Source organism: Daejeonella rubra (assembly GCF_900103545.1).
Taxonomy (GTDB): Bacteria; Bacteroidota; Bacteroidia; order Sphingobacteriales; family Sphingobacteriaceae; genus Daejeonella; species Daejeonella rubra.
Genome location: NZ_FNHH01000003.1, coordinates 173,015 through 230,685, shown reverse-complemented (window position 1 = coordinate 230,685; position 57,671 = coordinate 173,015). Strand labels below are relative to the sequence as shown.

The 57,671-nt window shown below is 41.0% G+C and carries 48 protein-coding genes (2 of these 48 running past the window's edge); 32 read left to right on the top strand and 16 right to left on the bottom strand.

The genetic code is table 11. The features are described from left to right. The 7 genes from sov to BLR27_RS03685 all read left to right on the top strand — a co-directional run. Window positions 1-6,207: the 3' portion of a T9SS outer membrane translocon Sov/SprA gene (gene sov / locus BLR27_RS03715; protein WP_245704423.1), read on the top strand. 846 nt of this gene lie to the left of the window's left edge; 6,207 of the gene's 7,053 nt are visible here — the last part of the coding sequence; the start codon falls outside the window, past its left edge; it ends in the stop codon at window positions 6,205-6,207. Window positions 6,208-6,450: 243 nt separating this feature from the next. Next, window positions 6,451-6,831, top strand: a complete 381-nt coding sequence (gene gcvH / locus BLR27_RS03710; protein ID WP_090700184.1) for a glycine cleavage system protein GcvH — start codon at window positions 6,451-6,453, stop codon at window positions 6,829-6,831. After that, a complete protein-coding gene (locus BLR27_RS03705; RefSeq protein ID WP_090700180.1) occupies window positions 6,831-7,232 on the top strand; it encodes a VanZ family protein in 402 nt (133 codons plus the stop codon). Before gcvH ends, BLR27_RS03705 begins: the two co-directional genes overlap by 1 nt. A 203-nt stretch (window positions 7,233-7,435) precedes the next feature. Continuing rightward, window positions 7,436-7,651 carry a FeoA family protein gene (locus BLR27_RS03700; protein WP_090700273.1) on the top strand — a complete coding sequence of 72 codons (216 nt, stop codon included), beginning with the start codon at window positions 7,436-7,438 and terminating at the stop codon, window positions 7,649-7,651. 7 nt (window positions 7,652-7,658) lie between these two features. Then, window positions 7,659-9,773, top strand: coding sequence for a ferrous iron transport protein B (gene feoB, locus BLR27_RS03695; RefSeq protein ID WP_090700176.1), 2,115 nt, complete (start codon window positions 7,659-7,661; stop codon window positions 9,771-9,773). A 2-nt stretch (window positions 9,774-9,775) separates the two neighbouring features. After that, window positions 9,776-10,390: a SprT-like domain-containing protein gene (locus BLR27_RS03690; RefSeq protein ID WP_245704422.1), complete on the top strand. Its 615-nt coding sequence runs from the start codon at window positions 9,776-9,778 to the stop codon at window positions 10,388-10,390. 201 nt (window positions 10,391-10,591) lie between these two features. Next, window positions 10,592-11,047, top strand: a complete 456-nt coding sequence (locus BLR27_RS03685) for a hypothetical protein (protein ID WP_090700166.1) — start codon at window positions 10,592-10,594, stop codon at window positions 11,045-11,047. Window positions 11,048-11,064: 17 nt separating this feature from the next. Here the strand turns inward: BLR27_RS03685 and BLR27_RS03680 are convergent, their stop codons facing one another. Beyond that, window positions 11,065-13,047 carry an alpha-ketoacid dehydrogenase subunit alpha/beta gene (locus BLR27_RS03680; RefSeq protein WP_090700268.1) on the bottom strand — a complete coding sequence of 661 codons (1,983 nt, stop codon included), beginning with the start codon at window positions 13,045-13,047 and terminating at the stop codon, window positions 11,065-11,067. A gap of 125 nt (window positions 13,048-13,172) precedes the next feature. Between BLR27_RS03680 and BLR27_RS03675 the strand changes: the two genes are divergently transcribed. The 15 genes from BLR27_RS03675 (at window position 13,173) to BLR27_RS03605 (ending at window position 33,400) form a co-directional block, all read left to right on the top strand. Further along, on the top strand, window positions 13,173-13,763 hold the full coding sequence (locus BLR27_RS03675) for a gluconate 2-dehydrogenase subunit 3 family protein (protein WP_090700163.1): 591 nt from the start codon (window positions 13,173-13,175) through the stop codon (window positions 13,761-13,763). A gap of 29 nt (window positions 13,764-13,792) precedes the next feature. Beyond that, a complete protein-coding gene (locus BLR27_RS03670; protein WP_090700158.1) occupies window positions 13,793-15,496 on the top strand; it encodes a GMC oxidoreductase in 1,704 nt (567 codons plus the stop codon). Window positions 15,497-15,678: 182 nt separating this feature from the next. Next, window positions 15,679-16,764, top strand: coding sequence for a Gfo/Idh/MocA family protein (locus tag BLR27_RS03665; RefSeq protein ID WP_176767600.1), 1,086 nt, complete (start codon window positions 15,679-15,681; stop codon window positions 16,762-16,764). Window positions 16,765-16,810: 46 nt separating this feature from the next. Further along, a complete protein-coding gene (locus tag BLR27_RS03660) occupies window positions 16,811-17,821 on the top strand; it encodes a 3-hydroxyacyl-CoA dehydrogenase family protein (RefSeq protein WP_090700150.1) in 1,011 nt (336 codons plus the stop codon). 3 nt (window positions 17,822-17,824) lie between these two features. Continuing rightward, window positions 17,825-18,466: a carbohydrate-binding family 9-like protein gene (locus BLR27_RS03655; protein ID WP_090700146.1), complete on the top strand. Its 642-nt coding sequence runs from the start codon at window positions 17,825-17,827 to the stop codon at window positions 18,464-18,466. A gap of 30 nt (window positions 18,467-18,496) precedes the next feature. Next, on the top strand, window positions 18,497-18,898 hold the full coding sequence (locus BLR27_RS03650; RefSeq protein WP_090700142.1) for a RidA family protein: 402 nt from the start codon (window positions 18,497-18,499) through the stop codon (window positions 18,896-18,898). A gap of 17 nt (window positions 18,899-18,915) precedes the next feature. Next, the gene (locus tag BLR27_RS03645) at window positions 18,916-20,004 is read left to right on the top strand and encodes a dipeptidase (protein WP_090700137.1); all 1,089 of its coding nucleotides are present in this window, start codon (window positions 18,916-18,918) and stop codon (window positions 20,002-20,004) included. A 32-nt stretch (window positions 20,005-20,036) separates the two neighbouring features. Further along, window positions 20,037-21,176 carry a D-TA family PLP-dependent enzyme gene (locus tag BLR27_RS03640; protein ID WP_090700132.1) on the top strand — a complete coding sequence of 380 codons (1,140 nt, stop codon included), beginning with the start codon at window positions 20,037-20,039 and terminating at the stop codon, window positions 21,174-21,176. A gap of 145 nt (window positions 21,177-21,321) precedes the next feature. Further along, window positions 21,322-22,776 (top strand): neutral/alkaline non-lysosomal ceramidase N-terminal domain-containing protein, encoded by a 1,455-nt coding sequence (locus BLR27_RS03635; RefSeq protein ID WP_221406291.1) that lies wholly within the window; start codon window positions 21,322-21,324, stop codon window positions 22,774-22,776. Window positions 22,777-22,795: 19 nt separating this feature from the next. Beyond that, a complete protein-coding gene (locus tag BLR27_RS03630; protein WP_090700125.1) occupies window positions 22,796-25,771 on the top strand; it encodes a PVC-type heme-binding CxxCH protein in 2,976 nt (991 codons plus the stop codon). Window positions 25,772-25,905: 134 nt separating this feature from the next. Further along, complete coding sequence (locus BLR27_RS03625) at window positions 25,906-27,513, top strand: N,N-dimethylformamidase beta subunit family domain-containing protein (protein WP_090700122.1); 1,608 nt, start codon at window positions 25,906-25,908, stop codon at window positions 27,511-27,513. 51 nt (window positions 27,514-27,564) lie between these two features. Then, window positions 27,565-30,717, top strand: a complete 3,153-nt coding sequence (locus BLR27_RS03620) for a PVC-type heme-binding CxxCH protein (protein ID WP_090700118.1) — start codon at window positions 27,565-27,567, stop codon at window positions 30,715-30,717. Between the two features lie 26 nt (window positions 30,718-30,743). Then, a complete protein-coding gene (locus tag BLR27_RS03615; RefSeq protein WP_090700114.1) occupies window positions 30,744-31,568 on the top strand; it encodes a 3-keto-disaccharide hydrolase in 825 nt (274 codons plus the stop codon). Between the two features lie 178 nt (window positions 31,569-31,746). Beyond that, window positions 31,747-31,929: a hypothetical protein gene (locus tag BLR27_RS03610; RefSeq protein WP_090700109.1), complete on the top strand. Its 183-nt coding sequence runs from the start codon at window positions 31,747-31,749 to the stop codon at window positions 31,927-31,929. A gap of 103 nt (window positions 31,930-32,032) precedes the next feature. Beyond that, the gene (locus tag BLR27_RS03605; RefSeq protein WP_090700106.1) at window positions 32,033-33,400 is read left to right on the top strand and encodes a 3-keto-disaccharide hydrolase; all 1,368 of its coding nucleotides are present in this window, start codon (window positions 32,033-32,035) and stop codon (window positions 33,398-33,400) included. Window positions 33,401-33,545: 145 nt separating this feature from the next. On the opposite strand, the gene BLR27_RS03600 is transcribed toward BLR27_RS03605, so the two are convergent. After that, window positions 33,546-34,766: an MFS transporter gene (locus BLR27_RS03600; protein WP_090700103.1), complete on the bottom strand. Its 1,221-nt coding sequence runs from the start codon at window positions 34,764-34,766 to the stop codon at window positions 33,546-33,548. 504 nt (window positions 34,767-35,270) lie between these two features. Here BLR27_RS03600 and BLR27_RS03595 point away from each other — a divergent pair. The 3 genes from BLR27_RS03595 to BLR27_RS03575 all read left to right on the top strand — a co-directional run bounded on the left by BLR27_RS03595 (window position 35,271) and on the right by BLR27_RS03575 (window position 38,609). Beyond that, on the top strand, window positions 35,271-36,773 hold the full coding sequence (locus tag BLR27_RS03595) for a hypothetical protein (RefSeq protein ID WP_090700099.1): 1,503 nt from the start codon (window positions 35,271-35,273) through the stop codon (window positions 36,771-36,773). 1 nt (window position 36,774) lies between these two features. Beyond that, complete coding sequence (locus tag BLR27_RS03590; RefSeq protein WP_090700094.1) at window positions 36,775-37,161, top strand: hypothetical protein; 387 nt, start codon at window positions 36,775-36,777, stop codon at window positions 37,159-37,161. Between the two features lie 1,031 nt (window positions 37,162-38,192). Further along, a complete protein-coding gene (locus BLR27_RS03575; RefSeq protein ID WP_090700080.1) occupies window positions 38,193-38,609 on the top strand; it encodes a hypothetical protein in 417 nt (138 codons plus the stop codon). 151 nt (window positions 38,610-38,760) lie between these two features. Here the strand turns inward: BLR27_RS03575 and BLR27_RS03570 are convergent, their stop codons facing one another. Then, window positions 38,761-40,149 (bottom strand): LutB/LldF family L-lactate oxidation iron-sulfur protein, encoded by a 1,389-nt coding sequence (locus BLR27_RS03570; protein WP_176767598.1) that lies wholly within the window; start codon window positions 40,147-40,149, stop codon window positions 38,761-38,763. Between the two features lie 168 nt (window positions 40,150-40,317). On the opposite strand from BLR27_RS03570, the gene BLR27_RS03565 reads away from it, so the two are divergent. Continuing rightward, entirely contained in the window at window positions 40,318-40,968 is a 651-nt protein-coding gene (locus BLR27_RS03565) for a hypothetical protein (protein WP_090700071.1), read from the top strand. Between the two features lie 35 nt (window positions 40,969-41,003). Here the strand turns inward: BLR27_RS03565 and BLR27_RS03560 are convergent, their stop codons facing one another. The 12 genes from BLR27_RS03560 to pdxA form a co-directional block, all read right to left on the bottom strand. Continuing rightward, window positions 41,004-42,524, bottom strand: coding sequence for a M28 family peptidase (locus tag BLR27_RS03560; RefSeq protein WP_090700067.1), 1,521 nt, complete (start codon window positions 42,522-42,524; stop codon window positions 41,004-41,006). An 81-nt stretch (window positions 42,525-42,605) separates the two neighbouring features. Beyond that, the gene (locus BLR27_RS03555) at window positions 42,606-44,213 is read right to left on the bottom strand and encodes a M28 family peptidase (protein WP_090700063.1); all 1,608 of its coding nucleotides are present in this window, start codon (window positions 44,211-44,213) and stop codon (window positions 42,606-42,608) included. Between the two features lie 25 nt (window positions 44,214-44,238). Then, on the bottom strand, window positions 44,239-44,673 hold the full coding sequence (gene rpiB, locus BLR27_RS03550) for a ribose 5-phosphate isomerase B (RefSeq protein ID WP_090700059.1): 435 nt from the start codon (window positions 44,671-44,673) through the stop codon (window positions 44,239-44,241). A gap of 21 nt (window positions 44,674-44,694) precedes the next feature. Beyond that, on the bottom strand, window positions 44,695-45,573 hold the full coding sequence (gene tatC, locus BLR27_RS03545) for a twin-arginine translocase subunit TatC (RefSeq protein WP_090700054.1): 879 nt from the start codon (window positions 45,571-45,573) through the stop codon (window positions 44,695-44,697). Between the two features lie 145 nt (window positions 45,574-45,718). Next, window positions 45,719-47,059, bottom strand: a complete 1,341-nt coding sequence (gene accC / locus BLR27_RS03540) for an acetyl-CoA carboxylase biotin carboxylase subunit (protein ID WP_090700050.1) — start codon at window positions 47,057-47,059, stop codon at window positions 45,719-45,721. A gap of 101 nt (window positions 47,060-47,160) precedes the next feature. After that, the gene (gene accB / locus BLR27_RS03535) at window positions 47,161-47,640 is read right to left on the bottom strand and encodes an acetyl-CoA carboxylase biotin carboxyl carrier protein (protein ID WP_090700046.1); all 480 of its coding nucleotides are present in this window, start codon (window positions 47,638-47,640) and stop codon (window positions 47,161-47,163) included. 72 nt (window positions 47,641-47,712) lie between these two features. Next, on the bottom strand, window positions 47,713-48,699 hold the full coding sequence (locus BLR27_RS03530; protein WP_090700041.1) for a beta-ketoacyl-ACP synthase III: 987 nt from the start codon (window positions 48,697-48,699) through the stop codon (window positions 47,713-47,715). Between the two features lie 16 nt (window positions 48,700-48,715). Then, window positions 48,716-49,651: a phosphate acyltransferase PlsX gene (gene plsX / locus BLR27_RS03525; protein WP_090700037.1), complete on the bottom strand. Its 936-nt coding sequence runs from the start codon at window positions 49,649-49,651 to the stop codon at window positions 48,716-48,718. A 14-nt stretch (window positions 49,652-49,665) separates the two neighbouring features. Next, window positions 49,666-49,857: a 50S ribosomal protein L32 gene (gene rpmF, locus BLR27_RS03520; RefSeq protein ID WP_090700032.1), complete on the bottom strand. Its 192-nt coding sequence runs from the start codon at window positions 49,855-49,857 to the stop codon at window positions 49,666-49,668. A gap of 18 nt (window positions 49,858-49,875) precedes the next feature. After that, window positions 49,876-50,409, bottom strand: a complete 534-nt coding sequence (locus BLR27_RS03515; RefSeq protein WP_090700027.1) for a YceD family protein — start codon at window positions 50,407-50,409, stop codon at window positions 49,876-49,878. Between the two features lie 141 nt (window positions 50,410-50,550). After that, entirely contained in the window at window positions 50,551-50,967 is a 417-nt protein-coding gene (locus BLR27_RS03510) for a hypothetical protein (RefSeq protein ID WP_090700024.1), read from the bottom strand. Window positions 50,968-51,068: 101 nt separating this feature from the next. After that, window positions 51,069-52,124 (bottom strand): 4-hydroxythreonine-4-phosphate dehydrogenase PdxA, encoded by a 1,056-nt coding sequence (pdxA, locus tag BLR27_RS03505; RefSeq protein ID WP_090700019.1) that lies wholly within the window; start codon window positions 52,122-52,124, stop codon window positions 51,069-51,071. Between the two features lie 266 nt (window positions 52,125-52,390). Between pdxA and rsmA the strand changes: the two genes are divergently transcribed. The 4 genes from rsmA (at window position 52,391) to BLR27_RS03485 (ending at window position 55,186) form a co-directional block, all read left to right on the top strand. After that, complete coding sequence (gene rsmA, locus BLR27_RS03500) at window positions 52,391-53,170, top strand: 16S rRNA (adenine(1518)-N(6)/adenine(1519)-N(6))-dimethyltransferase RsmA (protein ID WP_090700015.1); 780 nt, start codon at window positions 52,391-52,393, stop codon at window positions 53,168-53,170. Window positions 53,171-53,181: 11 nt separating this feature from the next. After that, window positions 53,182-54,117: an NAD(P)-dependent oxidoreductase gene (locus tag BLR27_RS03495; protein WP_090700010.1), complete on the top strand. Its 936-nt coding sequence runs from the start codon at window positions 53,182-53,184 to the stop codon at window positions 54,115-54,117. Between the two features lie 169 nt (window positions 54,118-54,286). Continuing rightward, window positions 54,287-54,760, top strand: a complete 474-nt coding sequence (gene greA, locus BLR27_RS03490; protein WP_090700005.1) for a transcription elongation factor GreA — start codon at window positions 54,287-54,289, stop codon at window positions 54,758-54,760. A gap of 33 nt (window positions 54,761-54,793) precedes the next feature. Then, window positions 54,794-55,186, top strand: a complete 393-nt coding sequence (locus tag BLR27_RS03485; protein ID WP_090700001.1) for an HIT family protein — start codon at window positions 54,794-54,796, stop codon at window positions 55,184-55,186. Window positions 55,187-55,189: 3 nt separating this feature from the next. Here the strand turns inward: BLR27_RS03485 and ruvC are convergent, their stop codons facing one another. Then, the gene (gene ruvC / locus BLR27_RS03480; RefSeq protein ID WP_090699996.1) at window positions 55,190-55,759 is read right to left on the bottom strand and encodes a crossover junction endodeoxyribonuclease RuvC; all 570 of its coding nucleotides are present in this window, start codon (window positions 55,757-55,759) and stop codon (window positions 55,190-55,192) included. 98 nt (window positions 55,760-55,857) lie between these two features. Between ruvC and BLR27_RS03475 the strand changes: the two genes are divergently transcribed. Next, a complete protein-coding gene (locus BLR27_RS03475; protein ID WP_090699990.1) occupies window positions 55,858-56,832 on the top strand; it encodes a lysylphosphatidylglycerol synthase domain-containing protein in 975 nt (324 codons plus the stop codon). Further along, on the top strand, window positions 56,813-57,671 hold the 5' portion of the coding sequence (locus tag BLR27_RS03470) for a glycosyltransferase family 2 protein (RefSeq protein WP_245704420.1). The gene runs 275 nt beyond the window's last position; only the first 859 of its 1,134 coding nucleotides appear in the window; the start codon lies at window positions 56,813-56,815; its stop codon lies off the right edge, out of view. The genes BLR27_RS03475 and BLR27_RS03470 overlap by 20 nt, the downstream gene beginning before the upstream one ends.

Here is a 57,671-nt window from a genome sequence, read left to right as displayed (position 1 = left end):
ATCACAAACGGTTCTCAGCAAAATGAATTCACTATCTCTGCTGATAATTATGAAACCAATAAGCATTATTTCCTGGCCCAATATTTCAGAAATAATTACAGCAAGGCACTGGAGAATATTCCGCTGAACAGCTCGAATGTTAATATTACCAAACTCGAAGTTTGGGTTACCAACCGGGCTAATACTACGGCCAACTCAAGAGATGTCCTGGCTTTGCTCGATCTTGGAGAAAATAAGGTTTATAATACTAACCAGGTTCAGGGAGGGGCAGGCTTCTCAGTTTATCCTGCAGGCTTTGCAGGTCCGGGTTTTGCCCAGCAATCCAATAATTTACTGCAGGTTTTGCCTCCGGGAGTAAGGCTCTCCAACTCCAATGATGCGAATGCCTTTTTTCAGCCGGGGGGAGGGGGGACTGACAATTTTGCCAAACTGACTTTTGCCCGTAATCTTACTGATAAGGAATATATATTGAATCCCCGCCTGGGCTATATTTCCCTGAATACGGCCCTGAATGCCGATGAAGTTCTGGCCGTTGCTTTCCGATATACCATTAATGGTGTAGAATATCAGGTAGGGGAGTTTTCCACTGATGTTCCGGTCAATAACTCTACCCCAGAGGTTCTGTTCGTGAAGCTTTTGAAGAATGAAACACTCAAAACCAGCTTACCGACCTGGGATCTGATGATGAAGAACATTTATACATTAGGTGCCTATCAGGTAAGCCGTAACGATTTCAGACTGAACATTTTCAGGCTTGATGAGGAAACCGGGATTGAAAAACCTCAGATGACCGAAGGGCAGAATACAAATGGCAAATTATGGATCCAGATGACCAATCTGGATAATCTGAACCAGCAGAATGATAGAAAGCCTGATGGTTATTTTGATTTTCTGGAAGGGATAACCATTGATCCGCTCAATGGCCGTATTACTTTCCCACTGGTAGAACCTTTCGGTGCAGACCTCGCCAAACGATTTAATCCGGTTACTGAGCAAAATCTGATCAACAAATATGTTTATCAGCCTCTGTACGATTCTACCAAAGTAATTGCCCAGCAATTATTTGCAAGGCTGAACAGGTACCAGATCAAAGGTACGTATCAGTCGCAGGGAGGTTCTGAATTTCAGCTGAATGCCATCAATATCCCGCCAGGATCTGTACAGGTTATCGCAGGTACTTTACCATTACAGGAAGGCGTAGATTTTACAGTTGATTACAATATTGGTTTAGTCAGGATCTTAAACCAGGCTTTATTGAACTCCGGTCAGCAGATTAGGATCAAAATGGAGAATAACGAACTTTTTGGCCTGCAGCAGCGTTCCCTCACCGGTTCAAGGTTTGATTACAGGGTAAATAATAAGCTTAATCTGGGAGGTACTTTTATGAACCTCACAGAAAAGCCGCTTACACAAAAGGTCAATATCGGAGAGGAAGCCATTTCAAATACCATTTGGGGCCTTGATGTAAATTATAGCTCCCCTTCCCGCTGGCTTACCCGAATGGTCGATAAGATCCCATTCATCAATACAAAGGAAGCATCGAGCATCACCTTTTCGGGTGAATTTGCCCAGCTTGTTCCCGGACATCCAAGAGCGTTGAACTTTGCAGGTAGCAGGAACGGAGCAAGTTATCTGGATGATTTTGAGGCCAGCAGATCCTTAATTGATATTAAAAGTGCCATTTCCTGGCAGATATCAGGAACACCGCAGCTCTTTCCGGAATCGCGCCTTAATAATGACCTGGCTTATGGCTATAATAGGGCTAGACTGGCATTTTACAATATTGACCCCATATTTTTTATAACGGGTAATTCACTTACTCCTGATAATATCCGCAGAGATAAAAATGAGTTGTCAAATCATTATGTACGGCAAGTCTTTGAACGGGAAGTTTTTCCTTTTAAGGAATCAAACACAGGTCAGGCGATCATATTGCCAACATTCGATCTTGCCTATTATCCCACTCAACGGGGGCCGTATAATTTTACAACAACTGGCTTAACCCAGAATGGAAATCTGGCTAATCCAAGAAGCAGGTGGGGAGGAATTTTCAGGAAACTGGAAACGAATGATTTTGAAGCCCTGAACATTGAATTCATTGAATTATGGATGCTCGACCCTTTTATTTACAACAAAACCAGTCAGGGTGGTGACCTTTATTTCAACCTTGGAAATATTACCGAGGATATTTTGAAGGATGGAAGAAAAAGTCTGGAAAATGGTTTGCCCGCAGATGGAAGCACAGCAAAAACAGATCCCACAAACTGGGGAAGGGTTCCAAAACTTCAGCCGGTTATCCAGGCCTTTGATAATAACCCTACAGCCAGACAATTTCAGGATGTGGGAATCGATGGTTTGAGTTCTGTGGATGAACGCCAGCAATTCAGCTCGTTTTTGAATCAGGTAAAAGCCAGCGTCAACCCGCAGGCTGCCTCTATTCTGGATGGTGACCCGGCTTCGGATGATTATCAGTACTACCGGGGATCTAACCTTGATCAGGCAAATGCTGGTATCCTGAAAAGGTATGAAAAGTATAATAATCCGGAAGGAAACTCAAAAACCTCCCAGCAGTCTTTAGACCAAACCGGAATTGAAAATACAGCGGCCACATCTTTCCCTGATGGGGAAGATATAAACCGTGACAATAATTCTACTCAGGCAGATGAATATTATCAGTACAAGTTATCCATACGTCCTCAGGACCTGCAAACTGTAGGGAACAACTATATTTCTGATATTGTTTCTGCCTCGGTAAAACTTGCGAATGGTAAGCAGGAAACCGTGAGATGGATACAATTCAAAATACCGATCGCTGATTATATTCAATCGGTAGGTAATATTGAAGATTTTAAATCGATCAGATTTATCAGAATGTTCACGACCGATTTTGCTGATACCACTGTTATGCGTATGGCTAAATTGCAATTGGTTAGAGGTGAGTGGAGAAGGTATAATTCGGAAAATAATCCTACAAAGGTAATTACCGATCCTTCCCTGATCAATCCTGGGCTCGACAATTCAGTGATCGATGTAAGTACAGTCAATATCGAAGAAAATGGAAAGCGCACACCCATCCCGTATGTTCTTCCTCCTGGAATTACCCGTGAGATCGATTTTACAAATTTCCGTGGTGAGTCCCGTCAGAATGAGCAGTCACTTTCTTTAAGTGTCAAGAATCTTCGGGATGGTTACGGCCGTGCTACCTTCCGCACAACCTCCAATGATTTCCGTTCATACAGGCGTATGGAAATGTTTATCCATGCTGAAGGCGATCAGTTAAGAGACAATGACCTGCGTGCATTCCTTCGGGTGGGTACTGACAATCAGGATAATTATTATGATTACGATATTCCATTGAAAGTAACTAATCCGGGCACAAATGATCCCGGACTGATATGGCCTGAACAGAATAAGCTGGATGTGGAACTCAGGTTATTTCTTGAAGCTAAAGCTGCCCGGAACAAGGCTGTGTTTAACGGTCAGCCATGGCCAATTAACCGCCCGTTCATCTATCAGGATGGTGTAAATGTTATTACGGTGAAGGGACAGCCTGACCTGAGTAAGGTTCGTGTGTATATGCTCGGAGTTCGAAATCCCTTGAGAAACACGGCAAATCCGGGGCTTGATGACGGACTTGATAAGTCAGCGCAGATCTGGTACAATGAGTTGAGGTTGACCGACTTTGATGAAGGCGGTGGATGGGGAGCAACAGCCCGGATGAATGCAAAGCTTGCAGACTTTGCTGATATTACGATCTCCGGAAGTAAAAGTACTATTGGATTTGGTTCCATTGACCGAAGGGTAAGTGAGCGTAACCGTGAGGATGATGTTCTGTTCGATGTTTCAGGTAATGTTGAACTTGGAAAATTCTTTTCGGAGCGATCCGGAATAAAGGTACCCATGTTTGTGAATTTCTCTTCGCAGATAGGATCTCCGCAGTATGATCCGCGAAATCAGGATACCGAATTTAAAACTACACTGGAAAATTCCAGTAAACAGGAGAGAGATTCCCTTAAATTTATTACCGAAGATTTTACCTCCCGGAAAAGTATCAATTTTACGAATGTCCGTAAGATCAAAACTAATCCCGACAGTAAAACCCGCTTATGGGATATTGAAAACCTGAGTGCTACTTATGCTTTCAATGAGTTCAATCACAGAGATTTCATCAATGAGAACAACATACAGAAGACCTACCGCGCCGGTTTACAGTACAATTATTCAAAACAGGCAAAGTCGATCACTCCATTTGAGAAACTGATCAAATCGAAAAGCCTTGGCCTGGTGCGTGACTTCAACTTCAGTCTTTTACCTTCCATCCTCAATTTCAGCATCGATGTCAATCGATTATATTCAGAGAACACACTAAGGAATAATGATCCGAATAATTTCTTACCTATAAATACTAATTTTAATAAGAATTTTCAGATGTCTCGTATCTATGGGATCAGCTGGAACCTTACCCGATCTATGCAGATCGATTTTAATGCAACCAATTACTCGATCATTGATGAGCCTGAAGGTCGCATAAACGGACTGAAACGTGATACGCTTTGGGAAAACCTGAAGAAACTTGGAAGGACCACGGATTATGGGCATACCATGAACCTTACCTATAATGTTCCGATTAACAAAATTCCGGGATTCGACTGGATAACCCTTGCAACGCGTTATGGTGCAGGCTTTAACTGGCAAACAGAGCCTTTACTCACACTGAATGATCCAAATATTAACATAGGAAATACCATTCAGAACTCACGTACAATACAGCTCAATCCAACCTTAAGTTTGGTTGCGCTCTATAACAAATTCGGTTTTATACGAAGCATGAATGGCGCCGACAAGAATCCGACGGCGGCTTTTTTCGTCAATATGCTCACCAGCTTGAAAAATGTTAGCGGAGCCTATACCAAAACACAGGGTACTTTCCTTCCGGGTTATTTACCTCAGACCGGTTTTATTGGTCAGGATATGAATTCAAGAGCTCCCGGATATGATTTCCTGTTTGGCGGTCAGAGTGATATCAGAGGCCGTGCACTTGGAAGCGGCTGGATTACCAGAGACTCCTTGTTAAACCAGTTATATATAAATACGTCCAAAGAAGATCTCAATTTCAGGGGTTTGGTTGAGCCGATCCGTGATCTGCGTATTGAATTAACGGCTCTAAAAAGTCAGAGCTATAACTATTCAACCAATTTTAAGTTTCTTCCTTCGAGCAATAGCTTTGAGAATTTAAGTCCCGTAACTACCGGTGATTATACCATCTCCTATTTTTCATTGCGTACAGCCTTCAGTAAAGAGAACAAAACAAATAATTCATCTGCACTGTTCAGGCAGTTCCAGGAAAACAGGTCGATCATTTCGCAAAGGTTAGGAGCGAAAAATCCAAACTCTGCAGGTTCAACAGCAGGCTTTGCAGACGGATATAACAAGAACTCGCAGGATGTTTTGATTGCCTCATTCCTGGCGGCATATACCGGCAAGGATGCGAATACAGTTTCTCTTAACCGTTTCCCTAAAATGCCAATTCCGAACTGGCGACTTAGCTATAATGGTTTAACGAAATTTAGTTTATTTAATGATATTTTCACTTCCGTGGATATCAATCATGCTTACCGGTCAACCTATACAGTTAATGGATTCAACTCCTTAGTTCGTTATCAGGAAGCAAATGGAGGGGTTAATGTAAAAGATGCCAACGGCAACTTCCTTCCTTTTTATCAGTTTTCACAGATCACTTTATTTGAACAGTTCCTGCCACTTCTTGGTGTTGATGTGAGACTTAAGAATAATATGACCCTGAATGTGGAATACCGTAAATCAAGGGCTTTGAGTTTCAGTCTGTCCAATGGTCAGCTGGCCCAGCAGAAGGAAGATGGAGCCGTCTTCGGAATGGGATACCGTACCACGCAGTTTCGTTTTCCTTTCGGTCTGTTTAAATCGCTTAAGCTTGATAACGATATGAACTTTAAACTGGACTTCGCATTAAGCGACAGGAAACTTGTTATCTATCGTGCAGATCTTGATGATGCGGAAGTTTCATCAGGAGCGAAGAATATTACAGTGAGGCCATCGGTTGATTATGTATTGAACCAGCGCTTTACTATGCGCCTGTTCTATGATGGCAATATAACCAAGCCTTATACTTCCCAAACCTTCAATACTTCATTCAGCAATTTTGGAGTTAATTTGAGGTTTAACCTTTAATAGCTTGCTGGCGCACGCGTTCCGCATGTGCTATTTATTAATAATACTTTTCATTTATAATTCCTTGGCATTGTTATCGCATGCTAGCGCACGCGTGTGTTCATGCTTTTAATTTAACTCCATGGCACACGCGGCACGCGTGCGCCAGCACAATTAAAGACAAGATAACAGCATCAACTAAGCACAAATAATTGGAAGTCTGACCAACTTAAAGTATTTTTGAAAAACTAAAAAAAGAACGAAATGAAATTTCCTGCAGAATTAAAATATACCAAAGATCACGAATGGATACGCGTTGAAGGTAACCTGGCTTATGTTGGAATTACCGAATTTGCTCAGCATGAATTAGGCGATATAGTTTACGTTGATATCAACACTCTGGGTAAAGAAGTAAGCCGTGAAGATGTATTTGGTACTGTTGAAGCAGTGAAAACAGTTTCAGATCTTTTTATGCCTCTTACCGGTAAAATTCTTGAAATAAACAAAAAACTGGATACTAATCCTGAGCTGGTGAACAGTGATCCTTACGGAGACGGCTGGATGGTTAAGATCGAGATTTCAGACGCTGCTCAGGTTGAAGAATTATTGTCTTCAGGCGACTATAAAACTCAGGTAGGAGTTTAATGCTAAAAACTTTAAGATACCAGTATCTGTCAATTCTTTGGGCCATTTTTGTGGTGATCGTATGTGAAATGCCAGCCACAGATATCTCAAAGAGTGGTCTTACTTTTTTTGAAGGCTTTGATAAATTAGCGCATACTGGTTTCTTTTTTGTGCTGACAGTATTATTGTTCCATGGTAAGATCAAGGAACAGGGAAGTTACAGCTACCGGACTTTAACTATTTTAAAGATTTTGCTGATCACCTTTGCCCTGGGTGCTTCCATAGAAGTTTTACAGCTGGAGATATTTACCTATCGCTCGGCAGAATGGTGGGATCTGTTTGCAGATATGACGGGCGTTGGAATGGGAATATTTGGTTATATCTTTTTACATAGAGGTCGTGTCGATGAAAAACGGATATAAATTTGCTTTGCTTATTGTACTTATTAGTCTAAGCTCCTGTAGCATATTCAAAAAGGGCTGTAATTGTCCGAAGTTTATACAAGCTCAATCACCAGCTAATCAGTCTTTTAATAGATAGATTGTCTTATTAATCTAAAATAAAATTTTCTTATTTGGAATTAATTCAAATAAGCTTTATTTTTGATTCAGATTTAGACAGGGATATGAAGCTTTCACAATTTCTACCAGGGCAAACAGGTATAATCAAAGAATTTACTGATTTAGAGATGTCTGTTAAATTAATGGAAATGGGATGTTTACCAGGTGAATCCATCGTAGTTGAACGTTTAGCTCCCCTTGGAGATCCTATGGCGATTACCGTTTCAGGATATCAATTGAGCCTCAGGAAAAAAGAAGCTTCAACAATCATAATGCAATAATTTATAGGTGGACGGCGATTTAAAAGTTGCATTAGTTGGTAACCCCAACTCCGGAAAATCTACACTTTTTAATGTTCTTACCGGATTAAATCAAAAGATCGGTAATTTCCCCGGCGTTACAGTCGAAAAAAAGATCGGTTTTGTTAAACTTTCCGATCAGCGTAACGCACAAATCACAGACCTTCCCGGAACATATAGTATCTATCCCAAGAGCAGGGATGAGCGCATCGTTATGGATGCTCTTGCCGATAAAAACAGTCCCGATTATCCCGAACTGATCATTTTTGTTGCAGATGCATCAAATCTGAAAAGAAATCTGCTTTTGTTTTCTCAGGTTGCGGATCTGCAGATACCCATCATTATTGCTTTGAACATGATGGATCTGGCCGGGCAGTCAGGAATTGAAATTGCTGTTGACGAACTGGCTCAAAAGCTTGGTGTGCAGGTTATTCCAATTTCTGCCCGTAAGCAGCAGGGGATCGACCGGCTAAAAGAAGCGATACTAAACAGTACTTCTATTCCTCTCCAATTACCTTCCATTGAAGTTGAGGCCATTGCACCCGAGCTCATTCAAAAAATCCAGGATGAACTGAACATTGAACACCCCTATGTGGCACTTCAGTTGGCTCATCAGTATGAAAACATGCTGTTTTTATCCGCTGAGCAAAAGAGGAAAATTCAGGAATTAAATCAGGAATTTGGTTTCCATTCTCAGAAATCGCAGGCTTCGGAAACTATCGCCAGATATAATTTCATCAATGATGTACTGTTCGATACTGTTAAAATACATTCTGATCCCAAGCGGGAAACCCATAGTAACCGGATCGATAAAATATTGACCCATCGCATATTCGGATTTATCATATTTTTTGCCATCCTATTCCTGATATTTCAGTCCATTTTTGCATGGTCTGAATATCCAATGTCGCTGATTGAGCAATTATTCATGTGGCTGACGGATATGGGGACTCAAATTCTGCCACCCGGACTTTTAACTGACCTCCTGATCGATGGGGTTCTTGCCGGATTAAGCGGAGTGATTATTTTTATTCCGCAAATAGCGATCCTTTTTGCCTTTATTTCCATACTGGAAGATACCGGATATATGTCGCGGGTTACTTTCATGATGGATAAGATCATGCGAAAGGTTGGGCTGAGCGGAAAATCCATTGTGCCTTTGATCGGAGGCTTTGCCTGTGCAGTGCCTTCAATCATGAGTGCCCGTAATATTGAGAGCTGGAAGGATAGGATGATCACCATTATGGTCACTCCTTTGATCGCCTGTTCTGCGCGATTGCCTGTTTATACCTTATTAATATCTCTGGTTGTACCTGATGAAAAGGTATGGGGCATCATCAATATGCAGGGAATTGCCCTGATGTCATTGTATGTGCTCAGTATTGTTAGTGCCATTCTGGTGGCCTGGGTGATGAAACTGGTGATCAGATCCAGGGAAAGAGGATACTTCATTATGGAGCTTCCTGTTTACCGTATGCCCCGATGGAATAATGTATTGCTAACAATGTACCGCAGCGTAAAGGCCTTTGTCTTTGAAGCCGGAAAGGTGATTATCGCTGTTTCAATTATCCTTTGGGTGCTTTCGTCTTTCGGTCCATCTGATCGTTTTGAGAAAATTGAAGCCAGGTATAGTTCTGAAGCTATGAAAAAGCAATATCCTCAGGATGAGATCGACCGTCTTCAAGCTTCAGAAAAACTGGAAAACTCTTATGCAGGGATGTTGGGTAAATCTATTGAGCCAGCGATCAGGCCAATTGGTTTTGATTGGAAAATTGGAATTGCCCTCATCACATCTTTTGCCGCGCGGGAGGTATTTGTTGGTACCATGGCTACAATCTACAGCGTGGATGGGGATGATTCTCATGTCGAATCTGTACGTGAAAAAATGCAATCTGCACGTAACCCAGACACAGGATTACCCGTATTTACTACAGCTGTAGCCTTCTCATTAATGATGTTCTATGCCTTTGCAATGCAATGTATGAGTACTATTGCTGTGGTTTACCGTGAGACAAAAAGCTGGAAATGGCCTGCAATTCAATTTGTTTACATGACCGTACTGGCCTATCTTGCAAGCTTTATTGTATACAATCTTCTGAAGTAAAATTGGATAAGATCAATGTCTTGAGTAATTATATGCCAGCGGATGCGGCACCTGTCATCGCGCGCTGGATAGATTATTTCAAATGTGAGTTCAAGGTCTCAAGGAACAGGAGTACCAAGCATGGCGACTATCGCCACCCTTTTAAAGATGCCGGACATCGGATATCTGTTAATTATAACCTGAACCCATACGCCTTCCTGATCACAACTGTTCATGAGTTCGCTCACCTCCTTACCTGGAATGAACATAAGCGAAAAGCAAAACCCCACGGACAGGAATGGAAAGATAATTTCAAGAAGATGATGCGACCCTTCTTTGAACAATCCATTTTTCCGCCTGACATCAGGCATGCTATCCTTAAATATCTCGAAAACCCGGCTGCTTCCAGCTGCACCGACCTTAACCTTTTCAGGATTCTGAAGCAATACGATAAGAAGCCCGAAGGGATAATTTGCGTTGAAAAGCTTGAAATTAATACCCTTTTCTCCATAAAGGGCGGACGTGTTTTTAGAAAAGAATCTCTGGTTAGGAAGCGATACCGTTGTGTGGAGATCAAGACAGGGGCGATTTATTTGTTTCCGCCGCTGGCGGAGGTGAGTATTGTGGGTGAAAGTTAAAAGCTAAAAGCCGAAAGGTGAAAGCTGATAGCAGGGCTTCTGCTCGTCTCCAAATCTTGCTAATCTGTTGATCTGACTAATCCATTTTCAGGAAGGGATATTTTTATTGAAATCAACTATTGCATCAATCCTCCGCATCAGAGTAAATTCTGGCAGTTTAATTGTATACATGTTAAGAGAAATATACACCGCATTTTTCTTATGAAAGTATTCAATATATTAATCCTCGCAGCTTTCTTCGCCTCCTGTAATTCTCAGGAGAAAGACACAGAAAAAACCAGTTCGCAAAAAACGGAACAGGAAAAATCTTCAGCAATAAATTGTTATGAGTTTGTGGGCGAAGCTGATACGGTTACTTTGAAGGTTACTCATGCCGGAGATTCAATTTCAGGGTATTTAGTCTATGATTTTAAGGAAAAAGATAAAAATACCGGAACCATTCTTGGTATTATGAATGGTAATATTTTAGTGGCTGATTATACCTTTATGTCTGAAGGAATTCAATCGACAAGGCAAGTAGCTTTCAGATTAGAAGGAAACACCTTTATTGAAGGATATGGAGAAAGTTTCAGCCAAAATGATAAAGTATATTTTAAAAATATAGACTCCCTGAAATTTGATAGTTTCTTTAAACTAATAGAAATAGACTGTCAATAAAAAATATAATAGATTTCTTAGTACTCCAACAATCGTTTAATATCCCCATCCAGCCTCGCTTTTGCCAGAAAATTATCCTCCAGCGCCCTATTCATGGGAATCGCTGTATCCAGGCTCGCACAGCGGATGACCGGTGCATCCAGATATTCAAAGCAGTGTTCCGCGATCCAGGCACTGATTTCACCACCAATTCCACCTGTCAGAGTGTCTTCATGAAGAATGAGCACGCGACCAGTTTTCTTTACAGTAGCTTTTACCGCGTCCTGATCCCAGGGAAGCAGGCTTCTCAGATCGATGAGATCTGCCGACAACTCAGGATGGGTATTCAGATAGTCCATTGCCCAATGAACTCCTAAACCATAGGTAATTATACTAAACTGTTCGCCTTTCTGCACACATCTGGCTTTACCTATTTCAATGGTATAATAATCATCATAAACAGGCTCTGACATTGCACGGTAAAGGTATTTATGTTCAAAATACATCACAGGATTCGGATCCTCAATTGCCGCCAGCATCAGTCCTTTGGCGTCAGAAGCAAATGCAGGATATACCACTTTCAATCCCGGAGTTTTAGTAAACCAGGCTTCATTACTCTGTGAATGAAAAGGACCTGCACCAGATCCTGCACCTGTAGGCATGCGAATAACCACATCGGCTTTCTCGCCCCAGCGATAATGTGTTTTTGCCAGGTTATTAATGATCTGGTTAAACCCGCAGCTCACAAAATCAGCAAACTGCATTTCCATGACCGCCTTTTGCCCATTGATTGAAAGTCCCAGTGCCGCACCCACGATGGCCGATTCGCAGATCGGTGTATTCCTGACCCTGCCTTTGCCAAACTCTTCCACAAATCCCTGTGTAATTTTAAAGGCACCCCCATATTCAGTAATATCCTGCCCCATGATAACCAGTTCGGAAAATTTCTGCATCCCCTGACGTAATCCATCACTGATGGCATCCAGGTATCTTTTTTCAGTAGTTTTTGTTGGGTCTATGGGCAGAATTTCTCCGGGATCATGAGCCTGGTACATATCAGCAACTTCCAGCAGAGTATCCGCTTCGGGTTCCGCCATAGCGAAAGCCTTTTCTATCTCAGAATCTATTTCTTGTTTATATTCAGCTCGCAGGTCGGTTTGTACAGATTCCGTTAGAATTCCTTCCTTTATAAGAAATCCCTCATAATTTTTTAGCGGATCTTTCTTTTCCCATTCAGTGAACAACTCCTGGGGTACATATTTGGTGCCTGAAGCCTCCTCATGCCCCCGCATCCGGAAGGTCGTGCATTCAATTAAAACAGGTCTCGGGTTTTTCCGGATATCCTCCGCGAGTTCATGGATGGTATGATAAACTTCAAGAACATTGTTCCCATCAATACGTCTGCCCTCCATTCCATAGCCTATAGCTCTGTCAACCAATTGCTTACAACGGTATTGTTCGCTGGTTGGGGTTGATAATCCATAACCATTATTCTCTATGATGAAGATTACAGGGAGATCCCATACCGCTGCAACATTCAGTGCTTCATGAAAATCACCCTCACTAGTAGCGCCTTCACCCGTAAAAACTAGAGTTGCTTTTTGTCTGTTGTTGAGCAGATCTGCCAGAGCAATTCCATCTGCCACGGCTAATTGCGGACCCAGATGGGAGATCATACCTACGATCTTAAATTCTTTGGTTCCAAAATGAAAGGAACGGTCGCGCCCTTTTGTAAATCCTGATTCCTTGCCCTGCCACTGAGCCATTAGCCTGGAAAGGGGTATTCCACGGCTTGTAAAAACTCCCAGATTGCGGTGCATAGGCAAAATATATTCATCCGGATGCATCGCTAAAGTAGTACCTACGGCTATCGCTTCCTGACCTATACCGGAGAACCATTTTCCGATCTTACCCTGTCTGAGAAGGATCAGCATTTTCTCTTCGATCATTCGCGGTTTCAGCAAATGCTTGTAGAGCTTCAGCAGGGTATTATCATCGAGGTTTTTGCGATCAAAATTCATGCTTAAACATACTATTTTTCTGAAAAATCTATCTAAATTAAGCTTTTCTAAATCTTGCTGCTGATAGGGGCTTTTTTCCCCTTTCAAGGGCAATTTGTTAAATATGTTTTTATACTAAAGAATTGATGAACAGAAGAGACGCAGTTAGAAGAGCTGCATTTTTATTAGGAGGCGCAATTACTTTCAATAGTCTTGGTGCCTTTGCCGAAGGAGTTATGCCCGCAATCGGGCAAAGCTTTGATGCAAAATCACTGAACACTCAGGAGGATCTGGTTGCAGAAATTGCTGATACGATCATTCCCGATACTAAGGATGTTCCAGGGGCAAAAGCTGCAGGTATGGGGCCATTCATCGTGATGATGATCCAGGATTGTTATACTTCAGATATGCAGGAGCATTTCGCCAACGGACTGAAAAAAATTGAGGAGGTTTCTCAATCTCAGTTTAAAAAGTCGTTCAAATCTTTAACACTCCCTGAGCGCGAAAGCATCTTCAGGATGTTTAAGGCTGAGGCAGAAGCTCAGAAAAAGAATAACTCTACTCAGAATGGAGCTGTTGCGCCACCACACTTTTTCCAGCTGATGTGCGAGCTGACCTACCTGGGTTATTATACCTCCGAGATCGGTGCAACCAAAGCATTGAGATATGTCCATATACCGGGAAGATATGAGTCTTGCATACCATTACAGCCGGGACAAAAAGCCTGGGCAACCTGATAAATTGAATTTAGAATAGCTTAAGATACATGAATATTAATATAAAAGCAGAGAAGCAAAACACGTACGATGCTATTGTGGTTGGTTCTGGAATTAGTGGTGGCTGGGCGGCCAAAGAATTGACCGAAAAGGGATTAAAGGTATTGATGCTTGAGCGTGGCCGCAATGTGGAACATGTTAAAGATTATGATACAGCTTTATTAAAACCCTGGGAATTCAAGCACAGGGGAAGAATTACTCCAGAGGAGCGCAGCAGGCATCTGGTGCAGACCCGTGCTGGTCAGTACTCTGAGCATAACGCTAAGTTCTGGGTAGATGATATTGATTGTCCCTATACTGAAGTAAAACGCTTCGACTGGTACCGTGGTTATCATGTGGGTGGAAGATCCATTACATGGGGACGCGGTTGTCTGCGTTTGAGTGAAATGGACTTCTCGGCAAATGCCAAAGATGGTTACGGAGTGGATTGGCCGGTACGCTATAAAGATATCTCACCATGGTATGATTATGTGGAGCGCTTTGCTGGAATCAGCGGACAGAACGAAGGGCTTGCACAATTACCTGACGGGATATTTCTTCCTCCATTTGAGATGAACTGCGTGGAAAAGGAGGTTAAAAAGAGAATTGAAAGTCATTATAACCGTGAGCGGATGATGACCGTATACCGCATGGCAAATCTGACCGTTCCTCATAATGGAAGAGGTACCTGCATGAACAGAAATCTTTGTAACAGAGGATGTCCCTTCGGTGCTTATTTTAGTACTCAATCTGCCACATTGCCTGCAGCTGTTGCAACAGGTAACCTTACTTTACGTCCTTATTCTATTGTAAACTCTGTTTTATACGATAAAGAGACTAAAAGGGCAAAAGGGGTATTGGTGATCGACTCAGAAACGAATGAGCATATCGAGTACTATGCAAAAGTGATCTTTATGAACGCTTCTACATTGGGAACTTCACATATCCTCCTGAACTCCGTATCAGAGACTTTCCCGGATGGTTTGGGTAATAGCAGCGGGCATTTAGGTCATAACCTGATGGACCACCACTTCCAGGTTGGAGCATCAGGAACCGCCGAAGGCTTTGATGATAAATACTATTATGGAAGACGCCCGATCGGTGTTTACATCCCACGTTACCGTAACCTTGGCGATAAGCCCGAGCGTGATTATTTACGCGGATTCCATTACGGTGGTAGCGCCAGCCGAACCGGTTGGCAAAGAGCTATTCCTGAAATGGGATATGGACAGGAATTTAAAGAGGATATGACTGAACCGGGACCATGGGTAATGGGACTTGGGTCTTTTGGTGAGCATTTACCGGAATATAAGAATCGTGTTTTTCTGGATCATACTAAAAAGGATAAATGGGGACAACCGTTGCTTGCAGTTGACTGTGAGTTTGGTGAGAATGAAAGGAAAATGCGTATCGATATGAGAAACGATGCTGCAGAGATCCTGGAAGCTGCCGGAATGAAAAATATTCAATCCTTTGACAGACCTGCAGTACCAGGAATGGCAATTCACGAAATGGGTACCGCCCGTATGGGACATGACCCTAAAACTTCGGTCCTGAATAAGTGGAATCAAATGCATGATGTAAAGAATGTATTCGTTACCGATGGTGCATTCATGACTTCAAACGCATGTCAGAATCCATCCTTAACTTATATGGCCTTTACTGCAAGAGCTTGCGATTATGCGGTAAAAGAACTGAAGAAAGGTAATTTATAAACAAATGAATTAATATATCTGGTTTAATTAAAGCAATCGGTTAGTTTTTTTAACCACATAGAAACATAGTTCTGTATTGGTGCAGAAAATTTAAAACCTATGCCTCTATGTGGTTAATCATATATCCACACTGTTTTTTTAGAACCTATATATCAACAATTATATATTGAACAATATCTAATATGCAGAATCAAGTTAAACCCGTACGCGTCCTGGTTATAGGTTGCGGAAACATGGGCGCATCTCACGCCATCGCTTATCATAACAATCCGGGATTTGAAATTGTCGGACTCGTATCAAGAGGAAAATCCAAGGAAGTATTGAATGCAAGGATGGATGCTAATTACCCATTATTTGAAGATATGGATACTGCCATGGCAGCAACTAAACCGGATGCGGTTTGTATCTCAACTTATCCTGACACACATGAGCGTTATGCCGTTCAGGCTTTTGAAGCAGGCTGTCATGTATTCATTGAAAAACCGGTAGCCGACTCTGTGGAAGGTGCTGAGCGTGTAGTTGCGGCTGCAAAAAAAGCAAATAAAAAATTAGTGGTTGGTTATATTTTGCGCCATCATCCATCATGGGAGAAGTTCATTGAACTGACCGGGCATTTAGGTAAGCCTTTGGTAATGAGGATGAACCTGAATCAGCAAAGCGATGGTGCGATGTGGACACTTCACCGTAATCTGATGAGTTCTCTGAGCCCAATTGTGGATTGCGGAGTGCATTATATTGATGTAATGTGCCAGATGACACGTTCAAAGCCGGTACAGGTTTATGCGATCGGTGCAAGATTAACAGATGAGATCCCTGCTGATAACTATAATTATGGCCAACTTCAGATCCGTTTTGAAGATGGTTCTGTGGGGTGGTATGAAGCTGGCTGGGGACCAATGATCAGCGAAACTGCTTACTTTGTGAAAGATGTATTTGGGCCGAAGGGTTCAGTTTCTATCGTTGCTAAAGATGCAGGAGGTGCAGGTAAATCTGCTTCGATCGAATCGCATTCCAAAACAGAATCAATACTTTTCCATCATGCTGACCTCGACAAAGATGAAAAATTTGCCAAAAAGGATATCCTGATCAACCTGGAGGATGAGCCTGATCATCAGGAGCTTTGTAACCGTGAGCAGCGTTATTTCCTGAAGTCTATTGTTGAAGATCTTGATCTTACCGCACATGGAGATGATGCGGTGAACAGTCTGCGAATTGCTTTTGCATGCGATGAGTCAGTGAAGACCGGCAAGGTGGTTTCTTTGATTTAATAAAGTGACCAATAATAAATGATCCCTTAAAATTTAGTTAACTTATATGTCAATTAAAACAAGTGAAATTCCGGTAGGTGTTGTGGGACTGGGCCTTATGGGCTGCAGCATCACAACCTGCCTGCTGATGGCCGGACATCCTGTGGTAGCTATTGCACCGATCAGTATCGATATGACTACTGCAGAATCGCGTATCCGCAAGCATTTTGTGAAAGCAAAAGAGGAGGGAATGGTTACTGAAGATCCGGAGTTCTATTTTAAGAATCTGATCATTACAGAAGATTATGCTCAGCTGAAGCCCTGCAAACTGGCTATTGAATGTACTATTGAAAGTGAAGAGATCAAAAAAGTGGTTTATGCCAAGATCGAAGCCGAAATTGCTGAAGATGCCTTGATGACCAGTAATACATCTGCTATTCCGATCAGCATTCTGCAAAAGATGACCAAACACCCCGACCGTTTTTTCGGTTTGCACTGGGCAGAACCTTCTCATACTACCCGTTTCCTCGAAGTGATCTGTGGCGATGAGAGTGATATTAAAAAGGGTGAATACCTTTATGAACTTTCAAATTTCTGGAACAAAGAAGCAACCCTGGTCAGGAAAGATATTCGCGGATTTATCGGCAATCGTTTGATGTATGCGATGTATCGTGAAGCTTTTTATCTGGTTGAAAACGGGTACGCAACCGTTGAGGACGTAGACAGAGCATGCCGTAATAATACAGGTTACTGGATGACTCTGGTAGGTGTTTTTGGCTGGATGGACCTTACCGGAGTTCCTGCTTATCATAATGTGATGAAAGACCTGAATCCAACACTCTGTAATGATACCGGGATGCCTAAACTGATAGATGATATCGTGAAAGCAGGCGGAAAGGGAGTCGCAAATGGTCATGGTTTCTACAAATACACCCCAGAGGAATCCAAGCTTTGGGAAGAAACCTTTGCTGATTTTAATTATGATATCAGGAAACTGGCAATGAAATATCCTTTTGATATTGTCAAGCAAAAACTGGCAAAAATGAAGGAAGAAGAAGAAAAAGGTGAAAAAAGCTGAAAAATGAAACATCTCTCTGTTCCATATATTAATATAGATGATACAAGCGTCATTGCTGAGATATCCAGGAAGCTTGATCATGTGCATCAGGAGATCATTAACAACTCACCCTGGGCTGCATTCCCCTATAAACCGGAGGTGTCCTTTGCCATGGCTCATGGCGACAGCGGCGTCTTCCTTAAGTTTTTTGTAGAAGAAAAGCATGTCAGGGCTGTTTGCTCCGAACCGAATCAACCGGTTTATAAGGATAGCTGCGTGGAGTTTTTTGTCTCTTTTGGGGATGAGCCTGAGTATTATAACTTCGAGTTTAATTGTGCAGGAACCTGCCTTCTTAGTTTTGGGGAGGAACGTACCAATCGTGAAATGACCTCTCCGGAGCTCATCAGATCGATCGCTTTTCAAAGCACTATGAAACCAGCAACAAGCAAGGATGCAAACATTGGATGGGAGCTGACGGTAGCGATACCTTTTGCTGCTTTTCAATACCATCAGATAACATCTATGAAAGGCAAAAAATGCCGGGCTAATTTTTATAAATGCGGAGATGAGCTTCCTGAGCCACATTTTTTGGCCTGGAATACTATACAAACTGAAGAGCCCGACTTTCACCGGCCGGAGTTTTTCGGAACCGTAGAATTCAATTAATACCTATAAATCAATCATAAAAAATAAAAAATGGAAAAGAGAGAAATACAACATCCGGATAAAGCAGATAAAACATTCAGTACAGGAGCATACTCTGCAGGGGTAATGGTTGCAGGCGACTGGTTGTTCGTGAGCGGACAGGCTGCTGTTGACTTTACAACAAGTTCTTTTGTTTTAGGAACAATCGAGGAGGAAACGCATTTAACCATCCATAATGTAAAACGTATCTGCGAAGCTGCTGGATTTACACTGGATGATATTGTGAAATGTACTGTTCACCTAAGTGATATAAAAGATTTTGATCGTTATAATGCTGTTTACGCATCCTATTTCACCAAGGTTAAGCCTGCCCGTACCACCGTTCAATCTGGTTTAGGCCATGGTATAAAAGTGGAGATCGACGCGATCGCATTCCGTAAAGGCGATAAATAATTGATATACCTTAAAGAATGACTGAAGAATCTGTATTTATTTTTGACTGCCACCTTGATCTGGCAATGAATGCGATCGAGTGGAACCGGGACCTGAAAAAAACTGTGTACCAGATCCGTAGCCGCGAAGAGGGAATGACCGATAAACTTGATCGTGCAAAGGGAGTAGTCGCACTTCCTGAACTCAGGAAGGGTAATATCGGACTAGTGGTAGCTACCCAGATCGCACGCTATGTAGAACCGGGAAGCGCCCTGCCGGGATGGAATTCTCCGGAGATCGCATGGGGTATTTCTCAGGCTCAGCTTGCATGGTACCGCGCTATGGAAGATCAGGCTGAAATGGTGCAGATCACTAATTTAGACCAGATGGAAAAACATCTGGCGCTTTGGTTCGACAAATCACTCCCTGATTATAATAAACCGGTCGGTTATATTTTAAGCCTGGAAGGTGCAGATTCCTTCGTCAATATTTCCTACCTGGAAAAAGCCTATGCCTATGGATTGCGTGCCTGTGGTCCGGCGCATTATGGCCCCGGCAGATACGCAGCAGGTACTGGTATGACCGACGGATTAACCGCTCAGGGTAAAGACCTGGTGAAGGAAATGGATAATTTGAATATGATCCTGGATGTGACACATTTAACGGATAAAGGTTTCGAAGAAGCATTATCTATTTTCAAAGGACCTGTTTGGGCAAGTCATCATAATTGCCGTGCACTGGTAGATCATCAAAGACAGTTAACCGATGATCAGATCAAAATCCTGATCGAAAGAGATGCGGTAATCGGCGGAGTTTTCGATACCTGGATGCTGACCGATAATTGGGTACGTGGTGTGGATGATCCTAAAGAAAGAGGAATTGATCTGGAGAAGGTGGTTGATCATTATGATCACATCTGCCAGATTGCAGGTAACAGCAATCATATTGCTATCGGCAGTGATCTTGATGGCGCTTACGGCAAAGAACAATCTCCATATGATCTGGAAGACATTTCTGACCTTCAGAATCTTAAAGGTATCCTGAGCAGACGTGGCTATTCTGGCGCAGACATTGAAAATATTTTTTATAAAAACTGGTTAAGGTTTTTGAGGAAAGCCTGGGCCTGATTGAAATTTAAACAGCAATTATTCTTGATAACATGACAAATCATGATAACTGGTATCAGTTTCAGAACATTGATGAGGTAGATTCTCCTGCATTGATCATTTATCCGGAAAGGGTGCTGGAGAATATTGAACGGTTGAAAAAAACTGTTTCTTCTGTCGACCTTCTTCGACCGCATGTAAAGACCCAAAAGAATATTGAAGCCACAAAGCTGATGATTGGTCAGGGCATCAATAAATTTAAATGTGCAACGATCGCTGAAGCTGAAATGTTGGGTATGTGTGAGGCAAAGGATGTTTTATTGGCTTACCAGCCTTTAAAACCAAAATTTCTGCGCCTCCTGAAATTGATGGAGGCATATCCCAAAACAAAATACTCTTGTCTGGTTGATAATCTTCAAACGGCACAAATGATCTCCGATTTATTCAGGAGTTCATCTTTTTATGCTTCCAATAAAGAAATGACTATGCCTGTTTGCATCGATCTGAATGTTGGTATGAACAGAACCGGTATCAAACCTACGCAAGAAGCCTATGATCTCTATAAAGAAATTCTGAATTTGTCTTCTCTAGAGTTTATGGCATTTCATGCCTACGATGGTCATAACAGGGATATGGATGTAGTGGAAAGAGCCGCACATTGTGACCGCGACTTCAAAGAGGCTGAAGAATTACGTGACAGGATTGGGCAGGAAGGACATAATTTCCCGCTGCTGATTGCTGGTGGTTCTCCAACTTTTGCTATTCATTCTACACGAAGGAATGTTGAATGCAGCCCCGGTACATTCATTTTCTGGGATAAGGGTTATCATGATGCTTTGCCTGAACAGAACTTTCTTTATGCTGCTCTGGTGCTTACAAGAGTAATTTCACTGCCCGATGAAAGCAAGATCTGTATCGACCTGGGACATAAATCTATTGCCTCTGAGAATGAGCTTCTAAAACGTGCTTACTTTCTGAATGCCCCTGAATTGAAGCCAATCGGACAAAATGAGGAACATATGATCATTGAAGTCGGAAAAGGACATGCTTATAAGATCGGAGATGTGCTCTTTGCCCTTCCAATACATATTTGTCCTACAGTTGCCTTATACGATCATGCGACAATTATTGAAAATGGAAAAGCAGCAGGTACCTGGAAAATTATCGCAAGAGACAGAAAGATCAATTTTTAATATTAATAAACATACTGGATATTTTTTAAATAAGATTGACCACAAAATTTATAAATTATTGATTGTCAACAGCTTAGTTTTTGTTTAGGCAAATATAATGGGTGATTGTTTAGGAGCTGTACAAATTATTTCAAAATTCTACAAAATGAACACGAAACCCGGAATCTTTAGCCTTTGTCTATTATTTTCAATTGCAAGCATTCATATAGTCAATGCTCAAAGTCCCGCGCAATCCGGCAAAATTTTCAAAGCCGGCGCTGCAACCAGTAATATCACCCCAAAAATCGGAACTTCCATAAATGGAAGCATGAAAGATATCACCATCAGGCAGATCCATGATGAGACACATGCACGGGCTATCGTTCTGGATGACGGACAAACGCGTCTGGCCATTGTCGTTGCTGACCTCTGCATGGTTTCCAGGGAGGTATTGGATGATGCCAAGCTAAGGGCAAATAAGATAACCGGTATTCCTGTAGAGAACATGATGATGTCAGCCACTCATACCCATTCCGGTGGCACTGCTTGTTCTGTATTTCAAAGTGATCCCGATAAGGATTATTTGATTTTTTTAAGAGAACGAATTGCAGATGCAGTAGTTAGAGCCAATAATAATCTGGTTCCTGCACGCATTGGCTGGGCTGTTGGAAATGAGCCTTCCCAGGTATTTAACCGTCGCTGGAAAATGAAACCCGGCAAACCGATCATCAACCCTTTTGGAAAGGAAGACCAGGTGAAGATGAATCCTGGTATAGCTAATCCGGATCTTCTGGAACCTGCCGGACCAACAGATCCGGGGCTTCCAGTGATATCCATTCAAAGTCTGACCGGCCGCCCAATCGCATTAATGGCTAATTATTCGCTTCATTATGTGGGTGGGACAGGTGCTGCAGAAGTATCTGCCGACTATTACGGTTTTTTTGCTGAAAGAATGAAGCAATTGATGCAGGGCGATCGGCAATACCCTGGCTTTGTTGCAATGATGTCGAACGGAACCAGCGGGAATATCAATAATATTAATTTCGGTGGCACGGCAGCGCCTTCAGTTCCGGCTTATACCCGCATGCAGCAGGTAGCAAATATTATAGCTGCGGAAGCTTATAAAACGGTTCAAAATATTAAATATCAGGATTGGATCTCCCTGAGTTCCGCACAGAAAGAGATCAATCTGGGTGTCCGGTTGCCTTCAAAAGATGAAATTGTTCGTGCAAAAGGGATAATTGCCCAGGCAAAAGGACCTGTCATGAATTCGATGGAAGAAATTTATGCCAGGGAGACTGTTCTGATTGCTGATTATCCTAAACAGGTTTCTGTTATCCTGCAGGCTTTCCGTTTGGGCGAATTGGCCATTACTTCTGCACCTTGCGAGGTTTTCGTGGAAATTGGTCTCAAGGTTAAGGCCGAAAGTCCCTTTAAAACAACCTTCATGGTCTCACTTGCCAATGGTTATAATGGCTATTTACCAACTCCTGAACATCATAAATTAGGCGGTTATGAAACCTGGAGGGCCAGATCCAGTTATCTGGAAGTTGATGCATCGACTAAGATCACCAATACCATATTCGATCTCTTAGGCAAACTGGATAGTACAAAACCTTAAATTCTACCTGAATTTGAATATGAAAAAATATAATTTCAATCAATATAAATTTTCTGGATTGCTTTTGCTGGTACTGGTAGTACTTATTGCTGCCTGGCAAAGTAATTCACGTTCTACTGAACTGAAAAAAGCATTGGATAGCTTTCAGATCGAGCCCGGAATGCGTATCGACCTGATCGTAGCTGAACCTCTGGTCATTGATCCTGTGGCATTTGTTTTTGATGAAGACAGACAGATGTATGTTGTTGAGGATCGCGGATATCCCGACCCTGCGGAAGGGGGAGCTCCAACTCGTCTTGGTCGGATCGCACTTTTAAAGGATACAAACGGTGATGGGAAATACGATAAACGAACCGAATTCGCAACCGGACTGACCTATCCCAATGGGATCCTGCCCTGGAAAGGTGGGGTATTTGTAACCTGTTCTCCTGATCTTTATTATCTTAAAGATACCAATGGTGATGGTGTAGCGGATATTAAAAAGGTAGTTCTTACTGGTTTCTTTGCCACACAGACCGCTCAGATCAGAACGAGTCACCCGATCCTGGGCCTTGATGGCTGGATTTATGTTACCGGAGGTTTGAATGGCGGAAATATTACTTCTCCTGAACACCCTGATCGCCCGGCTGTATCCTATAAATCTGCCGATGGACGCTTTCATCCCGAAACCTTTGAATTTCAGGTTACCGGAGGTAAAAGCCAGTTTGGCTTAACATTCGATCCCTATGGCAGACGCTTTGGTACTTCAAACCGTCATCCGGTGATGCATACCGTCATGGAGCCCTGGTATTTGAAGAGGAATCCTAACCTGCTTTTCAATGAAAGTGTACAGAATGTTTCTAAAACTGAGGCTGATGCAGTAGTCTATCCGATCTCGAATGCAGTAACCAGTGCTGACTTCATCCCGAAACTAATTGGCCGCTCACATGCGGGTACGTTCACGGCGGCCAGCGGCCTCCTTGCTTTTAACGGGACTGCCTTAACTCCGGCTCATCAGGGTAATATATTTATTTGTGAATCGGCGCAAAATCTGGTTCAGCGACAGATTGTCAATCCCGATGGTGTTTCTTTCCGGTCCAGAATTCCTTATGAAGGACGTGAGTTTTTATCTTCAACAGATGAATGGTTCCGCCCCGTATTTCTGCAGCATGGTCCCGAAGGTGCACTTTACCTAGCCGATATGCATCGTAAGGTGATCGATCATCCGGCTTATATACCTGAAGAGGCACGCCCTGGTTTAGACTGGGAAAGTGGAAAGAGCGATGGTCGCATCTACCGTATCGTTAGAAAAGATTTTAAAGAGAAGAAATATGATCGTAGCACAGGACTTAGTTCCAGAAGTTCGATCGAAAAGATCATGTCTTCCATTGCATCCGCTGAAGAATGGGAACGCGCCACAGCACACCGGCTTTTACTGGAGAGGAATGATCGGGCATCGATTCCTTCCCTGAAAAAAATAGCTTTGGCTGCTGCATTTCCTGAAAGTCGTGCGCGTGCTTTATGGTTACTCAATTCATTAAATTCTCTGGATTCGGATATCATTAAAAAAGCCATGCACGATAAGGTTTCCGGAGTACGTGAGCAGGCAGTACTAATGGCAGGATCAAACGCCGAAAAATATCCTGAATTAGTTCAATCGCTTGTTGCAGCAGCAGGTGATGAAGCTATTCGGGTTCGATTTAACAGCGCCCTGGTGCTTGGTTCATTGGAAGGCCCCGGAGTAGTGAAGGCTTTGGCAAAAATTGCTTCCCGGGATGGTAAAGATCAATGGGTGCGTGCAGCAGTTCTAAGTGGTATCGAAAAACGAATGCCCGTATTTTTATCTTCTCTGAGGGAACAGCAGGGTGCCGACCCAATGGCCTATGCCGCTGTGATGAAGGATCTGAGTCGTTTATTTGGAAATGCTGGTACTGTTGCTGATTGTCGCATTCTCTTGCAGGAAGTATTGTCTGCAAGCGGCGATGATGAATGGCGAGTATCGGCAATACTTGGATTAGCCGAAGGAACAAACGGCAGGATTAAGGAATTTGGAACTTCTCCAAAAGGAATGGTCTACGCTTTACAGGGAACAAATACCTCGTCTGCAAATGTTCAGTCGCTGGATAATTTTATCAATAGATCAATCAGCCTGGCAGAGAATGAAAACGGCAGAACACAATTACGTGTACTGGCAACCGCCCTTCTTGGATATACAGATTTCGACCGTGCTTCAAAGACGCTTCAAAAAATGCTTGATCTGCGTACTCCACCAGAATTATTGCTGGAATCGGTATCGGCCATCACTCGTTTGAATGATCCCCGTGGAGCAGCATTACTTACCGGAAAGCAGGCATGGTCAGCCTATACACCCAGAGTGAAATCGGCTGTGATTTCTGCACTGGTCTCTAAACCTGTTTTCATTTCTGAATTGTTCAGGGCCATAGAAAATGGAATAATTACAAGTGCGGAGATCTCTTCAGCAGATCGCATTCGCCTGATGTCAAACAAGGATCAGAAATTGAGCGAACAGGCAAAGCTATTATTTAAAGAATTAGAAGGCGGCGACAGGATGCAGATCTATCAGGAATACCGCCAGAGCCTGGCGCTTACAGCAAATGTTCAGCTAGGGAAAGCTGTTTTTCAGAAGTCGTGCTCTGCCTGCCATACTTATCAGAAAGAAGGCGGAAAAGTGGGACCGGACCTTACAGGAGTAAAAAATCAGCCTGCAGAGGCTTTATTACTGCATATCCTTGTGCCGAATTATGAGGTTTTGCCCGCTTATCAGTCAATTTCTATCAGTACAAATGATGGCCGTTCCCTGAGTGGCTGGCTTGTTTCGGAAACTGAAAATAGTCTGACCCTACGTACAACCTTTGGAACGGATGAGCCAATCCTGAGGAAGAATATTGCAACATTAAGCAACTCCGGACTTTCACTCATGCCTGATGGACTGGAGCGATCTATTTCAAAGGATGAGATGGCAAAGTTAATTGCTTACCTTAAAGGTGGAACCTGATAAATAATTAAAGGATATGATTTCGACCAGATTTAAATTTTAAGCGCGAATAGGGATAATTCAAAAAATTATTGTCCCATATAGAAAGCCTGATAGAATATAATAAACAGGATTCCTCCTGTTAACCTGAGCAAATGAAGAAGAATATAAATAATATATCGCGTCGCAAATTACTGAAAAATGCTGCTCAGGCAGGACTTTTAGGAGTTCTGACACCCTTGATTGGAACTGCCGAAACTCAGAAGCCTAAAGGTGGATTGATTGCAGCCGAGAATAAAAAGCAGGGCACAACGGATTGGCAGCTTACGTATGTAAAATCTGAAGAATTTCGTTCGAAAGAAATTGAAGGCTATTGCTCCAAAATGAGTATTCGTGCCGGCGAGTCGATCGATATTTTTTTAAGTGCCTCGTCCCAAACGAATGTAAGCATTGATTTCTATCGCATGGGTTATTATGGAGGTAAAGGCGGGCGCTTCATGCAAAAGTTGGGACCTTTCCCTGTGCGGCCACAGGTTGTTCCTCCAATTGCCGAACATCGTTTGCGCGAATGCGACTGGGATCGAACTACTTCATTTAAAATTCCTGAAGACTGGTTGAGCGGAGTTTATGTAGGTAAGCTCTCCTGCACCGCGCACCGGTATGAGAGTTATATCATTTTCATCGTTCGCGATGATAGAAAGGCTGATCTAATGTTCCAAACCAGTGATACCACCTGGCAGGCTTATAATAAATGGCCCGACACCAGCCACTCACTTTATACCAGCGACCCGCCGCTGCAACCGCATAGCGGAAGAACCTGGTCGAGCTTTGACCGCCCTTTTTCGAAATATCCGCAGGTAGTTGATCAGCCTCTTTCACAAGGGTCTGGTGAGTTTTTGCTTTGGGAATATCCTCTTTGTTTTTGGCTGGAGAAGGAAGGGTATGATGTAACCTATTGCAGCAATATTGATACCCACGCAGATGCGAAGGGGCTTGACCGGGTGAAATGCTTTCTTTCTATTGGGCATGATGAGTACTGGACGCTTCCAATGTTTGAGAATGTGAAAAGTGCTGTGGCTCGTGGATTAAATGCTGCATTTCTTTCAGGGAATTCATTGATGTGGGTGATCGATCTGAAACCTGGGGTTAAAATGGATCCTGCGAAACTTAACAAAGCATCAGGTCTGGCTAAAGATGGGGGCGACCGCATACAGGTTGTACCGGATGCCAACGAGAATCCGAACCGCACGATATTTAGAATAGGTCGTTTTGGAGGGATCAGTAAAGTTGAGGAGGCATTGGGTATCATGGGCCCTTTCGCCAGAAATGACTGGCCGAATGAAAATACACTGATCGGTGCCAGAACGATGTATCCCTTCAATGGATCTGCCGACTGGATCGTGAGTAAACCTGAACACTGGATATTTGAAGGTACAGGTATGAAAAAGGGCGATAAGATCCCCGGACTTGTAGGATGGGAGCACCATGGCGACCCTGCTGATATTCCTGGTTTGGAAGTGGTGGCTGAGGGTGAAACGATCAATACTACTAATGCAAAATCTCATTATACAGCAACGGTTTATCCAGGTGGTAAAGGCAATTGGGTTTTCAATGCCGCGACCATTTACTGGTCATTCGGACTATCACAGCCGCCTGGAATTATTGTTCCAAACTCGCATTTTGGTCGTTCACATGGCGTAGATGAGCGAGTTCAAAAGATCACTGCCAACTTTTTAAACAAGTGCGGAATAAAAACCACCTAAGAAATAATTCCAATATAAACAGAATGCTATTTTAAAATTCACAATAAACAAATGAACTATTTTTCAAGAGTTTCTAAATTACCTTTTCAACTTGCAGTAGTTTTGCTGCTTTCCGGCAGTGTCTTATTTTTCCTTGGTAATAAAGAGAAAGAAACAGCAGTCCCTGAACTCGACGGACTGAAAGTCCCCGAAGGTTTTACCATTGAACGGGCTGTTGATCCCGGCATGATCTCTTACCCCATGTTTGCCTCTTTCGATGGCGATGGAAGGTTGTTTGTCTTCGAATCGGATGGTAGTTCGCCTACCAACGAAGGTATGCTGAAGAAACCTCCCTATCACATTCGCTTGCTGGAAGATACTGATGGCGATGGGAAATTTGATAAGAGTAAGATATTTGCCGACTCACTGTCCTTCCCCAAAGGCGGTGTATTTTATAATGGCAGTCTTTATGTAACCTCTTCTCCTGATCTGATACGCCTGACCGATACAGACGGGGATGGTGTGGCTGATAAGCGTGAGGTAGTCCTGACAGGTTGGGTATTGAATTCTAATGGTGCACTATTGGGAGGGCCATTTCTTGGACCAGATGGCTGGTTATACCTGACAGATGCCCGCCGTGGATTTGACATCACAACCAAAGAAGGTAAAAATTTAAAAGGAAGCAGTGCCCGGATCTGGAGATGCCGTCCGGATGGCTCAGGGCTGGAATCTATGGCTGGTGGTGGTTTTGACAATTCGATTGAGCTGGCATTTATGCCATCGGGCGAGACTGTTGGAACAATGACCTATTTCATTGAACCTCAGGCTGGTATGCGAGATGCGATCATGCATTGGGTGGAAGGCGGAGCTTACCCAAAATATAATCCTGTGATTGAAAAGGATAAATTTATTTTGACTGGCGACCTGATGCCGGTAATGAATAAAATGGCAAGGGTGGCTCCTTCGGGAATAATGCGGTATCGTGGAAACACCATTGGTAAAGAATATCAGGGTAATCTCTTTAGTGCCGAATTCAATACGGGTCGTATCATGCGTCATAAGGTTATTGCCGATGGTGCAACCTATAAAACTGTTGATGAGCCATTTGTTACATCAGGAGTTCAGGATATGCACCTCACGGATGTGCTTGAAGATGCCGATGGCAGTATGCTGATACTCAATACCGGGGGCTGGTTTATCCTGGGCTGCCCACTTTCCAGGGTTGCAAAACTAGATGTTCCGGGAGGAATTTACAGGATAAGAAAAACTGGTGCTGCAAAAGTTAATGATCCCTGGGGCACTAAACTGAATTTAAGATCAATGGCTGTTCCCGGACTTATAGCTGCTACGAAAGACGCTCGTCTGGCAGTCCGCGACAACGCGATCGAGCTCTTGATCAGCAAAGGCGAAGCAGCAGTCCTGCCTATAAAAAATTCATTGCTGAAGTCGGTTAGTGAAGAAATGCGTGCAGCGGGAATATTCGCTCTTTCGCGTATCGCTACGCCAAATGCCATGACCGGAGTACGTTCAGGTCTGATTGATCCTTCAGCAGTGGTAAAAACTGCTGCTGCCCGTGCTCTGGGACTTGCGAAAGACAAAGCCTCTGTCGATAAATTGATGGAATTGGTACAGAAAGAAAGATTTGCTGTCCGCCGTCAGGCTGCAACAGCTTTAGGTCAGATCGGTGATAAACGGGCCGTTCCTGCATTACTGAAAGCAGCAGCCATAAATAATGACCGGGTTGAGGAACATGCACTAATTTATGCCCTGATAGGCCTTAATAATACTGCTCCTTTGGTGGCCGCCTTGAATAATCCTTCTCCAAATGTGAAGAGAACCGCATTGATTGCGCTGGATCAAATTGGAGGGACGGCACTTAAGAAGGAAAATCTATCTCCTTTTCTGACAAGCAAAACCCCGCAATTGCAAAAGATCGGTATATGGGTTGCTTCCCATCATCCTGAATGGTCGGATATTGTGATCGGCTTCCTGAAAGGCCGATTGAATTCTGCTGAAATTGCCGGTGCGGATCTTATCGCTATACGCGATCTGATGATCACCTTTAGTAACGATAAGCAATTGCAGACTTTCCTTGCTGAACAGCTTGACAGTAAATCAGCATCGGATGTAAAAAAGATCTTTTTAATAGATGTGATCACTCATGCTTCGGTGAAGGAAATTCCTGAAGTTTGGGTTCAGACATTAGCTAAACTGCTTGACAGCGGAAGCACTGAAATTAAATCTCAGGTTTTAGGGCTGATCGAATCCAGAAGAATTAAAGCGCTGAATGATCAGCTAAGTCAGATCGTTCAGAATGTAAATACAAGTCCTGATTTTCGTTTGAAAGCACTAAGTTCCAAATTACTTTCTGTACCGTCCTTGTCGGATACGGAATTCACTATGGTGTTCTCTTATCTTGGCAATAAAAATGAATCACCGGTTAGGCAGATGGCTGCCCGCTTATTGTCTAATGCAAAATTAACTGATAATCAATTGGTTAAACTAGCAGATGAGCAGGTCGCAAAAACCGATGTTTACCTTTTGCCGAGCCTGGTAAGTGCATTTAAAAATAATAAGAGCGAACCAGTTGGTTCAGCATTGGTTGCTGCTTTAGGTGTAAGCCCTGATCGTCTGGATAATGTTTCTGAAGAAGAATTGAAAGGATTGCTAAGTGCATATTCTCAGAAAATTAAAAATTCGGCAGAGCCTTTAATGACAAAGCTGGCTGAGCGAAATGCAGGAAGATTAGCAGAACTGACAAAAGTAGAAGCGAGTTTAACCAGGGGCGATGTAGCTTCAGGAGCAAAAATATTCTTCGGGAAAGGCGTTTGTTCCTCTTGCCATGCTGTTGCTGGCAAAGGAGCCATTTTCGGGCCAGACCTGACCAATATCGGACAGATCCGATCGGGACATGATATTCTGGAAGCTATTTTATATCCGAGCGCTAGCTTTGCCCGCGAGTATGAAACCAGCAGAGTGACCACAAAGACTGCAACATATACTGGTGTATTAAAGGAGCAATTGTCTGATGCTATAATTATTTCAACAGGTCCGGGATTACAGGTACGTATTCCGAGATCTGAAATTACAGGAATTGAACCACTCGACATATCATTGATGCCTCCGGGCCTGGATAAACAGTTAAGTCCTCAGGAATTATCAGACCTGATGGCCTACCTGAATACCCTTCCAGATGGAATCGGAAACTTAGTAAAAAGAAAATAATCAATTAATAATTATCGATCCTTAGCATGAAAAAAGTATTTCTATTCTCCCTTGCCCTTATTGCCTTATCCTTTATTATGGATGGATGCGGTACCACCAAATCAAAACAAGGCGCCTCAACTGGCAGCAAGGCAAAATCCATATCCCTGTTCAATGGACAGAATCTGGATGGCTGGTATAAATTTGTTAAAGGCCGTGGCCGGGATAATGATCCAAAAAATGTGTTCAGTGTAGAAAAGGGATTGATCCATATCTCCGGAGAAGAATATGGTTGTATCACGTCGAATGAGGAGTATAGTAATTATAAACTAACGGTTGAATTTAAGTGGGGGCCTAAAACGTATTCACCGAGGGTAGATAAAGCAAGAGATAGTGGTATACTTTTACATTCAATTGGTGAAGACGGAGGTTACTCCGGAACATGGATGTATTCTATTGAATGTCAGATCATTGAAGGAGGTACAGGTGATTTTTTGGTGGTAGGAGATGGGACTAAAAAGTTTTCCTTAACCAGTAATGTGGCTCCTAAACAGCAGGGTAAAGGCAATGTATATTTGGCAGGTGGTCAGCCGTTAACTATCAATGGAGGCCGGATCGATTGGTTTGCCAGAGATCCAGAATGGAAGGATGTTGTTGGATTCAGAGGCAAAAATGATGTCGAAAAGCCTGTCGGTCAGTGGAATAAAGTAGAATGTGTTGTAATTGGTGATAAGGTTTCTGCTTACTTAAATGGAGTTTTGGTGAATGAAGCTTATCATGTTACTCCTACCAAAGGAAAGATACAGATCCAGTCTGAAGGAGCAGAAATGTTCGTCAGGAAAGTAGAGATCGTTCCTCTGGCATCGAACTAAGATTATGCAAATCATTCTATTCAAGTTTACAGCAACACTTATAAAAAAATCAGTTATTCGCTTTTTAATATATTTTTAGGTAAAAGCTAAAATGCATGCCCCCATTTATTTTAAATATGGAAACTGTTAGTTTCATTCTGCTTCTACTGACATTAATAGAGCAAAATTTAGAGTTATTATGAAAAGACTGTTGATAGGCTTTGGCCAGAGCACTAAATCTCCGTTCACCTTCTTTTCCGCCTCAGCTGGTGCGGCTTGCAGTAACCAAGCCTTAGTAGTAACTTTAATAGCATCAGGTGCAGCGGCGGCATTTTGTTTCTTTTCTGCTGAAGGAAAAGAAAAAAGAAAAATTATGTTATAAGAATTTGATCAATAGATGTTTGAATTAATTTTTCTTGTACTCTATTGTTTAATGATATAAAAGCTAAATTCAACTCTATAAATTAATCTTAAAAAGGAAAAATATGTTTTCTCCCAAAAAATTTCGTCCCTTTCTTCTAGCGGCATTAGTCCTTCCTGCAATTTTTACATTTGCAGAGAATCCTAAATCTGCAAAGACTGAAGGGCAAGCGATTGAGAACCCTCAAATGAATGGCTTTACCGCTTTATTTAATGGTAAAGATCTTACCGGCTGGAAGGGTTTGGTTGCCGACCCTATAAAAAGGTCAAAAATGGATGCCAAAACTCTGGCAGAGGCACAGGTAAAAGCTGATGCGGAAATGCGTGACAGCTGGAAAGTGGTCAATGGAGAATTACAGTTCGTGGGTCATGGTAATAATATTACTACGGTAAAGAAATATGGCGACTTTGAGATGATGGTTGATTGGAAGATCATCGACGACGGAAAGCAGGAGGGTGATGCAGGTATTTATTTGAGAGGAACACCGCAGGTGCAGATCTGGGATAATGCCCGTGTAAAATCTGGTGCGCAGGTTGGTTCCGGCGGATTGTATAACAACCAGGTTCATGAAAGTAAACCATTAAAAGTGGCCGACAAGAAATTGGGTGAGTGGAATACCTTCCGTATCATTATGAAGGCCGATCGTGTGACCGTTTATTTGAATGGTGAGTTGGTAACTGATAATGTGATCCTTGAAAATTATTGGGATAGGAAGCTACCGATCTTTTCGGAAGAGCAGATCGAGCTTCAGGCACATGGTTCACCGGTTTCTTACCGTAATATTTACATCAAGGAATTGCCTCGTGCAAAGCCATTTGAGCTGAGCAAAAAGGAAAAGAAAGAAGGATTCAAAGTGCTTTTTGATGGTACAAATATGTTCAGCTGGATGGGTAATACCAGAGATTATATCACAGAAAATGGCAATTTAGCTGTTCGTCCGAAGCCAGGTAAAAGTACCCTGGGAAATAATTTATTTACTAAGGAAGAATTCAGTGATTTTGTGTTCCGTTTTGAGTTTCAACTGACTCCGGGTGCTAATAATGGTCTGGGTATCAGGTCGCCTATAACTGGTGATGCGGCTTATCAGGGTATGGAATTACAAATACTGGATAACGATGCCCCAGTTTATAAAGATCTGAAAGTATATCAGTATCATGGGTCAATCTACGGTACAATTCCTGCAAAAAGAGGCTCCCTTAAACCTGTAGGAGAATGGAATTATCAGGAAGTGATCGTGCAGGGACCAAAGATCAAGGTTATTTTAAATGGTACCGTAATTCTTGATGCAGATATTACAGATGCCAGGAAGAATGGTGCTGCCGACGGCCAGAAACACCCCGGATTACAAAGAGATAGCGGACATATCGGGTTTCTTGGTCATGGTTCAGAATTGCAGTTCAGAAATATCCGGATTAAGGATTTAAGCAAATAGAGCCGAAAGCTAAAAGCACAAAGCTTAAAGCAAAAAACATAAGACACAAAGCCCTGATACAATTCATTTGTATCAGGGCTTTGTTCTTTATAATTTATAAGAATTTAACTTTTAGCTTTCAGCTTTTCACTTTTGGCTTTCCCCTTTAAGCTACACCCTTCTTCCCCGGATTCCTGAAAAATATCAGGAAAACAACCAATACAGCCAATGATCCCCATGCCGGATAGATCCATATCCCTTGCCAGTCATGTGCCATCGTTCCGCCAGCTTGCTCCAGCGTATGGGCAGCCTGCGAAACACCCGCCAGATGTGTACCTACAAATGCACCCAAACCCCAAAGAATGAATGCGATCAATCCCTGTGCGGCACCTCTTATCCGCTCATTTGCTTCTTCATCTACATACAGCTGTCCGGCAATGAACAGGAAGTCGTAGCAAACACCGTGAAGCAGGATTGCCGTGAATACAAATGTTGTTTGCATACTTCCTGCGTCGACGCTTCCAGCCAGAAAGAAGTAGCGTACCGCCCAGGCTAAGATTCCGATGAAGATCGTCTTCTTGTATCCAAAGGTTCTGAGTATGATTGGCAATAAAACAAGGAAAAGTATATCTGATACCTGTGCCAGCGACATTTTCGCTGCCGAACGTGTCCAGCCCAGTTCAGTAACGAACAGGTTCATATTCACGAAATAGAAATAAAGTGGGATACAGATCAGGAACATGCATCCGATAAATATGGCAAATGATGGTTTTTTCAATAAGGCGAGAGCATCTAATCCCAGTATCTCTCCCAGGCTCACATCCTTTCCGGTTTTCATGGGAGGAGTGTGCGGCAAAGTCAGACAGAAAAGTCCGAATAGTATCGAAATTGTTCCAGCAACATAAAACTGAATAGCAGAAAGCTCCCCTTCAAAGGCGAAGCTGAGTAATAAGCCTGCAGCGATCCATCCCACAGCTGAAAGTGTTTTTACCAATGGAAAATCGCGTTTTGGGTTTTCAAGGTGGTGCAGCGAGACTGAATTACCAAGGGCCAATGTAGGTACGTAGGTACAGCAATAAAGGATGAGCATAGGGTAGAAGGCTCCGAATGTGGTCATCTCCGGCAGCAGAAATAATAAAAGTCCTCCGAAAATACCTAGGAAAGCCAATATCTTTTCTGATGCAAAATACCGGTCGGCGATCAAACCAACAAAGAATGGTGCGATCATAGCTCCTATAGCAAAGGCGCCATAGGCTAATCCAATTTGTTCCCCGCTAAACTGAAGGGTTTTGCTTAGATAGCTTCCCATACTAACATACCATGATCCCCAGATCAGATATTGAAGAAACATGAAGATTGATAATTTGATTCTGATTTGTTTTTGCATCAGCTTAATTGTTGAGTTTTTTAGCTTAATTATTTGTTAACTATTTGTTGTGAAATGAATAGTTTAAACTATTCATTTTAATTTAGTTTAGCTAATAATAAAAGAAAATTCTGACACACTATCCATAGAGTTCAGCGCAGCGCTCTACGGATAGCCAAATAACCTGGAGTCTCCTGACTCCTCTTATTGTATTTCCCCTGTGGTCGGTGTTGTCCGTACCACCCACTAGTACAACTTTCATTACAGTTGGAATAATATTTTTTAAAAACATGTCTGTAGGCGCTGTTGAATTTTATTATCCATAAAAATTCTATAATAAATTTTAAGAAAAGTATGTATGGTGCTAAAAACGAGCAGTTTAAAGTGGTACAACACCGACCTCAGGACAAATTTCAGGCTTTATTTTACCGTTTAAACTGTAATACCTACCTCTTACTCATTTTATTTGCTTCAGGTAATTTATCATCGAGTTTAGCTTAAGTAAATCTTAATCTAAACTTATCTATGAAAAAAGTAAATGATCTTCTAAAAATTTCAGCCTGTGTAATTCTATTGTTCAGTTCCTGTGAAAAGGATGAAATTCAGAAGGAGATTCCAAGAGAAGGATTATCAAATACACCGGTAGAATTCAGAAGCTGGTTTAATAAACGATTTATTAATAATCAGATCAATATTCGTGGATTGAGTAATACCATTGATTCGACAAAATCGCTTAGTTCTATGCCTAAATTGCTCCTGGAGCCTGTATGGGATGAAGCAAAAAACTATACACGAGGTGATAGTACCATTGCAGAAATCCCGCTAAAGAATGGAAATATAGCTTTTTCAAAAAATCAGATAGATGCTAAGGCCTTTGATTTTTCAAAAACAGGCAATGTGACCAGCTTACTCTTTATACAAACAGATTCAAAGGTGCGAGGCGTATTGATGACCATCATTGGGGATGAAGCCTACCTGCAGGGAGATATCAAAAAGCTGAAGAATAATACATTTATAAAAAAAGAAAAAGACTTCAGCGGAGATGTTTTGTACCATAGCTCAAAGGGTATATTTATCAATGGCTATCGGTATTATGATGGTATTGTTGTGGGGTATATCAGCTCCGGTAAAGCATCCAACTCCAATGAAAAAAAGAAATATGCTAACGCTGCGGTAAAAGAACTTATTTGTGATACCTATAAGCAGGTTACAACCTACAGACAATGTGATGGGGGTTGCGTATATTGGACTGAGACTATCTTTTTTCAATACTGTTACATAGGAGATGGATTATCAGATCAGGGTCCTGTGGGTTGCGGAGGAGACGGAACTAAAGATCTTATGCAAGCAGTTGACGGGATTAATTGCGTGGAAGAGGATCCAATAGAGGATATAGAACCTACCCTTAAAGAGCTTGCGTATAAAATTTATATTCACAAATTGATAATGAGAAATGCAGCAGCAAAATTGGGCATTTGCCCTTCAGCAATAGAGTTATTAGAACAGGGGGTTGTGTGGACCGATATTAATACTGCTTTTGGAATGATTGGAGGCACTTCTATTTATCACTTTGATGCATTGTCAGATTATTATAATATTCAGCAGAATTGGAGCTTAATGACAAGTAATTTAAATAAACAACAATCAATTAGTAATTATCAAGCACTAGGATATTATATACATGCATTTCAAGATTTTTATGCACATTCAAATTATGGTGCTTTGCTAATCCGGTATTATGGTAATGATAAGAATAACATTCCTTTTTCGGAAGTTTTAAATGATACTTCGGGTAAGTATGATGGCTTAAAAGAGTTTTTAAAAAAGAATGAATTAAAAACTGGAACATTTGATTTAATTACGCACACTTTATCAGGACTTGGAATACCAAACCCTTTCGTAAATTATGAAGAAACTCATAGTGCCATTGCAGATGATGAGGTAGAGACGTTTGCCGGAAAATATGCAGCAAGACTTGCAGAACAAGAGACATCTAAGATTTTACAATGGGTTAATAAATGCAATTAGAATGACACAAATTAAATTATTAAAAGCGGCTCTTGCAATAGGTAATTGCCTGTTTATTTTAATACTTATCATTTTTAGTATTGATAGAGCTATAAGCTCAGATAAGTTTCCGGTGGATCTGGCCCTTATTGTCCTACTTAGCATTGCATTAGTTTTATTAATTATTTATGGTCTTCGGGCTTATCAAAATTGGAATGATAAAGGTTCATACCTTGCTATATTAGCAATCTCTACTTTATTTGATTTAATATATTTATTTATAATCTATGGCTTTGTTGTTAATCCTAAACTCTTTTTAAAAATTCCGCATTGGATCGTTTTTTCCATAATAATGCTTTTGTTATGGGTTTTGAATGTAATTGCTTTATTGAAAAGGGATAAATTATAATAGTATACTTTTTAGCTAACCTTAATAATTGCAATAAAATGAAAAATATTAAATTTTATAAAGTAGCCCTCGCTACAGGAAATTGCTTTTATATTACAATTGCTATTTATTTCTGTATAAAATATGGGGTAAATTCAGATCAGCTACCCGCTACCTTATTCATTTCTGCATTGCTAAGTCTACCTTTGATTTTGTTAATTGTATACGGTCGAAAGGTGTACCACCAAATCAATGACAAAGATTCCAACATTGCAATATTGGCGGTATCTGCTTTAGTTAATTTTGCGCATTTTCTGATTATATATTACTTTTTGCGATTCAGAAAAATCGTACCCTCAGAGTTTCAATTCATTGATTTTTCAATCTTATTGCCATTCGTTGGTTTTTCAATCCTAATGCTTTTGTTATGGGTTTTTAATGTTATTGTTTATTTGAATAGGGGTAAATGGATGAATAAATAATTTAAAATGGATGTTTTTCTTCCAGCCTTTAATAAATGTGAATAAAAAAAAATTTTAAAAGCGGCACTTGCTGTAGGAAATAGCGTATTCCTTTTAATTAAGATTATTTCTGGAATTGACAGTGCGTTAGGCTCAGATAAGTTCCCTGTTGATTTAGCCTTTGTTGCCTTACTTATTATAGTACTGGTATTGGTAATTATTTATGGACTGCGGGCTTACCAAACTAAGAATGATGCAGATTCATATTTTGCACTATTGGCAATATCTTCCCTGCTAGCTTTATTTCAATTTCTGATGATATTGGCACTAATCATGGATCCTAAACTATTTCTGCTAGAATTACCTTTTGTCGTTTTTTCAACAATAATGTTTTTAATATGGATCTTGAATGTCATTGCTTATTTGAATAGGGGTAAATGGATGAATAAATAATGTAAATGGACTATCCAAAGAGCTCAGTGCCACGCTAGATTTTATTTAAGGAACAAGCGATTTTTAAAATATATTAGAAAGTCACCCAAAATCGGTCAAAATGGAGTAAGGGTAATATTTCATCAAATGCATTTCAACATGAAAACTATATCGATACTTTTTTGTCTTTTTCTGGCGAGTTCAACTTCATATGGACAAGTTCAAATTAAGGAAATTCAATATATTGATCAAAAATCCTTATTGACTCAAATAGATACAGTAATATTTATTAAGGGTAAAAATATGGGGATTACTATTTTCAGGGTGAATAACGGATCTGGATCTGCTCATTTACCTGAATCTGATGAAGTTTCTCATAGCTTTCTGATTTCTGTTTCTGAATATGATGAAAATCCGGAAAGCAGGCTGTTTTCACTAGGGCCATTTATAAATCCCAAATTGTCCAGTAATAAAGATATGGGAGAAAGTTATTCTCTTCAAATCAGCTATGGGGTAAATATGCAAAGAAAAAAAAATCGCTTAATAATTGCTTTTGACTCTGTCCAATTGAGATAATGCAGGGGAAATTAAATGCATTTCTATTTAAGTTTCACGAAGGTCCCTCACCTGCTGAAGGGCAGGTTTCGGGATGACATCCGTTTAGGAGTCATTATTGCCTGCAACATCAAGCATTGGAAATTGGAATTCAAAGACTACATCTCTTATGTTAGAGCGTTTCCCCCGCTTGCTTTTCCTGCCATTGCTTACTAAACGATTTTTCTGCTACCTGAGGAAGTACGCGGTGTTTGCCCCAGCTTTTTTTGAAGAAGTTTCTCAGTAAAAAGTTCTTGAATTTGCCGCCCAACATATCCATCATCTTACGCTTCATCATCCCCATTTTCCAGCCTTTCCAGCCCAGACTTTCTGCACGGGGACTTAATCCCTGATTAACAGAATCTCTGCGGTTCAGGAGGAGCATTTTGTGGATATCAATTTTAACCGGACAAACTTCTGTGCATTTGCCGCAAAGACTGGAGGCATAACTCAGATGCTTGAATTCCTCCATCCCGGCCATGTGGGGAGTTATTATTGATCCTATTGGTCCGCTATAAGTAGTTTCATAGGTATGACCCCCGATGTTCTTATAAACCGGGCATGCATTTAAACAGGCACCACAGCGAATACAATACAATCCCTGGCGCTGATCTTTTTGAGCCAGTAAATTAGTACGGCCATTATCGAGCAGGATCACATACATCTCTTCAGGTCCATCGCTTTCATCGCTTTGTCTTGGTCCGCCCAGAATGGTATTGTAAACAGTCAGATTCTGACCGGTTCCATGCGTTGATAATATCGGCCAGAACAGATCCAGATCGTTGATGGATGGAATAACCTTCTCAATCCCAACAATGGCAATATGTATTTTTGGAAATGTGGTGGTGAGCCGGGCATTTCCTTCATTTTCAGTCAGTGCAATGCTTCCGCTATCTGCGATCAGAAAATTTCCGCCGGTAATTCCTACATCAGCAGAGGTATATTTCTCTCTTAATAGTTCTCTTGCTTTTAAGGTTAATTGTTCCGGTGTAGCATCGATCGGTGTACCAAATCGTTCATTGAATAGTTTGGCAATGTCTTCCTTGCTAAGGTGCATGGCCGGAGTAACAATATGATAAGGCTTCTGACCAAGCAATTGAACGATATATTCACCAAGGTCACTCTCAACCGTTTCAATATGGTTCTCCTCAAGAAATTCATTCAGATGAATCTCCTCAGTAGCCATTGATTTAGATTTAATAACGGTTTTTGCGCCTGCTTTTTTGATGATCTGAAGGATCTCTTTATTGGCCTCCGCAGCATCATTGGCCCAGATAACCTTTCCTCCTCTGCGCTGAAAATTGGATTCAAACTCAGGAAGGAGCTTGTCCAGGTTTTCCATCACCTTCCATTTGACCGTATGTGCCTTACGTTTTGAATTTTCAAGGTTCGCGAATTTTGAAAGTCCGCGCTCAACAGCCGCATCATACTTTCCAATATTATAATTAATGATACGGCGGTGATCCAGATCGAATGCCTTGGTATCAGAAGTTTTTACAAAATCGGAAGCTAATTTGCTCATCAGGCGAATTTAAGGATTTAGATGGTAAAGGATTGTAAACAACCTGAAATTTCTTTTATAATAGATTTTTGATATCAGACATGTAACTATCACTAATAAATGATCGTCTATATTGTATTATCTGTTGTCAGTTGTCAGTTTAAATGTATTCAATTTATATTTTATCATATGAAACTCTATTACGCATTAATTTTGCTGACATGGTTGAGCCTGGTCTCTTGCAATTCAAAGGTATATAGTGATAAAGATTTTTTTTCAGCGTCCAGGCCTGGACCGCAGAGTTTGGCTATTCTTCCCGTTGAAGTTATATTTTCGGGTAAGATGCCAAAGGACTGGGACGCAGACCGGCTTGTACAGATGGAGGCTGAGCAAAGCACATCATTTCAGGAAGCTATTTACGAAGATTTCCTCTTTCATGCCTCAGATAAAATTATCAGGAACAAGTGGGATGTGACAATGATGGATATTCGTGTGATAAATGCAAAACTTAAGGAGCAGGGCATCTCTTTGCAGGAGTCTTGGAAACTGCCTTCTGATGAACTGGCAAAGCTTTTAGGTGCCGATATGATTATAAGAGCCCGTGTCCAAAATGTGCGTTATATGTCTCAGGCAGCAGCCACAGGTATCAATGTTGGAGTTTCAGTATTGGAAGGAGTTCTGAGCAGGGGAGGTTCTTCCGTATATGTTCCCAGAGCTTTAGCAGGTGAGAGTGACATGAGTCTTTCCTTATATCATAGGTCAAAATCTGAAGCTGTAGCCAGAATGACTTCTGAGAATAAGTTTAAAGTTAGAAAACTCCCTGTATACGTCATAAACTAAAAATGCCTTAGCTAATCCCTGATTTAAATTATTACTTATCTGGTAGCGGGCATGTTGTTTTTGACATCCACAACCGGTCGCTTATCACGGTTCACCAGATCCCATCCAGTGTAATAGGCTAACTGTGCGCGTTTGCTTAAAAGGTTAAAATTGATCTTCCTGACCTCATCACTGCCTTTATGGTAGTCTTCATGCTTCCCGTTATAATAAAATATAACAGGCACTCCATTTTTGGCAAAATTGTAATGATCTGACCAGAAATAGATCTGTGTAGGATCATCTTTAGCATTATGCCTGTAATCGAGCTTCAATTTGGTATAAACCGCATTGGCATGATCACTGATCCTGTGCAGATCTATACTTAGTTTATCAGTCCCAACCAGATATAGGTAATTTGTTGAATCTGGTGTATTCCTGTAAATGAAATCGGTTCTGCCGATCATATCAATGTTTAGGTTCGTAATAGTATTAGCCATTGGAAATACCGGGTTCAGCGAATAATACTCCGAACCTAGAAGATTCTTTTCTTCGCCTGTAAACATCAGAAACAGAATACTGCGCCTCGGACCATTTCCTTCTTTTTTAGCTTTTGCAAAAGCTTTGGCGATCGCAAGTACACCTGAAGTTCCTGATCCGTCATCATCAGCCCCATTGAATACCTTGTCTTTTCCTCCATCCGAATTCATACCAATATGATCATAATGTGCTGAGTAAACCAGCAACTCATCTTTCAGATCAGTTCCTTCGAGATATCCCAATACATTGGATGATAAAACTTCCCTTTGCACCGGGCCATAACTTAGCTTTAGCTCTGCCTTAATCAGCATTTGTGCATTATTTGCAGCTAATTTTTCAAAGGTACTTCCTGAGTTTTTCAGGATCAGGTTTGCGATTTCAGGATTGATTTGAACTACCGGCGGACTATATACCTTGAGGGGAAAGCTCTCCCTGCTGCCATTTTTAACGCTGAGACTTACTCCTGAATTATGTGAATGATTAGAATTGTTTTTTTCTGTGTTGACTGCGAGTATCAATGCTGGCTTCTTTCTTTTCAAAAAGCTTAACCGCTTTGCAATTTCATCAGCTTGCCCATATTGAATGATTAAAACGACCTTTCCGGAAATGTCATTTTCTTTTAGTTCTGATTCTGTTTCCTTAGCTATGAAAAGTAGTTCATTGGCCTGAATCGTCCTGGCTTCTCCGCTGCCGCTGAATTGAAAGTCTTTACCTGAGCTCAATACATTTTTATTCAGCTCAAAAGAATGGACAAGCATGGATGTTTCAATCAATGAAACTTGCTGCAAATAGGAGCCATTTACGGGGGCAATGAGTTTCAGTTTCTTAAATTCCCGGGCAATATAAGCTGCTGCCATTTCAGCCCCGCGCTTACCGGTTTCTCTTCCTTCAAATTTATCTGATGCCAGAATGCTTAAATGCTTTTTAGTGATTTTTGCATTGATATTTCCGGCATACTTTTCAGCATTCGGATCCTGAGCGAGCGACTGTGAAGTTATGCCAGCTAAAAACAAAGCCCATAATACTGGTTTTTTCATCATGAATTCAAGATAGAGAAAAATACCGGCACAAAAAAAATGCCTCCGGAAACCGGAAGCATTTTTTAATTATTTCAGCAAACTTTATCTGCTTGCGGGCATATCATTTTTTACATCCACAACCGGCCTTTTGTCGCGGTTAACAAGGTCCCATCCAGTGTAATAAACCAGGTGTGCGCGTTTGGCAAGAAGCTCAAAATTGATCTTACTTACTTCATCACCCGCTTTATGGTAATCTTCATGAACTCCATTGAAATAGAATACAATTGGAATTCCATTTTTTGCAAAATTATAATGATCTGAACGGTAATAAATTCTTTCCGGATCTTTCGGATCATTAAACTTGTAATCAATCTTCATTTTGGTGTAAACAGCATTTGCATTTTCGCTGATCTTATGAAGGTCGGTACTAAGTTTATCAGAGCCTATCAGATAGCAATAATTAGCTGCATCAGGAGAGTCTTTATAGGCTTCACCTATTCTGCCGATCATATCAATGTTCAGATTGGTGATGGTATTAGCCATCGGGAAGACCGGATTCAGGGAATAATATTCAGAGCCCAGTAATCCTTTTTCTTCACCAGTTACCAGTAAAAATAAAATACTTCTTCGAGGGCCATGTCCTGCTTTCTTTGCCTTAGCATATGCTCTGGCAATTGCAAGTACGCCTGTTGTGCCAGATCCATCATCATCAGCACCGTTGTTTACTTTATCTGTACCACCATCTGTTGTCAGGCCGATATGGTCATAATGAGCAGAGAAAACCACCAGCTCATCTTTTAGGTCGGTACCTTCAAGGTAACCCAAAACATTCGCCGACATAACTTCTTTGTTTACCGGTCCGTAGTTCATCACTACTTCAGATTTCAAAACCTGTGTCTGTGGTGCAGCGCTATTATCAATAGCAGCTTTCAGTCCCTCATAAGTTTTGCCTGAATTTTTAAGAAACTGGTTTGCAACTTCAGGTGTGATATTCACCATAGCTGCAGTACTTGCGCGATTTGCAGCAGCTGCTTTGGTTTCTTTTTTAACACTTAAACGACCAGCTCTGGGCTTGTATGACTGAATTGCAGTACTTACATCCGGACTAACAGCCAGGATCAATGCAGGGTTTTTGCTCATAACATATTGTATGCGCTTAAAGCGGCTTGTCGACCAGTCGGAAGCAGTTGTACTCTTGCTGATAACTGAAACGCCATTCTGCATTGGTTCTCCCTTGTTGATCAGTAATACAACCTTTCCGGAAATATCAGTGTTTTTCAGATCATCGTAATTATCAGACCCGATACCGTAGCCAATAAAGACAATTTCACTTGCCCTGATCGATTTAGCATCACCACTTCCACTGAACAGGTAATCTTTGCCCATCGTCAACGCTGTATTATTTGCAGTGAAAGAAGTTACGTCAAATGAAGTTTCGATCAATGGCACATTCTGAATGTAAGTACCATTTACTGGTGCTGTTAATTTCAGTTTTTTGAATTCTTTGGCGATATAAGCAGCTGCCATTTCGGCTCCGCGTTTACCTGTTTCTCTGCCTTCAAATTTATCTGAAGCAAGTATGCTCAAATGTTTTTTAGCTTTTTTTGCAGTGATCTGTCCTGCATATTTCTGTGCATTCGGATCCTGAGCATAGCCCTGTACGGAAATACCCGCCACGAGTAATACCCATAGTGATTGTTTTAGCATCATATATTAATTGGTTAGTTTTAATTGGTTAACAGGAAATTTTGTTTGTCCTGTTTGAATGTCTGCCGCCTTCAAATTCTGAATTGATGAATTTCATACAGATATTCTTTGCTTCTTCCTTTGTTATGAACCTTGCAGGTATGCAAAGGATATTCGCATTGTTATGAGTTCTTGCGAGTTCAGCAAGTTCTTCATTCCAGCATATCGCAGCCCGAATACCCTGATGTTTATTTGCAGTCATGGCAACACCGTTTGCGCTTCCGCAGATGAGGATACCTATTGTGAATTCAGCATTCTCAACAGCACTGGATACCGGATGCGCGAAGTCCGGATAGTCAACAGAATCAGCGCTATAGGTTCCAAAGTCCTTGATTGAATAATCCTTCAGAAAATCAATAAGCATACTTTTATATTCAAAACCTGCATGATCTGCTCCTATGGCGATACTGATATTTTTAGTCATTGTTTATTATTTGAGTTTGTATCAATCATTCTTATAAAATTCAATCTCAGCTTTCTTTTTGTTAGCTGCCACTCGTGCCGAAACATAGATACTTACTTCGTAAAGCAAGAATAGTGGGAAACTAACGGTAAGCATTGTTACCAGGTCAGGAGTAGGAGTTACAATTGCTGCAATGATCAGAATGATCACTGTCGCATATCTTCTGGATGACCTCATGAACTCTGGTGTCATGATCCCAAGCTTGGAAAGTATATAAATTACGATCGGTAATTCGAAGGTTATAGCAGCACCAATGGTTAATGTAGCAACAACAGAAAAATATGATGAGATCGTGATCTGGTTATTAATGATCGAACTGACTTCGTAATTAGATAAGAAGTTAATTGATAGGGGTGCGATGATATAATATCCGAAAAGCAATCCTATGATAAATAACATGGAAGCCCAGAAAACAAATCCTGTAGCCGATTTACGCTCGTTCTCGTGCAATGCCGGCTTCACAAAACGCCAGATCTCAAATAAAAGGTAGGGAACACCTAAAACAATTCCTATCATGAGGGAGGAATTCAGTTGCAAAGTGAACTGTCCGCCCAATTCAGTATTGATGATATTAAAGCTTAGTTTTTTTACACAGAAATCGGCGCCCAGATTAAATTTTTCTGTTGCTGCGCACATCATTCTATAGGTCCAGAAATCGGTACGTCCCGGGCCCATGATGATCTCATCAAAAATAAAGTCGTAAAAGCTGAATGCCAGAATGGTGAAACTTACAATGGCTATTGAAGCACGGATCAGGTGGCCCCGCAGGACATCCAGATGATCAAAAAAAGACATTTCGGCTTCAATAGTTTTACCTTTTTCTTTGATAGCCTTAACCAGGTCAGTACGTTCCTTACTCATAATTTGAAAACAAAAATACCATTCTATTTGATTTTAGAATGGTATTTGGCAGATATTTAATAAGCATCAATTTAATTGTGACAATCAGCTCCAAAATATACGAATTTGACCGGCATTTGCTGTTAACCAGCATATAATGTGCATGTTATTCACTGAGGTCAAAACTCTCCATAAACTTGGTTGTAAAATTTCCTGCACGGAAATTAGGGTCTTTCATCAATCGTAAATGAAAAGGAATGGTAGTCTTTACACCTTCGATCACAAACTCACTCAAAGAACGCTCCATGGTACAAATTGCTTCTTCACGTGTTTGTGCAACACATATCAGTTTAGCGATCATTGAATCGTAATTTGGTGGGATATGATATCCAGCATACACATGAGTATCAACACGTACTCCGTGACCGCCCGGTGAATGGAAATTGGTGATCAATCCAGGTGATGGCCTGAAATTGTTAAACGGATCTTCCGCATTGATACGGCATTCGATCGCATGCATCTCAGGAATATAATTCTTTCCTGAAATTGGAATTCCTGAAGCTACTTTGATCTGCTCTTTGATCAGGTCGAAGTTTATAACCTCTTCAGTAACAGGATGTTCCACCTGTATGCGGGTATTCATTTCCATGAAATAGAAATTGCGGTGCTTATCGACCAAAAATTCTACCGTTCCGGCTCCTTCATAGTTTACAGCCATCGCTCCTTTAATAGCAGCTTCACCCATTTTCTCTCTGAGTTCAGGTGTCATGAATGGAGAAGGAGATTCTTCAACCAGTTTCTGATGGCGTCTTTGTATAGAGCAATCACGTTCTGATAAATGGCAAACTTTGCCATATTGATCTCCAATTACCTGTATTTCAATATGGCGTGGATCTTCAACGTATTTCTCAAGATAAAGTCCGTCATTTCCAAATGCTGCCGCTGATTCCTGACGTGCTGAATCCCATGCCGGTTCAAATTCTCCATCCTTCCATACGATACGCATTCCGCGGCCTCCGCCACCGGCTGTTGCTTTCAGTATTACAGGATATCCTATTTCGTTGGCTATTTTAATTCCTTCTTTAACATCTGTTAAAAGTCCCTCAGATCCTGGGATCGTTGGTACGCCAGCCAGTTTCATAGTTTCCTTTGCGGATGCTTTATCGCCCATCCCATTGATCTGATCAGCAGTTGCTCCGATGAATTTGATCCCATACTCATTACAGATGGCCGAAAATTTAGCATTCTCAGATAAGAAGCCGTAACCCGGGTGGATGGCGTCTGCATTGGTTAACTCGGCTGCTGAAATAATATTAGGGATGCTCAGGTATGAATCCTTACTTGCAGGTGGCCCGATACAAACAGCCTCATCTGCAAAACGAACATGTAAACTATCGCGATCTGCAGTTGAATAAACAGCTACGGTCTTTACTCCCATTTCCTTACAGGTACGGATGATCCGAAGAGCTATTTCACCACGATTTGCAATTAGTATTTTTTTAAACATAGTTTTTTCTTTTGAAAATTTGAGGATTGGAAAAATGAAGATCTGACAGGGACCAGGTACAATTACCTTAACCTGTAAATCTCAAATTGCTGATCTTCAAATTAAATAGGCTCAACCAAAAATAAAGGCTGGTCATATTCCACCGGACTTGCATTGTCAACCAGAATTTTAACAATACGACCTGAAATTTCAGATTCGATCTCGTTGAAAAGCTTCATTGCTTCAATGATACATACCACCTGTCCTGCTTTTACCTCATCGCCTACATTCACAAATAATGGTTTATCCGGACTAGAAGAACGGTAGAATGTACCGATCATAGGTGATTTTATGGTCAGGTAAGTAGATGTATCTTCTTTTGCTGGTGCCGCAACTACGGGCTCTGCAACGCTTGTTACTGTTGCAACTGCAGCAGGGGCTGCCTGTAATTGAGGTGCGGCTTGGGCCGGTACACCTGTTACATAAGTTGGTGGCTGATTGGTTTTTATGGTAATTTTAAACTCTTTCTGTTCAATAGAAACTTCATTTACTCCAGATCTGGAAACAAATTTTATAAGTTCCTGAATTTGTTTAATATCCATTTTGTTTAGTTTAGGTTTTTGGATTTTATTCTATAATTATAATAAAAATATTAAGAAATGCTTCTGGTTTTTTTAGTAAGCCCACTTAAGATATAAGGAACCCCAGGTAAATCCGCCTCCAAAGGCAGCTAATACCAGATTGTCCCCTTTTTTTAGTTTGCTTTCCCATTCCCATAAACACAATGGTATTGTTCCATTTGTGGTGTTGCCGTATTTTTCGATATTGATCATCACCTTTTCAGAGTCTATTCCGCAGCGGTTGCTGGTAGCATCAATGATTCGTTTATTTGCCTGATGAGGAACCAGCCAATCTACATTATCAGAAGTAAGATTGTTTCTGTCCATGATCTCAGCTGCTACATCGGCCATATTGGTTACAGCAAATTTAAACACTGCTTGTCCTTCCTGATAAAGGAAATGCTCATCATTATCTACAGTTTCATGGCTGGCGGGTCTTAATGATCCTCCTGCTTTCTGACATAAATACGGACCGCCCGAACCATCACTTTTCAGGATAGAATCAATCACTCCGTAACCTTCGGTATTTGGCTCAAGTAAAACAGCACCACAACCATCTCCGAATATGATACAGCTTGTCCGGTCTTTATAATTGATGATGGATGACATTTTATCGCCGCCAACTACCAGAACTTTCTGATGTTTTCCGGTTTCAATGAACTGAGATCCTGTGGCTAAACCGAATAAGAAACCTGAACAGGCAGCATTCAGATCATATCCCCATGCATTAACAGCGCCGATCTTATTAGCAAGAAGATTTGCGGAAGCAGGAAACACCATATCCGGTGTAGTAGTACAGAAAATGATCAGATCGATCTCTTCTGCACTGATTCCGCGTTTTTTAAGCAAGCCATCAACAGCATAAACTGCCATATCTGATGTGCCCAGATTCCCTTTCAGGATCCTGCGTTCTTTAATACCTGTACGGCTTACTATCCACTCATCGTTGGTTTCAACCATTCCTTCCAGTTCCTTATTCGTTAAAATATATTCAGGAACGTAGGCATTTACGGCTGTTATTGCAGCGTGAACTTTAGACATGATAAATTGGAACTAATTATTTAAAAGCTTCTTTGATTTTATCAACAAACTGGGTTTCAACCATCGTTCGGGATAAAAGTACCATATTTTTAATTGCTTCCGGACTGGAGATACCGTGGCCAATCAGAACAGGTGCATTAACCCCTAAAATAGGGCTGCCTCCATATTGTTCATAATTGAAACGGTCAAAGAATTCGTCTTTAAATCCTTTTTTTAGTGTGAGGATATAGAAAGTTTCGGCTAATTTTAACATGACATTACCTGTAAATCCATCACAGACAATGACGTCTGCTTTGTCATTGAACAGATCCCGGCCTTCAATATTGCCGATGAAATTGATGTCAGATTTTTGTAAGAGTGGGAATGTGGATTGAGTAAGTACATTACCCTTTTCTTCCTCTTCACCCAGATTCATCAATCCCACTTTGGGATTCTGAATGTGGTAAACATGTTCCGCATATAAACTGCCTAACATACCAAACTGGGCCAGAACTTCAGGCTTACAGTCGGCATTAGCACCTACATCCAGCATGATTCCAAAGCCGGATTTTAATTTAGGAACATTCGTTGCAACTGCCGGACGGATAACGCCGGGAACAGGTTTTACGCTGAAAATAGCACCAACCAGCATAGCGCCGGTATTTCCTGCAGAAGCAAATGAATCTATTTTACCATCTTTCAGATACTGGAAACCCAGGCTGATGCTTGAATTAGGCTTTTGAAGTACAGATTTTGTTCCGTGTTCTCCCATACCTATCATTTCTGTGGTATGAACAAACTCGAAATCATCCGGACTTACGCCCTCTTCAGTAAGAAATGGTAAGGCTTGAGCTTTATCACCAAAAAGAACTATTTTCTGGTCTGCTGATAAGGCTTTTTGAGCTGCAATTGCACCCAAAACTGCCGCTTTGGGAGCAAAATCTCCACCCATTATATCTAAGCCGATCTTCATCTTAGAAAGGTAACTTAGGCAATAGAAGTGTTTTCAATCACCATTTTTCCGTTATAATACAAGTTGCCATCAACTGTATATGCACGGTGAGGTAAATGAACGGCACCAGTAGTCTGGCAGGTAGTTAAACCCGGAGCTTCTGCTTTGTAGTGTGTTCTTCTTTTATCTCTTCTTGATTTGGATATTTTCCGTTTTGGATGTGCCATTTGTTCCTATGTATTAATTTACTTTTTTATGTTCTTTAATGCTTCCCATCTTGGGTCAGCATCTTCAATTTCTTCTTTTGGTCCTGGTGCAAGCTGCTCCAGTTTTGCAATCATTTCACGATCACACCATTCTGTATTTCCTTCATCTTCACAGCGGGTGATATAAGGCACCGCCAAGTTGATAAATTCATAGATCAGAGTAGCTACATTGATCTCAGTTTCACTTCGCTTTAAAACAACGATCTCTTCGGTATCATCCTCCAGATCTTCATTTCCATTTAATTTTGCAATTTGCCTCTCCTTAAAATCTACCTGATAAGGGTAGTCTGCCAGACAAACATCGCATCCCAATTTTATTCCACCATAGATATGAAAATGCAGGATCATCATTGTTTCCTGCTTCTCCAGATCAAGGTCAACCTTGAGTTTTCCGCTTTTTACCAGGGAGTATTCAAACTCCTTAAAAAAGGAATCTTCCACCCCAAATTCAAACTGATGAATCCCAGGCTTTAATCCGGTAAACGGAATGCTATATTCTTGTAATGATTTCAAAGCACGCCAATTGAGCCTGCAAATTTAGAAAAATTTATTTAGTTGGGAACAGTTTTTTTAAAATGAATGCTTGTCGACCAGCCTTTGTTTAGTTTTTATCCCCATGGGACGTAAATTATTGAATTTCTTAGGGCTTGTGCCTTATTCATTACATGTTAAAGCAAAACTATCTTTAAACTGCGTTTTCCTGAAGAAGCCCAGTGGTATCAGTGGTATTAACATCAGTATTGAAAATTTCTTTAGTATTAGTATAGGTATAATTATTCCCACTGCTGCAAAACCGATCATGATTCCCAGCCCCAGTTTATAGGTGGCACTTGGATTGATAGTTATGATCTTCGATTCACCCTGCTTCACTTCTATCTCTTTCATTTGACCTGTGTCTCCATTTCCTACTTCAACAACATGTTTTCCGGGAAAAACATCGTATTCCACTCTGTTGTTCAAGTAATTCATTGTAAAATCTTCTTCCCCGGCAAATTTTAAAAGGTATTTATTAGCCTTATTATAAATGCCGCTGCTTTTAGACATCCTGACAACTATTTTTCCGTTTTTCATATGGATATCTCTTGTTTTATTAAATTCAATGAAATGGAAATCAAAGCGAAGCCTATGGCTTTCGGCCTTTTTTCAAACTATATCAGGGATTTTTAGAAATATTAATCCCGGTCTTTAGAAAATTTGCTGAGTTTTAATGGATTGGATGTTAGTTCTGCGCTTTCTCTGCGTCGTTCAACGATATTGATCGCAGTAAAAAGTGCTTCCCTGAATGAACTTGCAGATGCAATGTTCTTGCCTGCAATATCATATCCGGTTCCATGGTCGGGGGAGGTTCTTACTACCGGTAAGCCGGCTGTAAAGTTCACTCCATTGTGGAAGGCGATCTGTTTGAAGGGTATTAAACCCTGATCATGATACATGGCCAATACGGCATCAAATTGAGCATAGGTATGTGCGGCAAAGAAGCCGTCGGCAGCATAGGGCCCAAAGGCAAATATGCCCTGTGCATTTGCCTCCGTAATAGCCGGAATTATGGTTTCAAGTTCCTCATTGCCTATCAGTCCGTTATCTCCAGCATGAGGATTTAATCCTAAAACTGCAATTTTTGGCTTTTGGATCCAGAAATCCTTTTTAAGGCTCTGATTCATCAGGTTGAGTTTGGAAAGGATCTTTTCTTTGGTGATCTTCTCAGGAATTTCACTGACCGGAATATGTCCGGTGACTACTCCAACCCGGATATCTTCACTCACAAGGAACATCAGCGAGTCTTCCGAATTGGTTTTAGCCTGTATATATTCTGTATGGCCTGCAAACTGAAAGTTTTCGTTTTGAATATTATGTTTATTGATAGGAGCGGTAACAAGTGCGTCTGTTTTACCAGCGATAAGGTCATCTAAAGCTCTTTCTAAAGATATAAATGCATATTTACCCCCGGTGGCATTGGTCTGTCCGAGTTCGATCCGAACATCTTCCTCCCAGCAATTGATCATGTTCGGGCGTTTATCATGTGCTTCACTTGTATCACTGATCACATTGAAATTAAACTCATTAATATCCATTGTTTTACGGTGAAACGATGCAACTTTTGTATGTCCGTAAACAATAGGCGTACAATAATCCATGATTTTGGTATCCATCAGAGTTTTGATTATCACCTCTAATCCAATACCATTTACATCACCAATAGATATTCCAATTTTAATTTTATCGCTCATCCCTGCTATCAATTAAATTATCAATAATGCCTTTTTATTAAGGTTATAAATAATTAACGCAAAATAAAGACTTTAATCTCATTATGCAATTAAGTAGGAAGTTATAAGTTGTACGTTATAAGTATTAAGTTTTGAGAGATCTCAATTCATTGGGAAAAGTATACTGCCAGAATAGAAATCATTTGCCATTCCCTAATTTGCTCATTATCTCATTTGCTAATTCCTTTAACCTCATTTTTCTGTAAATTGCGCCAAATACTCCATCAATGAGTTTAGTAAAAGCAAAGAAACATCTCGGACAACACTTTTTAACAGATAAAAATATCGCTGAAAAGATCGTTAACAGTCTTCAATCAACTGATAAGTATAGTCAGGTACTGGAGGTAGGGCCGGGTATGGGAGTTCTTTCCGATTTTCTGTTGCGTAAAAATGAGCTCGAAACCTTTATGATCGATATTGATACCGAGTCTTTTCAATACCTTCATAAAAAATATCCGGATGTTGGCGACAGGCTCATCAATGCTGATTTTTTGCAATTGAATTTTAAGGATATCTTTCCCGGAAAGCTGGGGGTGATTGGAAATTTCCCTTATAATATCTCCTCTCAGATCCTTTTTAAAGTTCTGGATAACCGCGATCAGGTAGTTGAAGTGGTGGGGATGTTTCAAAAGGAAGTCGCACAGCGATGTGCTGAAAAACCCGGAAGTAAGGAATATGGTATTCTAAGTGTTTTTCTACAGGCATATTATAAGGTGGAATATTTATTCTCTGTAAAACCCGGAGTATTTAACCCTCCGCCAAAAGTAAACTCGGCAGTTATTCGGTTAACAAGAAATGAAGTTTCAAAGCTTGATTGTGACGAAAAGCTATTCTGGCAAGTGGTTAAAGCAGGCTTCAATCAGCGCAGAAAAACCCTGAGAAATGCATTGTCCTCTATTTTCAACAAGGAAAATATGGGCGATGATCCTATGCTCGATCTCAGGGCGGAGCGACTCGGTGTGGATGATTTTGTAAAACTGACAAACCTGATCAGTTCGACCAGATAGCTTTTAGCGACATGAATAAAAAGATACTTATCGCAGATCATTTGCATCCTGCTTTTAAAGAAGAAGTTGAGAAAATGGGCTTTGAATGTGATGACAGACCCTTGATCAGTCGGGAGGAAACCATTTTGATACTTGCTGAATACGCAGGTATAGCTATTCGCACCAAATTTCAGATCGACAGGGAGCTGATCGATGCAGGAAGTAATCTGAAAGTTATCGCTCGTGCAGGTGCTGGTATGGATAATGTGGATGAAGAATATGCACGTTCAAAAGGCATTAAATGCATTAATGGACCTGAAGGTAACCGTGATGCAGTGGCAGAGCATGTAATCGGAATGCTCCTTTCTCTCTTAAACAATCTCAATATTGCAGATGATGAAGTTCGTCATGGAATATGGAACAGGGAAGGAAACAGAGGCTGGGAGCTTAAAGGAAAAACTGTTGCCATCATTGGATATGGAAATACAGGACAGATGCTGGCTCGTAAATTATCCGGTTTTGAGGTTAAGGTTATTGCCTATGATAAATATAAAACCGGATTTACAGACGCTTTTGCGCAAGAGGTTAGTATGGAACAAGTTGTAAAAGAAGCAGATATCCTGAGTTTTCACATCCCTCTTACCCCCGAGACCAGGCAGCTTTTTAATGATGAATACCTTTTTCATTTTAAAAAACGGATCGTACTCCTGAATGCATCAAGGGGAGAGGTGGTCAATACCAGAGCAGTTTTAAATGGATTGCGCATTGGAAAAATATCCGCAGCAGGATTAGATGTTCTGGAGGTTGAAAAATTTCCGGCGTTGGCTGAACAGGAATGGTTTGAAGAGCTGAAAGAAAGTAATAAAGTAATTTTAAGTCCGCATGTTGCTGGCTGGACCTATGAATCTTATCGTAAGATCTCTGAGGTGCTTGCTCAAAAATTAAAGGCGCTCATTCCTATTTTTTGAGAAGAAGATTATTCTTGTGATATTCAATGATAAAGGTAGGTTTTCATAAGAGAAATTTGGAAATCTGAAATCAAAAATATTATCTTCGTATTGATACGAGCAAGACTATATTGGCTTAGGCCGACATAGTCTTGTTTGTTTTTAAGTATAATCATAAAAAGTGTGAGATATGACGGAAGTAACTTATTATACCCGTGAAGGATTAGAAAAGCTGAAAGAGGAGCTTCATTTATTAAAAACAGAGGGCCGTTCCCAGATTTCAAAGGCCATTGCTGAGGCTAGGGATAAAGGCGATTTATCTGAAAATGCAGAGTACGATGCCGCTAAGGAAGCGCAGGGGCATCATGAATCGAAAATATCAAAGCTTACCAATGTTCTGGCAAATGCCCGTTTAATTGATGAATCAAAATTGGATTCAACAAAGGTTCTTGCTTTATCGATTGTTAAGATCAAAAACGTCAATAATGGCGCAACAATGACCTATCAGCTGGTGTCGGAATCTGAAGCAGATTTAAAATCAGGCAGAATATCAGTTAAATCACCAATTGCACAGGGCCTTTTAGGTAAAAGCGTTGGGGATAAAGCCGAAATTGCTGTTCCGGCAGGGAAGATCGAGTTCGAGATCATTGAGATCACCAGGTAATGCCTATTCCTTCATTGACATAAAAATTTAATTATGGAATCAATATTCTCAAAAATAGTAGCCGGTGAAATACCCGCACACAAAGTTGCTGAGACGCTGGAATATCTGGCATTTTTAGATATCAACCCGCTTACAGAGGGCCATCTTCTTGTGATACCTAAAAAGGAAGTTGATTACCTGTTTGATCTGGATAGTGAAACCTATGTAGGCCTGATGATGTTTGCCCAGATCGTAGCTGTGGGTTTGAAAAAAGCGATGCCTTGTGAGCGTATTGGTTTAACCGTGATGGGTTTGGAGGTGCCTCATGCTCATATTCATCTTATTCCAATGAACACCATGGATGATATGAACTTCAGTCGCCCGAAACTAAATTTAACCGAGGAAAGATTAACCGAGATCGCTGAAGCTATTCGCGAACAGCTTTAATATTTACTTTTTTATCCTTTTTACATTATCCTTAGCAAAGGCATCCCAACCGGAATAGCTTTTTTTGTTTCCGGCGGTGCTCATTTTTTGAAAGGAATGGCAAACTGCAACTGCTAAACCATCGGTTGCATCTAAAAATTCAGGCGTCTCAGAAAATTTTAACAGGGTTTTAAGCATTGCAGCAACTTGTTCTTTGGATGAGTTGCCATTGCCGGTAATTGATTGTTTAATCTTTCGGGGTGAATATTCGAATATGGGAAGATTTCTGGATAAAGCCGCTGCCATTGCTACCCCCTGTGCCCGTCCCAGTTTCAACATAACCTGAATATTTTTACCATAGAATGGAGCTTCAATTGACAGGCAATCAGGCTTATACTGATCAATAAGAAGGACTGTTTTCTCAAAAATATGTTTAAGTTTTAAAGGGTGGTCGTCAAGGTGATCCATTTTAACTACGCCCATGCAAATCAGATCAACAGTGCTTTTTACCTCCTTAACAATTCCATATCCCATAACACTCGTTCCCGGATCAATACCAAGAATTATCCGCTCATTTGATTTCTCTTTTAACATCCTCAGCAATATTAAGAATTTACCTTCTTTTTTATGTTTTTAGTTAAAGCATTTTCTAAATAAAAATTTGCACGGCTTTTGCTTAACATTGCATCAGTATGAATTCCCAAACAAAAAAGATTTTAAGTATTGGAATAAAGATCGCTGTTGTAGGTTTGGCTTTCTGGTTCATTTTTCAGAAAATAAGTAATAATCAGAATATAGACAATTTTAAATCGCTGCTGAGCACACTTTCCATTTCAAGTGTCCTAATGATCATGACCAGTGTTTTTTTATTAATGTTCCTGAACTGGTTTATTGAGGCACTTAAATGGAAATATTTGGTGAGTGGAATTGAGAAGATCAGTACCTGGAAGGCGGTAGAATCTGTCTTTTGCGGATTGACCTGGGCAGTATTTACTCCGAATCGGATTGGCGAATATGGCGGCAGGGTGTTTTTTCTTTCTCCACGTAAACGGATAATGGGTGTGATAGCTATGAGTGTTGGCGCGATCGGAAAAATGGTGATTACCAATGTATTAGGTTCACTTGCTCTGCTATGGTTTGTAATACGATTTACCGGGTTGAATTCTTTTATTGATTTTGGTTTAGGCTTTCTGGTCCTTGTTTTTTGTTCATTATTTCTATTGTTTTATTTTAATATTAAATGGGTTTACGGCCTCCTCATAAAAATTAATTTTTTGAAGCGTTTCAAGCACTTTTTCATCATCTTATCAAGATACAAACACTCAGATATATTACGAATTTTGATTTATTCCTTATCAAGATATTTGATATTTACTACTCAATATTTTTTGATTATACATTTTCTTGTGCCTGATATTCAGGTTTTTGATATGGTCATGATCTTGTTTGTTTTTTACTTTATTCAATCTGCACTTCCTTCACTCGACCTTTTGGATATTGGGGTTCGGGCAAGTGTCGCAACCTACTTTTTTGCTTTTGTTACCAATCAGGAAATAGCGATCATGGCAGCTATTGCATCTATTTGGCTGATAAACTTAATTATTCCAGCTATTTTAGGCTCTGTTTTCGTATTAAAACTCAATTTCTTTGGTAGTTCAAATAATTAGTATCCTCACTGCAGTGCTTACCCTAACATATGTTGGGTTGATCCTTTATCTGAGAAGAGGCTGGGGGAAGCTTAGTCTCTTAAATGCCGGCAATAGTCAATTCAAGACTACTGTAAGTGTATTGATCGCTGCTCGGAATGAGGAGGAGAAGATTAGAAAGACCATTCAGGATATTCTCGCGCAGGATTACCCCGCACATTTACTCCAGCTTATAGTTGTGGATGATCATTCCACAGACCAAACCTCAGAGATTGTCTTGTCATTTACAGATCCCAGAATACAACTGATCATTTTAAATGAGAAGGAGCCACTAAATTCATACAAGAAAAAAGCAATTACTGAGGCAATACAGCTATCAGATTCAGAACTCATCATAAGTACTGATGCTGATTGCAGGATGGGTTCCGCCTGGATCAAAACGATAGTTACTTTATATGAATCAGGCGATTATAAGATGATTTCTTCTCCTGTTACCTATTTCGAAGAGAAAAATATTTTCGAGGAAATGCAAAGCCTGGAGTTTTTGTTTCTGATCGGTCTTGGTGCGTCCGGAATTGGCAATGGAACTCCAACAACCTGCAATGGAGCAAATCTGGCCTATCGCAGGGATGTTTTTCACGAGCTGAAAGGTTTCCATGGAATTGATAATCTGGCATCAGGCGATGATGAATTGTTTATGCATAAGGTAGCTTCAGCTTACCCCCGGGGAATTGGATTTTGCAAATCAATGGATGCTATGGTATATACTCATGCTAAAGCTAACCTGGATGAATTTATTCAGCAACGAAAGCGATGGGCCTCAAAAAGTACAAGTTATAAAAACAAAGGAATTGTAGTAC

Coding starts and splice junctions, on each gene's coding strand:
- BLR27_RS03700 (WP_090700273.1), top strand. CDS start 7,436: ATGAAGCTTTCACAATTTCTACCAGGGCAAACAGGTATAATCAAAGAA.
- BLR27_RS03630 (WP_090700125.1), top strand. CDS start 22,796: ATGAAAAAATATAATTTCAATCAATATAAATTTTCTGGATTGCTTTTG.
- BLR27_RS03605 (WP_090700106.1), top strand. CDS start 32,033: ATGTTTTCTCCCAAAAAATTTCGTCCCTTTCTTCTAGCGGCATTAGTC.
- BLR27_RS03635 (WP_221406291.1), top strand. CDS start 21,322: ATGAACACGAAACCCGGAATCTTTAGCCTTTGTCTATTATTTTCAATT.
- BLR27_RS03570 (WP_176767598.1), bottom strand. CDS start 40,149: ATGAGCAAATTAGCTTCCGATTTTGTAAAAACTTCTGATACCAAGGCA.
- rpiB (WP_090700059.1), bottom strand. CDS start 44,673: ATGACTAAAAATATCAGTATCGCCATAGGAGCAGATCATGCAGGTTTT.
- BLR27_RS03485 (WP_090700001.1), top strand. CDS start 54,794: ATGGAATCAATATTCTCAAAAATAGTAGCCGGTGAAATACCCGCACAC.
- BLR27_RS03645 (WP_090700137.1), top strand. CDS start 18,916: ATGACTGAAGAATCTGTATTTATTTTTGACTGCCACCTTGATCTGGCA.
- BLR27_RS03680 (WP_090700268.1), bottom strand. CDS start 13,047: ATGAATTTTGATCGCAAAAACCTCGATGATAATACCCTGCTGAAGCTC.
- BLR27_RS03610 (WP_090700109.1), top strand. CDS start 31,747: ATGAAAAGACTGTTGATAGGCTTTGGCCAGAGCACTAAATCTCCGTTC.
- accB (WP_090700046.1), bottom strand. CDS start 47,640: ATGGATATTAAACAAATTCAGGAACTTATAAAATTTGTTTCCAGATCT.
- BLR27_RS03495 (WP_090700010.1), top strand. CDS start 53,182: ATGAATAAAAAGATACTTATCGCAGATCATTTGCATCCTGCTTTTAAA.
- gcvH (WP_090700184.1), top strand. CDS start 6,451: ATGAAATTTCCTGCAGAATTAAAATATACCAAAGATCACGAATGGATA.
- ruvC (WP_090699996.1), bottom strand. CDS start 55,759: ATGTTAAAAGAGAAATCAAATGAGCGGATAATTCTTGGTATTGATCCG.
- accC (WP_090700050.1), bottom strand. CDS start 47,059: ATGTTTAAAAAAATACTAATTGCAAATCGTGGTGAAATAGCTCTTCGG.
- BLR27_RS03685 (WP_090700166.1), top strand. CDS start 10,592: ATGAAAGTATTCAATATATTAATCCTCGCAGCTTTCTTCGCCTCCTGT.
- BLR27_RS03590 (WP_090700094.1), top strand. CDS start 36,775: ATGACACAAATTAAATTATTAAAAGCGGCTCTTGCAATAGGTAATTGC.
- BLR27_RS03615 (WP_090700114.1), top strand. CDS start 30,744: ATGAAAAAAGTATTTCTATTCTCCCTTGCCCTTATTGCCTTATCCTTT.
- BLR27_RS03660 (WP_090700150.1), top strand. CDS start 16,811: ATGTCAATTAAAACAAGTGAAATTCCGGTAGGTGTTGTGGGACTGGGC.
- plsX (WP_090700037.1), bottom strand. CDS start 49,651: ATGAAGATCGGCTTAGATATAATGGGTGGAGATTTTGCTCCCAAAGCG.
- BLR27_RS03670 (WP_090700158.1), top strand. CDS start 13,793: ATGAATATTAATATAAAAGCAGAGAAGCAAAACACGTACGATGCTATT.
- BLR27_RS03600 (WP_090700103.1), bottom strand. CDS start 34,766: ATGCAAAAACAAATCAGAATCAAATTATCAATCTTCATGTTTCTTCAA.
- BLR27_RS03555 (WP_090700063.1), bottom strand. CDS start 44,213: ATGATGCTAAAACAATCACTATGGGTATTACTCGTGGCGGGTATTTCC.
- BLR27_RS03650 (WP_090700142.1), top strand. CDS start 18,497: ATGGAAAAGAGAGAAATACAACATCCGGATAAAGCAGATAAAACATTC.
- BLR27_RS03705 (WP_090700180.1), top strand. CDS start 6,831: ATGCTAAAAACTTTAAGATACCAGTATCTGTCAATTCTTTGGGCCATT.
- BLR27_RS03640 (WP_090700132.1), top strand. CDS start 20,037: ATGACAAATCATGATAACTGGTATCAGTTTCAGAACATTGATGAGGTA.
- BLR27_RS03625 (WP_090700122.1), top strand. CDS start 25,906: ATGAAGAAGAATATAAATAATATATCGCGTCGCAAATTACTGAAAAAT.
- greA (WP_090700005.1), top strand. CDS start 54,287: ATGACGGAAGTAACTTATTATACCCGTGAAGGATTAGAAAAGCTGAAA.
- BLR27_RS03665 (WP_176767600.1), top strand. CDS start 15,679: ATGCAGAATCAAGTTAAACCCGTACGCGTCCTGGTTATAGGTTGCGGA.
- BLR27_RS03595 (WP_090700099.1), top strand. CDS start 35,271: ATGAAAAAAGTAAATGATCTTCTAAAAATTTCAGCCTGTGTAATTCTA.
- rpmF (WP_090700032.1), bottom strand. CDS start 49,857: ATGGCACATCCAAAACGGAAAATATCCAAATCAAGAAGAGATAAAAGA.
- BLR27_RS03565 (WP_090700071.1), top strand. CDS start 40,318: ATGAAACTCTATTACGCATTAATTTTGCTGACATGGTTGAGCCTGGTC.
- BLR27_RS03510 (WP_090700024.1), bottom strand. CDS start 50,967: ATGAAAAACGGAAAAATAGTTGTCAGGATGTCTAAAAGCAGCGGCATT.
- BLR27_RS03560 (WP_090700067.1), bottom strand. CDS start 42,524: ATGATGAAAAAACCAGTATTATGGGCTTTGTTTTTAGCTGGCATAACT.
- BLR27_RS03530 (WP_090700041.1), bottom strand. CDS start 48,699: ATGTCTAAAGTTCACGCTGCAATAACAGCCGTAAATGCCTACGTTCCT.
- pdxA (WP_090700019.1), bottom strand. CDS start 52,124: ATGAGCGATAAAATTAAAATTGGAATATCTATTGGTGATGTAAATGGT.
- rsmA (WP_090700015.1), top strand. CDS start 52,391: ATGAGTTTAGTAAAAGCAAAGAAACATCTCGGACAACACTTTTTAACA.
- tatC (WP_090700054.1), bottom strand. CDS start 45,573: ATGAGTAAGGAACGTACTGACCTGGTTAAGGCTATCAAAGAAAAAGGT.
- BLR27_RS03620 (WP_090700118.1), top strand. CDS start 27,565: ATGAACTATTTTTCAAGAGTTTCTAAATTACCTTTTCAACTTGCAGTA.
- BLR27_RS03575 (WP_090700080.1), top strand. CDS start 38,193: ATGAAAACTATATCGATACTTTTTTGTCTTTTTCTGGCGAGTTCAACT.
- BLR27_RS03475 (WP_090699990.1), top strand. CDS start 55,858: ATGAATTCCCAAACAAAAAAGATTTTAAGTATTGGAATAAAGATCGCT.
- BLR27_RS03675 (WP_090700163.1), top strand. CDS start 13,173: ATGAACAGAAGAGACGCAGTTAGAAGAGCTGCATTTTTATTAGGAGGC.
- BLR27_RS03655 (WP_090700146.1), top strand. CDS start 17,825: ATGAAACATCTCTCTGTTCCATATATTAATATAGATGATACAAGCGTC.